48 protein-coding genes, 2 tRNA genes and 1 other RNA gene (2 of these 51 running past the window's edge) are annotated in these 57671 nt (G+C 26.6%); 21 read left to right on the forward strand and 30 right to left on the reverse strand.

Annotated elements, in window-relative coordinates; genetic code table 11:
- Together BHYOB78_RS09820 and BHYOB78_RS09825 are read left to right on the forward strand one after the other, a co-directional pair.
- Positions 1–518, forward strand: partial view of an ankyrin repeat domain-containing protein gene (locus BHYOB78_RS09820; RefSeq protein ID WP_020063993.1) — the 3' portion only. The gene continues 898 nt to the left of window position 1, outside the view; 518 of the gene's 1416 nt are visible here — the last part of the coding sequence; its start codon lies off the left edge, out of view; its stop codon occupies positions 516–518.
- A gap of 382 nt (positions 519–900) precedes the next feature.
- Positions 901–1347, forward strand: coding sequence for a C-GCAxxG-C-C family (seleno)protein (locus tag BHYOB78_RS09825; protein ID WP_012670627.1), 447 nt, complete (start codon positions 901–903; stop codon positions 1345–1347).
- Here the strand turns inward: BHYOB78_RS09825 and BHYOB78_RS09830 are convergent.
- Complete coding sequence (locus BHYOB78_RS09830) at positions 1344–2525, reverse strand: hypothetical protein (RefSeq protein ID WP_012670628.1); 1182 nt, start codon at positions 2523–2525, stop codon at positions 1344–1346. The genes BHYOB78_RS09825 and BHYOB78_RS09830 overlap by 4 nt on opposite strands.
- Positions 2526–2810: 285 nt before the next feature.
- On the opposite strand from BHYOB78_RS09830, the gene BHYOB78_RS09835 reads away from it, so the two are divergent.
- Positions 2811–3053: a PepSY-like domain-containing protein gene (locus tag BHYOB78_RS09835; RefSeq protein WP_012670629.1), complete on the forward strand. Its 243-nt coding sequence runs from the start codon at positions 2811–2813 to the stop codon at positions 3051–3053.
- Between the two features lie 82 nt (positions 3054–3135).
- Here the strand turns inward: BHYOB78_RS09835 and BHYOB78_RS09840 are convergent, their stop codons facing one another.
- From BHYOB78_RS09840 to BHYOB78_RS09850, 3 genes are all read right to left on the reverse strand, one after another.
- On the reverse strand, positions 3136–4929 hold the full coding sequence (locus BHYOB78_RS09840; protein WP_012670630.1) for a phosphoenolpyruvate carboxykinase (GTP): 1794 nt from the start codon (positions 4927–4929) through the stop codon (positions 3136–3138).
- A gap of 569 nt (positions 4930–5498) precedes the next feature.
- Positions 5499–7103 carry a peptide ABC transporter substrate-binding protein gene (locus tag BHYOB78_RS09845; protein WP_020063996.1) on the reverse strand — a complete coding sequence of 535 codons (1605 nt, stop codon included), beginning with the start codon at positions 7101–7103 and terminating at the stop codon, positions 5499–5501.
- Between the two features lie 293 nt (positions 7104–7396).
- On the reverse strand, positions 7397–7957 hold the full coding sequence (locus tag BHYOB78_RS09850; protein ID WP_020063997.1) for an RNA 2'-phosphotransferase: 561 nt from the start codon (positions 7955–7957) through the stop codon (positions 7397–7399).
- A gap of 175 nt (positions 7958–8132) precedes the next feature.
- On the opposite strand from BHYOB78_RS09850, the gene BHYOB78_RS09855 reads away from it, so the two are divergent.
- Positions 8133–8849 (forward strand): gamma-glutamyl-gamma-aminobutyrate hydrolase family protein, encoded by a 717-nt coding sequence (locus BHYOB78_RS09855; protein ID WP_012670635.1) that lies wholly within the window; start codon positions 8133–8135, stop codon positions 8847–8849.
- 2 nt (positions 8850–8851) lie between these two features.
- On the opposite strand, the gene BHYOB78_RS09860 is transcribed toward BHYOB78_RS09855, so the two are convergent.
- From BHYOB78_RS09860 to BHYOB78_RS09895, 8 genes are all read right to left on the reverse strand, one after another.
- Positions 8852–9709 carry a hypothetical protein gene (locus BHYOB78_RS09860; protein WP_012670636.1) on the reverse strand — a complete coding sequence of 286 codons (858 nt, stop codon included), beginning with the start codon at positions 9707–9709 and terminating at the stop codon, positions 8852–8854.
- 164 nt (positions 9710–9873) lie between these two features.
- Positions 9874–11157: a recombinase RecA gene (recA, locus tag BHYOB78_RS09865; RefSeq protein ID WP_020063998.1), complete on the reverse strand. Its 1284-nt coding sequence runs from the start codon at positions 11155–11157 to the stop codon at positions 9874–9876.
- 133 nt (positions 11158–11290) lie between these two features.
- Positions 11291–11385: signal recognition particle sRNA small type (gene ffs / locus BHYOB78_RS09870), an RNA gene on the reverse strand.
- 34 nt (positions 11386–11419) lie between these two features.
- A tRNA-Ser gene (locus BHYOB78_RS09875) sits at positions 11420–11505 on the reverse strand.
- A gap of 12 nt (positions 11506–11517) precedes the next feature.
- Positions 11518–11591, reverse strand: a tRNA-Arg gene (locus BHYOB78_RS09880).
- 210 nt (positions 11592–11801) lie between these two features.
- On the reverse strand, positions 11802–12566 hold the full coding sequence (locus tag BHYOB78_RS09885) for a hypothetical protein (RefSeq protein WP_012670638.1): 765 nt from the start codon (positions 12564–12566) through the stop codon (positions 11802–11804).
- Between the two features lie 28 nt (positions 12567–12594).
- Positions 12595–13059, reverse strand: a complete 465-nt coding sequence (gene rsfS / locus BHYOB78_RS09890) for a ribosome silencing factor (RefSeq protein WP_012670639.1) — start codon at positions 13057–13059, stop codon at positions 12595–12597.
- Complete coding sequence (locus BHYOB78_RS09895; RefSeq protein WP_012670640.1) at positions 13043–14266, reverse strand: LCP family protein; 1224 nt, start codon at positions 14264–14266, stop codon at positions 13043–13045. The genes rsfS and BHYOB78_RS09895 overlap by 17 nt, the downstream gene beginning before the upstream one ends.
- A gap of 263 nt (positions 14267–14529) precedes the next feature.
- On the opposite strand from BHYOB78_RS09895, the gene BHYOB78_RS09900 reads away from it, so the two are divergent.
- From BHYOB78_RS09900 to msrA, 4 genes are read left to right on the forward strand one after another with little or no spacing between them, the layout of a single operon-like run.
- Positions 14530–15507, forward strand: a complete 978-nt coding sequence (locus BHYOB78_RS09900) for a hypothetical protein (protein ID WP_020064001.1) — start codon at positions 14530–14532, stop codon at positions 15505–15507.
- A gap of 11 nt (positions 15508–15518) precedes the next feature.
- Entirely contained in the window at positions 15519–16502 is a 984-nt protein-coding gene (locus tag BHYOB78_RS09905; RefSeq protein WP_012670643.1) for a hypothetical protein, read from the forward strand.
- Positions 16503–16547: 45 nt separating this feature from the next.
- Positions 16548–17030: a peptide-methionine (R)-S-oxide reductase MsrB gene (msrB, locus tag BHYOB78_RS09910; protein ID WP_020064002.1), complete on the forward strand. Its 483-nt coding sequence runs from the start codon at positions 16548–16550 to the stop codon at positions 17028–17030.
- A gap of 53 nt (positions 17031–17083) precedes the next feature.
- On the forward strand, positions 17084–17692 hold the full coding sequence (gene msrA, locus BHYOB78_RS09915; RefSeq protein ID WP_020064003.1) for a peptide-methionine (S)-S-oxide reductase MsrA: 609 nt from the start codon (positions 17084–17086) through the stop codon (positions 17690–17692).
- Between the two features lie 88 nt (positions 17693–17780).
- Here the strand turns inward: msrA and BHYOB78_RS09920 are convergent, their stop codons facing one another.
- The 4 genes from BHYOB78_RS09920 to lysS all read right to left on the reverse strand — a co-directional run bounded on the left by BHYOB78_RS09920 (position 17781) and on the right by lysS (position 23033).
- The gene (locus BHYOB78_RS09920; RefSeq protein ID WP_020064004.1) at positions 17781–18677 is read right to left on the reverse strand and encodes a metallophosphoesterase; all 897 of its coding nucleotides are present in this window, start codon (positions 18675–18677) and stop codon (positions 17781–17783) included.
- Between the two features lie 16 nt (positions 18678–18693).
- A complete protein-coding gene (locus BHYOB78_RS09925) occupies positions 18694–20796 on the reverse strand; it encodes a hypothetical protein (protein ID WP_020064005.1) in 2103 nt (700 codons plus the stop codon).
- A 179-nt stretch (positions 20797–20975) separates the two neighbouring features.
- Positions 20976–21404, reverse strand: a complete 429-nt coding sequence (locus tag BHYOB78_RS09930) for a copper homeostasis and adhesion lipoprotein (protein ID WP_020064006.1) — start codon at positions 21402–21404, stop codon at positions 20976–20978.
- 96 nt (positions 21405–21500) lie between these two features.
- Positions 21501–23033, reverse strand: coding sequence for a lysine--tRNA ligase (gene lysS / locus BHYOB78_RS09935; protein ID WP_020064007.1), 1533 nt, complete (start codon positions 23031–23033; stop codon positions 21501–21503).
- Positions 23034–23364: 331 nt separating this feature from the next.
- Between lysS and BHYOB78_RS09940 the strand changes: the two genes are divergently transcribed.
- On the forward strand, positions 23365–23817 hold the full coding sequence (locus tag BHYOB78_RS09940; protein ID WP_020064008.1) for a hypothetical protein: 453 nt from the start codon (positions 23365–23367) through the stop codon (positions 23815–23817).
- Between the two features lie 28 nt (positions 23818–23845).
- Here BHYOB78_RS09940 and BHYOB78_RS09945 read toward each other — a convergent pair whose 3' ends face one another.
- The 6 genes from BHYOB78_RS09945 to BHYOB78_RS09970 form a co-directional block, all read right to left on the reverse strand.
- Positions 23846–24616 carry a 4Fe-4S binding protein gene (locus tag BHYOB78_RS09945; RefSeq protein ID WP_020064009.1) on the reverse strand — a complete coding sequence of 257 codons (771 nt, stop codon included), beginning with the start codon at positions 24614–24616 and terminating at the stop codon, positions 23846–23848.
- Positions 24617–25118: 502 nt separating this feature from the next.
- Complete coding sequence (locus BHYOB78_RS09950) at positions 25119–26216, reverse strand: ankyrin repeat domain-containing protein (RefSeq protein ID WP_020064010.1); 1098 nt, start codon at positions 26214–26216, stop codon at positions 25119–25121.
- Positions 26217–26616: 400 nt separating this feature from the next.
- Positions 26617–27726, reverse strand: a complete 1110-nt coding sequence (locus tag BHYOB78_RS09955; RefSeq protein ID WP_020064011.1) for an ankyrin repeat domain-containing protein — start codon at positions 27724–27726, stop codon at positions 26617–26619.
- A 116-nt stretch (positions 27727–27842) separates the two neighbouring features.
- Positions 27843–28994 carry an ankyrin repeat domain-containing protein gene (locus tag BHYOB78_RS09960; RefSeq protein ID WP_020064012.1) on the reverse strand — a complete coding sequence of 384 codons (1152 nt, stop codon included), beginning with the start codon at positions 28992–28994 and terminating at the stop codon, positions 27843–27845.
- 25 nt (positions 28995–29019) lie between these two features.
- A complete protein-coding gene (locus tag BHYOB78_RS09965; protein ID WP_020064013.1) occupies positions 29020–30363 on the reverse strand; it encodes an ankyrin repeat domain-containing protein in 1344 nt (447 codons plus the stop codon).
- 267 nt (positions 30364–30630) lie between these two features.
- On the reverse strand, positions 30631–31782 hold the full coding sequence (locus BHYOB78_RS09970; RefSeq protein WP_020064014.1) for an ankyrin repeat domain-containing protein: 1152 nt from the start codon (positions 31780–31782) through the stop codon (positions 30631–30633).
- Between the two features lie 167 nt (positions 31783–31949).
- On the opposite strand from BHYOB78_RS09970, the gene BHYOB78_RS09975 reads away from it, so the two are divergent.
- On the forward strand, positions 31950–32828 hold the full coding sequence (locus BHYOB78_RS09975; RefSeq protein ID WP_020064015.1) for an ankyrin repeat domain-containing protein: 879 nt from the start codon (positions 31950–31952) through the stop codon (positions 32826–32828).
- Positions 32829–33216: 388 nt separating this feature from the next.
- Here the strand turns inward: BHYOB78_RS09975 and BHYOB78_RS09980 are convergent, their stop codons facing one another.
- Entirely contained in the window at positions 33217–34095 is an 879-nt protein-coding gene (locus BHYOB78_RS09980) for an Rpn family recombination-promoting nuclease/putative transposase (RefSeq protein ID WP_020064016.1), read from the reverse strand.
- Positions 34096–34217: 122 nt separating this feature from the next.
- On the opposite strand from BHYOB78_RS09980, the gene BHYOB78_RS09985 reads away from it, so the two are divergent.
- Complete coding sequence (locus BHYOB78_RS09985; protein ID WP_012670659.1) at positions 34218–35015, forward strand: hypothetical protein; 798 nt, start codon at positions 34218–34220, stop codon at positions 35013–35015.
- A 161-nt stretch (positions 35016–35176) separates the two neighbouring features.
- Here the strand turns inward: BHYOB78_RS09985 and BHYOB78_RS09990 are convergent, their stop codons facing one another.
- Positions 35177–35800, reverse strand: a complete 624-nt coding sequence (locus BHYOB78_RS09990) for a hypothetical protein (protein WP_020064018.1) — start codon at positions 35798–35800, stop codon at positions 35177–35179.
- A gap of 187 nt (positions 35801–35987) precedes the next feature.
- On the opposite strand from BHYOB78_RS09990, the gene mutS reads away from it, so the two are divergent.
- Entirely contained in the window at positions 35988–38651 is a 2664-nt protein-coding gene (mutS, locus tag BHYOB78_RS09995) for a DNA mismatch repair protein MutS (RefSeq protein WP_020064019.1), read from the forward strand.
- An 89-nt stretch (positions 38652–38740) separates the two neighbouring features.
- The gene (locus BHYOB78_RS10000; protein WP_008723089.1) at positions 38741–39064 is read left to right on the forward strand and encodes a cupin domain-containing protein; all 324 of its coding nucleotides are present in this window, start codon (positions 38741–38743) and stop codon (positions 39062–39064) included.
- Positions 39065–39576: 512 nt separating this feature from the next.
- Here BHYOB78_RS10000 and dcd read toward each other — a convergent pair.
- On the reverse strand, positions 39577–40095 hold the full coding sequence (gene dcd, locus BHYOB78_RS10005) for a dCTP deaminase (RefSeq protein ID WP_020064020.1): 519 nt from the start codon (positions 40093–40095) through the stop codon (positions 39577–39579).
- 108 nt (positions 40096–40203) lie between these two features.
- Between dcd and BHYOB78_RS10010 the strand changes: the two genes are divergently transcribed.
- Positions 40204–41535 (forward strand): glucose-6-phosphate isomerase, encoded by a 1332-nt coding sequence (locus BHYOB78_RS10010; protein WP_020064021.1) that lies wholly within the window; start codon positions 40204–40206, stop codon positions 41533–41535.
- A gap of 71 nt (positions 41536–41606) precedes the next feature.
- On the opposite strand, the gene BHYOB78_RS10015 is transcribed toward BHYOB78_RS10010, so the two are convergent.
- Entirely contained in the window at positions 41607–42230 is a 624-nt protein-coding gene (locus BHYOB78_RS10015) for a class I SAM-dependent methyltransferase (protein ID WP_012670665.1), read from the reverse strand.
- Positions 42231–42443: 213 nt separating this feature from the next.
- Here BHYOB78_RS10015 and BHYOB78_RS10020 point away from each other — a divergent pair, with 213 nt between their 5' ends.
- Both BHYOB78_RS10020 and BHYOB78_RS10025 read left to right on the forward strand, forming a co-directional pair.
- Positions 42444–43124, forward strand: a complete 681-nt coding sequence (locus BHYOB78_RS10020) for a hypothetical protein (protein WP_020064022.1) — start codon at positions 42444–42446, stop codon at positions 43122–43124.
- A 117-nt stretch (positions 43125–43241) separates the two neighbouring features.
- Complete coding sequence (locus tag BHYOB78_RS10025; RefSeq protein WP_020064023.1) at positions 43242–44930, forward strand: vWA domain-containing protein; 1689 nt, start codon at positions 43242–43244, stop codon at positions 44928–44930.
- A gap of 73 nt (positions 44931–45003) precedes the next feature.
- Here BHYOB78_RS10025 and BHYOB78_RS10030 read toward each other — a convergent pair whose 3' ends face one another.
- The 4 genes from BHYOB78_RS10030 to BHYOB78_RS10045 all read right to left on the reverse strand — a co-directional run bounded on the left by BHYOB78_RS10030 (position 45004) and on the right by BHYOB78_RS10045 (position 50259).
- A complete protein-coding gene (locus tag BHYOB78_RS10030) occupies positions 45004–45594 on the reverse strand; it encodes a phosphatase PAP2 family protein (protein WP_020064024.1) in 591 nt (196 codons plus the stop codon).
- Between the two features lie 323 nt (positions 45595–45917).
- The gene (locus BHYOB78_RS10035) at positions 45918–47276 is read right to left on the reverse strand and encodes a family 4 glycosyl hydrolase (RefSeq protein ID WP_020064025.1); all 1359 of its coding nucleotides are present in this window, start codon (positions 47274–47276) and stop codon (positions 45918–45920) included.
- Between the two features lie 180 nt (positions 47277–47456).
- Positions 47457–48122, reverse strand: coding sequence for an AAA family ATPase (locus BHYOB78_RS10040; RefSeq protein ID WP_020064026.1), 666 nt, complete (start codon positions 48120–48122; stop codon positions 47457–47459).
- Positions 48123–48138: 16 nt separating this feature from the next.
- Complete coding sequence (locus tag BHYOB78_RS10045) at positions 48139–50259, reverse strand: alpha-amylase/4-alpha-glucanotransferase domain-containing protein (protein ID WP_012670671.1); 2121 nt, start codon at positions 50257–50259, stop codon at positions 48139–48141.
- A 237-nt stretch (positions 50260–50496) separates the two neighbouring features.
- On the opposite strand from BHYOB78_RS10045, the gene glmS reads away from it, so the two are divergent.
- The 5 genes from glmS to BHYOB78_RS10070 all read left to right on the forward strand — a co-directional run.
- Positions 50497–52323 (forward strand): glutamine--fructose-6-phosphate transaminase (isomerizing), encoded by a 1827-nt coding sequence (glmS, locus tag BHYOB78_RS10050; RefSeq protein ID WP_020064027.1) that lies wholly within the window; start codon positions 50497–50499, stop codon positions 52321–52323.
- Between the two features lie 208 nt (positions 52324–52531).
- Positions 52532–53563, forward strand: coding sequence for a deoxyguanosinetriphosphate triphosphohydrolase (locus BHYOB78_RS10055; protein WP_012670673.1), 1032 nt, complete (start codon positions 52532–52534; stop codon positions 53561–53563).
- Positions 53541–55517, forward strand: a complete 1977-nt coding sequence (locus tag BHYOB78_RS10060) for a BspA family leucine-rich repeat surface protein (protein WP_020064028.1) — start codon at positions 53541–53543, stop codon at positions 55515–55517. Before BHYOB78_RS10055 ends, BHYOB78_RS10060 begins: the two co-directional genes overlap by 23 nt.
- 183 nt (positions 55518–55700) lie before the next feature.
- Positions 55701–57113, forward strand: a complete 1413-nt coding sequence (purF, locus tag BHYOB78_RS10065) for an amidophosphoribosyltransferase (RefSeq protein WP_012670675.1) — start codon at positions 55701–55703, stop codon at positions 57111–57113.
- A 96-nt stretch (positions 57114–57209) separates the two neighbouring features.
- On the forward strand, positions 57210–57671 hold the 5' portion of the coding sequence (locus BHYOB78_RS10070; RefSeq protein WP_020064029.1) for a hypothetical protein. The gene runs 27 nt beyond the window's last position; the window shows 462 of its 489 coding nt (coding positions 1–462); it begins with the start codon at positions 57210–57212; its stop codon lies off the right edge, out of view.

The raw sequence follows: 57671 nt of genomic DNA on the forward strand, positions 1-57671 counted from the left end.
ATAATGGGGATACTCCATTACTTTGGGCTGTTACAGGAGAAAATCCTTATGAAGCTTCAAAACTTTTAATAGAAAATGGTGCCGATGTAAATGCTACAAATGATGGAGGAGTTGCTCCTGCTACTATACTTGCGGCATCTACTCCTAAAGTGGTAAAACTCTTAAAAGATAATGGTGCCGATTTAGATACAAAATTTGCAGATGATGATCCTCCTATAGCAATTGCTGCAAGCGTTGGTAATTTAGAAATAGTTAAGGCATTAGTTGAAAATGGTGCTGATGTGAACTATTATCCTAATGATATGAACTATACTGCAATATATCATGCTATAGATCAAGGCTGTTATGAAGTTGCTGAATATTTATTTAAAAACGGAGTGGATTTAAATATAGAATTAAAACCTTCTGATGTTTATGGAGGTGCTATAAAAGAAAGATATAATCTTTTGGAATATGCCGAAGCTATGCAGGATAAGAAAATGATTGACATAGTAAAAAAATATTATAAGAAAAAATAATTATAATTTTATTATATATACCTAAACAACTATATTTTGTCAAAAATAATTTTTTAAAATTTTAAATATCTGCAGGGCTTTGCCCCGCACCCCACTTCTTTTGGACGACGTCCGCCTTTGGAGTGCCACAGGCGAAGCCCGCCTACGGCGAGAAGCAAAAAGGCTATATTTTAACTTAAATTAATAGTTTATATTACATGCAAAACAAAATTGGTATGATTTAGTACTAATTTTACATTTGCACTTTCGCCGTAGGCGTACTTCGTATGGTTCTTGACGAAGTCCGCCTGTGGTGTGAGGCGGGAAAAAGAACAACAAAAAAATTAACAAAATATAGTTGTTTAGATATATTATTACAAATATTTTTTAAGGAAGTTAATTTATGAAAAGAAATATCAATATTGAAGAATGCATTAATGATGCAAAAAATGTTTTTGGTAAAGGATTCGGATGTTCTGAAGCTATAATATATGCTTTAAACAAACATTTTGAATTTAATTTAAGCGATGATGCTATAGCTATGAGTTCATCATTTTTGAGAGGAGTTGGAGGAAGCGGATGCTTATGCGGTGCTGTTGCTGCCAGCTCTATGTGTTTGGGCTTTTTATTTGGAAGAAGAGAACCACATCAAAAAGTAGATAATTGTCTTAGATTAAGTAATGAATTTCATGACAGTTTCAAAAAAGAGTTCAAATCAACTTGCTGCAGAGTTATAACTAAAGGTATGGAGCAAAACTCAGAAGAAAGAAAAAAATCCTGCAAAGATGTTGTTGCTTTCACTACAGAAACTACAGCAAAAATGATAATGAGAGAATTAAATAAAAATTAAAAAACATTATAAAATAAAGGCATTATAAAACATACTATAAAAGCTATGATTCCATAAACATATACATAATAGCTTCTATTGTTTGTTAGTATAATGTCTTTTATATTTTTTATACTATCTAATTTTCTTAATGATTTTATATTATCAAAAATTATCAAAATAAAATGAATAAGCATTACTATATTTGTAAAAATCAAAGTTAATTTATTTGGACTTATTCCATATTCTTTTATTCTGTATATTGTAGAAGTTAAAATTATTATATTAAAAATAAATGCTATAATAGGAAATACAATATAAACTAATTTCGTAAATATGCTTGATTTATAATCCATTCTTACAAAAAATAAATTTACTGCCCCTATGGCAAGAGCAACATTATAAATTATAAAATTGATTCTTATATCATAAGGACTGCTGTAAGGAATAATTGGCACTAATATAGAAAATAAATGCTTAATTATATTATATAAACTCATATACATTATTATTCTTGAAAAGTATATCGATATATTTTTTACATCTTTTTTATAAAGAAAATAAATTATAAAAGGAGTAAAAGCAAATATATAAAATACAGACAATACAAAAACATTAAAAATAATAAGTGTATCATTAAATATATTTATAATAAATACCTTCAATAAATTAATTAATACAGCAAAAAACATCATAAACATCACAGAAATAATTGCAGGTATGATAGAAGTTAATATCATTATATTGGCACTGAAAGTAAATGCCTGATTAATATCTTTATAATTTTTATACTGATTGAATGACAAAGCAAACATTATAAAAAATATTATATCCAAAAATAAATTTTTATTTAAAATTGTATGAACAAAGAAAATCAATTTTTTATCCATATCTATTATATCTTTAAATGTAAACTCTGAAGAAGGTATAAAAACACTGAGAATTCCTACAAACAAAAATATTAAAAAAGTTATAAATATATTTTTCTTATTATTCATGTTAAATATCAAAGAAAAACAAAATAAATAAAAAATCTTAAAAGCAAAAAAATGAGATGTTATTTCAGTAATTCCATAATCAGAATTAATATTTAAAGCGAAAAATAAAAAATATATAGTAAAAGGCAAAATAGAAATTAATGCTAATATTATAATATTTTTTTGTGATTGTATTTTTAATTCTTTTATTAAATTATTCATAATAATTTTTTCTTGATATTTATTTTTTATAGATTATCTATCTAAATAAATAAAAAATCAACTAATATATTCATTATAAAACATACTATATTAGAAATATCCTAAATATAGAAGCAATAAAAAATATTAAATTTAAAAATAAATAAATACTTGTAATATCAGATTTAATAGAATTCAGAAATTAATTATTTATTTTGTAAATTTTATTTAAAATATTGTAAAAAAAACTTGACATTATTTATATATGACTATACTATAATTATAACTAATTATAAAGGAGATTTCATGAAAAAATTAATATGTTTGGTATTTGCTTTATCTACTTTTGCATCTGCTAATTTGTTTGCAGATTGGATCGTTCCTATGAATCAAGTTCCAAGATCAGTTATTAATGCTGTAAAACAATATTTTCCTCAGGCTCAAATTTGGATGGTAGAAATGGATGACGGACTATATAAAGTAAAACTTAATAATGGATTAGAAGTTGAAGTTACACCTTACGGACAAATAATAGAAATAGATGATTAATAATTTTATTTATAAAAATAAAAAGCCAATAGCTTAATATTAATTAAACTATTGGCAAATTAAAGGAATTTTACTTTATAAATTATTTGCTTAATCTAGCTCTTAATTCTTCTAATTGTTTTTTAAGTCTAGCTGGAAGTCTTGAACCAAATTTAGCATAATGAGCTTCAATTTGATTAGCTTGATCTTTCCAAGCTTCAACATCTACTCTCATAAGCTCTTTGAAATCAGCTTCAGGAATATCTAAACCTTTAAGATCTAAATCACCTTCTTTAGGCATTTTACCTATAGGAGTGTCAACAGCGTCGATTTTACCTTCAACTCTTTCACACATCCATTTTAATACTCTTGAGTTATCACCGAATCCAGGCCATAACCATTTACCGTCAGCATCTTTTCTGAACCAGTTTACATAGAAGATTCTAGGAGCTTTATCACCTAATTTATCTCCCATTTCAAGCCAGTGATTCATATAGTCGCCCATATTGTAACCAGCAAATGGAAGCATAGCAAATGGGTCAAATCTTAATGCACCAACAGCACCGATATTAGCAGCAGTAGTTTCACTAGCAGCAGTAGAACCCATAAATACACCATGATCCCAGTTATAAGATTCATGTACTAATGGCATAACTGAAGCTCTTCTTCCTCCGAAGATGAAGATATCTATAGGTACACCTTTAGGATCTTCCCAGTCAGGACAAATTACAGGACATTGTCTAGCAGGAGCTGTGAATCTAGCATTAGGGTGTGCACCTTTTTCACCGCTTTCTGGAGTCCAGTCATTACCTTTCCAGTCTATACCATGTTTAGGAGCTTCTCCCATACCTTCCCACCATACATCGCCGTCATCTGTTTCTACACAGTTAGTGAATATAGTGTTTTCTTTTATTGAATCCATAGCCATAGGGTTAGAATCATAAGAAGTTCCAGGAGCTACACCAAAGAAACCAGCTTCTGGGTTGATAGCATAAAGTCTGCCGTCTTCAGGATTTATTTTCATCCAAGCAATATCGTCACCTATAGTTTCACATTTCCAACCTGGGATAGTTGGCTGTAACATAGCAAGGTTAGTTTTACCACAAGCACTTGGGAATGCAGCAGCTATATGGAATTTTTTACCTTCTGGGTTAGTTAAGCGTAAGATAAGCATGTGTTCTGCCATCCATCCTTCTCTTCTAGCCATAGCAGAAGCGATACGTAAAGCGAAACATTTTTTACCAAGTAAAGCGTTTCCGCCGTAACCTGAACCATAAGACCAGATTAAGTTTTCATCTGGGAAATGAGAAATATATTTTTTCTCTATTGGAGCACATGGCCATTTAGTATCTTTTTGACCGTCAGCAAGAGGAGCACCTACAGAGTGTAAACAAGGTATGAACTCACCATTAGCACCTAATACATCTAATACTTTAGTACCAACTCTAGTCATTATATGCATGTTACATACAACATAAGGGCTGTCAGTGATTTCTACACCGATTTTAGCTATAGGAGAACCAACAGGACCCATAGAGAAAGGAATTACATACATAGTTCTATTTTTCATACAACCTTTATATAATTCTTTCATAGTGCCTTTTAATTCATCTGGAGCCATCCAGTGATTAGTAGGACCAGCATCTTCTTTATCTGGATAACTAATAAAAGTTCTATCTTCAACACGTGCTACGTCAGAAGGATCGCTTCTGAAAGAATGACTGTGAGGTCTTTTTTTAAGAGGTTTTGCTAAACCTAATTCTACCAAACCGTTCATGCAGTTGTCATATTCTTCTTTAGTTCCATCACATACATATATATCTTTTGGCTGACACATATCTGCTATTTCTTTAATCCAAGCTTTAAGCTTCTCATGTTTTAATTCTTCAACCTTCATGAATAATTACTCCTTATTAAAAATTCGTTGCATCAATTATACAATAAAACGCATTTTTAGTAAATGATTTTTGTAAATTTATTAATTATTTTATTGATTATAAAAAATATATTTATAATATAGTTGTGATTTATTATAATATACACTTGATTATATAATTAAAAATTTATGAAATACATTTAAATCTTAATTTCATTTATAAAACTGATATAATAATAGATGGAAAATGTATATTTGACAAAACTATTTTACTATAAAAAATAATAAAAACTGTATAAATGAAAATTTAAAAATATTTAACAATATATAGAAATATATAATTGATTTATACTTTAGTTATGCTTAGAAAAAAATTGATTTATTAAAAAATATAAATATCTATTTTTTAATCCCATTTTTATATCATCTAAAATCTTTCTTATATTTCTTAATTCATAAGCTATACTATTTAAAGCACTTAAATCCTTGCTGTTAAAGTTTAGGCATAACATTATAACTAAATACTGTAATTATAACTCCAATAAATAAACCAGCAAAAAATTTTTTCATAAATAAAAATCCTATTTTAATTATTCTATATAAGCATTCCTAAAATCATATATAGAAAAAATATCATATTTCACACCATGAAGTTTTTTGCTCTGCATAATAGTGGCTTTGTCATAATATATAGGTATTATAGCCATATCCTCTTGTATGAGTATACGTTCTGCATCATAAGCTGCTTTTATTCTTATATCTTCATTTTCATTTGTCATAGCAATATCAACCAAATAATCATAAACAGCATTTGTATATCCGCCGTCATTGCCCAAACCATCAAGCTGAAAAAGTCTTAAATAACCAGATGCCTGATTATAAGCAACACTAGTTCCAGCCTTGATCATTTGAAAACTTCCATCTTTTATTGACTGCAAATATGTTGTAGGCTCTTCATATCTAAGTTTTAAATCTATACCCAAATTATTTTTATACATATTTTGAATTGCCTCTGCAACGAATAATGATGAAGGATTAGTAGTTGTTATTAATTCTATTATAGGAAATTTTTTTATATCAGAATATCCTGCATCGGCAAGAAGTTTTTTAGCCTCTTCAATATTTTTCTGATAATTGCTCTCTTCTAATGAAATATATTGTGGAGCATTATCTCTAAAATTGTTAGTACCTATTTTTACATTAACAGGCACAAATCCGTCAGCAGCTACCCTACCCCCACCCAAAACATTATTTACTATATAGTTTCTGTCTATACCAAGTGCCAATGCTTTTCTTACCAAAGGATTATTAAAAGGTCTTCTCTTCAAATTAACCATATAATAAGCAATAGATGTTATGTCAACTTCTCTTCCTATACCCTGCTCTATTAAAGATGCTCTCTCATTTTCTGGTGCTTCAGGATAAAATAATATACTATCTCCATAAATTGCAGCAACTGCAGTATTAACATCTTCCAAAAACTCGAAAGTTATTTTCTCTGCTTTTACATTATCTTTATCCCAATAATAAGGATTTTTCTCCATTACTATTTTTACAGCCTCATCATATTCAGTCATTATATAAGGTCCGTTTCCAATATAATGATCTTTTGTTAAAGCCCAATCTTCTCCATAAGTATTGATAATATCTTCTCTTACAGGAGAAGCAATATCACTAGCCATAGCCTCTTCAAAATATGGTAAAGGTATATCAAGTTCAATTTTTAATGTATAATCATCTAAAGCATACACTCCAAGTTCTTCCAATTTTTTTTCACCTTTCATTATACTTTGTGCATTCTTTATTATGTCAAACCCCAAAGAAAAAGGAGAAGCCACTTCAGGATCAATTAATCTTCTTAAAGTGTATACAAAATCATTAGCCGTTAAATCTTTACCGTCTGACCATTTAGCGTTCTCTCTCAAATGAAATATATAAACAGTATTATTACTCATAGCCTCCCAGCTTTCAGCAAGTGCAGGAATGATAGTACCATCTTCATCTCTTTGAGTGAGAGTTTCAAAAGCATGTGTTATGTAAACTGCTGTATTAATGCCTTTAGCAAATGCCGGGTCTAAACTACTAGGCATTCCTCCAACTGATACAACTATGCCTTCATTAGATGATTTATTATTTGAACAGGACAATAAAAATATATTAGCAATCAAAATTATTATAAAAATTAGTTTCTTCATAATAGGTATTCTCTTTATAAGATGATTATATATTTAAATATGATAACTAAATATATAATTATGTCAACTATATTATATTAATATAATTTCCGCACGGTGAATATATTAAAAAATATAAATACATTAACTTTATATTTAAATACAAAAATCAATAAAAATAAATCGTGCGTAGAAAAAATTTTTAAACTTAATAAAACTTGGGCGGGTGCTGAAATTTCTAATTATGCTTATAAAAATAATTATAATTTTATTGTCTAAATAAAACTAGAAAATATAAAAGGCGGGGATTCTTATTAAATCACCTCTATAATATACTTAGGATCAACATAATCACATAGCCAAACTTTATTTTCAGATAAATAAAATTTAATACCATCTTCATACATCTGTTTTGAATTAATTTTTATTATTGTTGGCTTTCCATGACGCTCACCTACTTTTTTGGCTGTTTCTTCTGCTAATGATAAATGCACATGAAGTCTATTCATTTTCTTTATGCCTTCATGTTTTATACTATCTATATTATTAATTGAAGTACCATGAAACAATATTTCTGGAGGCTCTTTTTCTTCAAATTGTAAATCTACATTTATGCTATGTCCCTGATTTGCTCTTATTAAAGTATGATTTTCATTGAAGCTGAATCTCTTTTTATCATTATATAACACTACCCTTTCGAGTATATCTTTATTTATATTCCTTCCTTTTGACTTTATTTTTTCTATTAATTCATAAACATTTGCCCAGCCGTCTTTTGATAATTCTAATCCTATATACTCAGGTTTATGTCTTAATACTAAACTAACAAATTTACTAATTTTAATTTCCTCTTTAGTTAATTTATCATCTTTCACTTTATTTCTCCATAAAATACATAATAATAAAATAATATTCTTTATTAATTATGTCAACTATATTATGTTAATATATATTTAATAAACCTTTAACTTAATACTAATATCTTGTAAAAAAATTATTTTACTTGTAATATATATGCAAATTTTTATTTAAATAAAAAAGGATATGTTTATGTCTGTTATAGGTTTATCTGGAAATCTTTTATATGAAAATACTTCAATACCAAAAGCTTTTGTTAATCGTTCTTATGTTGATTCTGTTATAAGATCTAAAGGAGCTCCGTTCATAATGCCGATTACAGAAGATGAAGAAATCATAAAAAAAATGGTTGAAAATGTTGATGGCATAATAATGACAGGCGGAGTAGATGTTCACCCATTCAGATTTGATGAAGAACCTATAGAAAAAATAGGAACAATTTCAGCTGAAAGAGATGAATTTGATTTTACATTAATGAAATATGCAGTTGAAATGAATAAGCCTATATTTGGTATATGCAGAGGAATACAAGTTATAAATGTTTATTTCGGAGGCAGTTTAATACAGGATATACCAAGTCAAAGAAATACTAATATACTTCATAGTCAAACAGCAGAGTATCATACTGCAACACATAAAATTCAAATAGTGAAAGACAGTATAATATATGATATGTTGGATGAAACATCAGAGGTAAATAGTTTTCATCATCAGGCTATTGATAAAGTAGCTAAAGATTTTAAAGTAACTGCTACTGCTAAAGATGGAATAATAGAAGCTATAGAATATAAAAAGAAAGGCTCCTTCATTATAGGTGTACAATGGCACCCTGAATTAATGAGTTCAAGAATAGTAAAGATGCAGAATATATTCGATATGTTTATAGAAGTTTGTAGATCAAGAAAATAATTTTATATTATTCTATATGTAATCATAGCATTCATATCGAAATATAAAGTTGCAGAAAATTCCGGATGTCCTAAATACTGCCCTATTCTCAAATTTACTTCTGTATAAATTCTATTTATGAATTCATACTGGAAATGAGCATAAGCGCCTATTGAATGCCATAATTGTTTGGTATTATTCATATAAGCAAGCATATAATTAATACCGACAGTTAATGGCATCAAATCAAAAAGAATCATAGAATCAAGCTTATATGATATATCATTCTGATCCCTCATTAAAAGCAAATCATAATCTAAATAATATTTTCCAAACATATTGTAGGCATATTTAAAAGTAAGTCCAGCCTGCAAAATTAATCCGCTTCCCTCAAATAAAGATTTGAAAAAACTTACTCTAAATGTAGGTGTTGCTTCAGCTTCAAATGATAAATTAGCAGATTTACGGGCATTAGCTATACCATTAGTACCATATTCATCTTTAGGACTGTCAAAATTTACAAATCCTCTATTAGCAGGAGAAAGATAGTAATTAAGCATAGATACTTTAACATCTATATTAAAATATTCAGATATAGAACTATTAACAAATAATGTAAGCCTATTCATTTCAGCACTTATATGATCGCTTATTCCAACATCAGTTTTTATGCCTTCCCAAATATATCCTGGAAAAACATCTGAAATAAATCTATAGAAAAGCATAATCTTTCCTCCGCCATCTAAGTATGGGCTAAAACGTCCATTTAAATCAGCACCTATATAAAGTCCAGATTGAAGATTAGTTTGAGCTTTTAGGGGAGCAAATATTATAAATGTATATATAATTATAAAAATAAATAAAAATTTTATTAACTTCATTCAAAAATATTCAAAACATTCAATATTATAGTTTTAATATTATAACATTTTATTAAAATATGTATATACTTTCTTATTAAGAAACTATATCACTAACAAAAAAATAAAAAAGGAGCTAATTTTATATAAAAAAGCCCCTTTTATATTCATATACTAAAAAATAATTAATTTTTTACAGGTGTTACAATAGTATCCTCAAAATCATTATCACTATAAGTTTCATCGTCATCATCAGAATAAGCCTCTTCTGCACTCATTAAAAGATTAGAATCATCTTCATCTGCTTTTTTAGATTTTTTCTTTGAAGATGCAGACTCATTATTCTCATCATCATTGTTTTCTTTTGCTGCTTCCTTAGCACCTCCGTTTTTCTGCTCTTCCAAATATTCAGCAAGTTTTTCTTTTACCTTATCAGCTCCGCCCATATTTAATGTTTCTCTAATCTGTATTTCAAGTTCCATACGCATTTTAGGATCTGATGCAAGTAATTCTCTTACTTTTTCTTTACCCTGTGCAATCTGCTCTCCATTATAATAGAACCAAGCTCCGCTTCTTGTAATGATTTTTGCTTCCATTGCTAAGTCTATCAAAAGTCCTTCAGATGATATACCCTTACCGAATATTATCTCTAAATTAACCACTTTAAATGGTGATGATAATTTATTTTTAACAACTTTTATTTTTACTTTATGTCCTATAGTATCATCGCCTTTTTTAATCCATTCAGTTCTTCTTATATCAAGTCTTACAGAAGAATAGAATTTCAAAGCCTTACCGCCTGTAGTAGTTTCAGTAGGACCGGCACCATAACCAGTAGTAGCAATATTTTGTCTTAATTGGTTAATAAATATTACAGCAGTATTAGTATTGCTTATTATAGCAGTAAGTTTTCTTAAAGCATGGCTCATAAGTCTAGCCTGTAAAGCTATATGAGCATCTCCTATATCACCAGCAAGTTCAGCCTTTGAAACTAATGCCGCAACAGAGTCCACAACTACAATATCAAAAGCAGTAGAAGAAACAACTTTCTCTAATATTTCAAGAGCTTCTTCACCGCTGTTTGGCTGAGAAATGTATAAATTATCAATATCAACACCCAAAGCACTAGCATATACAGGATCAAGAGCATGTTCAGCATCTATAAAAGCAGCATAACCTCCAGCCTTCTGAGCTTCAGCTATGATATGCAAAGTTAATGTAGTTTTACCAGAAGCCTCATGTCCATAAATCTCTATAATTCTTCCGCGAGGAACTCCCCCTACTCCTAATGCATGGTCTAAAGTCAATGCTCCTGTAGAGATAACATCAACATTAACAGTTTTATTACTTCCTAATCTCATAAAAGAACCAGGACCATATTTTTTATTTATCTGATCGGTAATTGCTTCAATAGCTTCACTCTTACCGTCTTTTTTTACTTCAGCAGTTTCTTTCTTTTTAGTAGCCATATTAAAAAATTCTCCTAAAAACAATATAATAATACATTGTATAAAAATACATTGTTTTTGTCAAGATAATTGTTTATAAAAAATATAAAAAAATAATAAAAAGGGAAATGCTAAGAAGGAAATAAAAAGCCCCTTATAACAGGAGAACTAGCACCCAGTTGGGTTGACTTACCGTTGCTTCCTTCCGAACCTGGCGGATTCATCATCAACTGCCGTAGAGCCCCGTTATAAGAGATGTAAAAAAATAAAAAGAACATATATACGGAAAGAGTGGGATTCGAACCCACGGTGCGGTTAAGCACACACGACTTCCAATCGTGCTCCTTCGACCAGCTCGGACATCTTTCCTAATTATAGAAACGTGCCTGAGAAGATTTGAACTTCCAACCTTCAGAACCGCAATCTGATGCTCTATCCAATTGAGCTACAGGCACATAAGTTTTTAGTTTAAGAATTATAACATAGATGATATTTTTTGCAAATATAAAATTCTTATTTTTAATATTTGATAATAATAAAAATATATCTTAAAAATACAATGAATTTTTCAGTGAATAAACTCGCTATAATAAAAAATCTCTAGAAACAACTATAATTCATATATAGTTAGCTGCTAGAGATTTTAAAATTATATTATTTTATTATTAATCAAATAGATTATCTCCAATCTTCAATCCTAATTGAATGCCTAAATCAAATGAAGCCAAATTTCTGCTGTCAATTACTTTAACCCATTTATTAGCACTATCATAATAACCATCTGTACCTCTCAAATCTATACCGAAATCTGTTCCTATATAAGCACCCAATAAAAGAGCAACTTTATCATGAACATAGAAAGAATAATCAAATGTAAGTTTAACATAAGTAATAACAGAGTTTTTCATTACATTATTTAAATTATTAACATCATAGTATCCGTCTGTTTTTGTTGTGGTATTTCCTGAAGTAAGCTCCATTGAATGTGTTAAATATAATGGAATTTTTACTCCTATTCCTAAGCCGAAAGCAAAATTTTGATAATGAAATTTAGGAAGTATACCTATAGATAAGCTTTCAAAAGTATAATATTCTTTTTTAGTCTTATCTACATTATTCTCTTTATAAGAACCAGATAATCCGAATGAATCATGAGCATATCCTAAATCTAATAATAAACTGATACCTATATCTCCGTCTGATACTGCATATCCTCCGTAAATATTTACTCCGGCATCAAATCCAACTGTACCGCTGTCTTTTTTATAATTCTTCTTATATTCTTCAGATACATTATTATCAAATCCAATATTATAGAAACCTAAACTCATACCTATAGGAACCATAAAACCAAATTGCCAGCCGCTTGCTGCAAATGACATCTTAGCAAATATAAAAATAATTGATAGTATGATAGTAATTCTCTTCATAAAATACTCCAAAATAGTAAAATATAAATTATATTTCAGGCATATCTATTTTTTTAGCTTCATGCCATAATTTATCTAAATTATAATATTCTCTTCCTTCTTCAGTGAATATATGAACAACTAAAAAACCATAATCGCTCAAATACCAAACGCCCTCAGGATCATTATCATTTTCAGCATAAGGAAGAACTCCGTCTTCTTTTAAATCTTTATAAACCGCATCGGAACCTGCTTTCATCTGAGGTGAAGAAGAAGCTGTGGCCAATATAAAAAAGTCTGAAAGAGTTGTTACATCTTCTAAATCCAATATAACAATATCTTCAAGTTTCTTATCATATAAAGCCTTAGCAGCTTTTAAAGTTAATTCTTTAGCTTTCTCTTTATCTATAAATTTTTTCTTTCTTTTTTTAAGTTTTGTTTCTAAAACCTCATTTGCTTCATTATTATTATTTAATTCTTTATTTTCATTGTTTTTATCATTGTGTAATTTCATAGTAATCATTCCCCAAAATTAATACTGCATTATTTAATACTCTTCTATCTGTTTTTGCATATACTCTTGTTACTCTGCCTTCATTAGCAACCATAAAAGCCTTCTCAATTTGTCCGTCCCTTATAAGAACAACACTTTCATTGAGATTCGTACCAAAGTTGCCGTATTCTCCGGCAGCAAAACCTCTGTAACGCATTCTAATATTTATTCTGTCGGCAAGCCCTCCAACTGTTGTAGCATTTAAAACAGTTAAACTTACATCTTCATTATTTAATTCACTTTTCTGTGTTTTAAGCTCAACATATAATGTCAAATCGTCCATCTGCTTAATAAAAGCACTTCCTTCAAATATAGGAGTCAAAATACCATTATCATCTACCCTTGCATCTATATTTTCTATAACCAATGTTCTTTCATTGCTGTTTGCAAGTATATTCATAATAGCATTAATATCAGGAGGTCTTAAATTACTTTTTATTTTAGAAAACAAAGCATTTCTCATATCTTTAGAATGAATAATACTTCTAAGTTGAGGACTTTGTATTAAAGCTATCATAGAATTAACTATAACATCTTCAAGTCTGTATAAAGTTTCTATATCCTCATATCCTTTCATATTCAAATAATGAAGATATGATATTATCTTTTTTCCTGTAAACATCCATTCGCCTATATCAAATAATAATTCGTATCCTTTCTCCTCATCTTTAAAATTAATAGGCTCTTCAACATACATTTTAACGCCGCCGATTAAATCTATGATATCAGATATTTGATTATTATCAATAGCTATTCTATAAGTTATTTTTTTATTAACTGAATTTTCTATTGCCCTGAAAACCGCATTTTCTCCGCCATTTTTATACAATTCATTTATAACTATAGGAGATGAATCCGGACTTTCCCATAATGCTATATTTCTAGGCAAACCTATTAGTCCTATTCTATTATTCAAGCTGGATATGATTCCTACATAAGCACCATAAATATCATTATTGTCATCTATAAATAAAACTGAAAAATATAAAGGTTCATCATTCTTTTTAGCTATATCTAATTTACTTATAAAAAAGTAATAAAATATTATGCCAATAAAAGATACTGAAAATATTATAGAAAAAATAATCAGCATAACAGCTTTTTTATTAGCCTGACTTATAGTTTTTAAAGCTTTATCATTCAATTTTTTTTCATTTCTATTATTCATCAATATATGATATATTATGTTAATTAAGTTGTCAAATATATTTTTAGAAAAGATTATATATAAAAATATTTATGTTAATTATTGAAATTGTTAGAGTTTTTAATATAATATATACTATATAAATATGATGGATTTTATAATGAATTTTTTTAGAAAAATTATTTTTATTTTTGGATTATTATTGTCATTAATATCTATAAATGCATTATTGGCATGCAAAAATCCCAAAAAAGAAGAAGATATAGACAAAGATTATTAATTTTATGACTCTTACAAAAAGTAAACTTATACTATTAATTATAATAATACTGCTCTTTAGTATTAATGCATACTCTATAACAATAACTATACTGCCGTTTTTAAGTGCAGATGAAACTTGGATAGAAGAATATAAAGCAGATGACGGCATACCTAGGGTACTAGAAGATTCATTAATAAATACAAAAATGCTGAATGTTACAGATTATGATTTATTAATATCATATTTCAGTTCCTATGATATTGTAGCATCATATAAAAGTATGCAAACTAATATACAATTAGCAGCCGATTTTATAAAAGAAACATTTAATTCAGATTATATAATAACAGGAGAAATATTAAATTTTAATCTGAAAAAAGGCGGAAAAGATACGGCTAATGTAGAGTTTAAAGTAAATCTTATAGATATAAACTCATTAAAAACCGTAAAATCTTTTACAGATAAAGGAACCTATACTTTACCAAATAATAGTCCTATATATTCAGCAGAAGATGCTCTTTTTACAGAAACAGCATTAGGAGCAGCATCAGCCATAGCATTAAATAAAATAGCTAAAAATATAACAGAATATTTAGGAAATCCTCCTATAACAGGAATAATAACTAGAATAGAAGATAATAAATTATATATAAATATTGGTAAAAATAATAATATTAAAAAGGGCGATGAATTTTACATATATAAAACAGATAAAATTTTGAAGCTTCCAGAAAATATGTTAACAAATAATATAAGTAATATACCAAAAATATCTATCGAAACTAATGATAATACTAAAGGATATATATCTGCAAGAAGCAATGAAAAAGGAGACGTATGGTATACAAGTGAAATGCTATATAAATACAGATTTTATAAAAATGAAGAAACACTAGTGGCATCTGCAAAAGTTATAGAAATTTATGATTATTATGCAGTATTAGAGAATAAATCTAATGTAAAAATAGAGCCGATGATGATAGTAAAAATAAAAGAGTAGGAGAATAATAAATGATATCTAAACAAAATGTTTTATATAATGAAATTGAAAAAGATGATTATTATATATATATAAACCAGAAAACTAATAAGGGTATATTTACACCATACTACAAAGGAAGCTGTAATAGTTTTTTATATGATTTTAAATTGGATATATGCAGAACATTCCATAAAAATGCCAGATCATACTCTATAGTTGATATGTCATTAGATGGTACTAAAATTATGACTATTTCTGTTACAAGCAATGATTCCCAAAATAATGTATTCAAAATAATAGAAATAGGAACAAATAAAGTATTGCTTGAAATAAATGATCTTTATGTATATGAGGCTTTTTTTACAGGAAATCCTAGATATATATTTATAAGAGCAAGAGAAGTAAATATAATGAAGGTATTTGTGTATGATGTACAGACTAGAAAAACTATGCATACATTAAAAGAAAATATACATATTGGAAGCGGATCTTTTAATGAACAGAGAATTATATTTACATACCCTTCTATATCAGAAAATAAAGTTATAAATTATTTGAATTTTAATACTTTAACTGAAACTAAAGAATCAATAGGATATTCAGATATTAGAGTATCTAAAATTTTTAATGCTTCTAATAAAGAATTGCTTTTGGTAGATAATGACGAATCTGTATCTTTATATAGTGGTAAAAAAATATTTTGGAAAATTCAGTTTCTTTCTTTTCTTAACCATTATATAGGAGGATTCTTCTATCTAAAAGAAGATAATAAAGTATATTTAGATACTCCTGCTATAATACAAGAAAAAATGTCTAATAATCAAATTGATGCTATGGTTTTATATAGGATAGATGCTTATTCTGGTAATATAGAAACTATACAATTGCCGTCTAAAATAAAATATAAGAGATTTACCCATATGTTCGATTATAAATTAATAGATGCTGCAGGAAATATATTTGATTTAAAAGACAGGACTGCATATTCATTTCCTTTAAATACTCATAGGTAATGATATACTATTGATTTTTTGAGAAAAATTTATATAATAATAATTATGTTAAGAAATGCAATAATATTAATTTCAATATTGATATTCACTATCTCATGTGATGAAAATAATACTAAAGAAGTATGCAATGTATGTAATGAAACAAAAACTCTTTCAGCAAAAGAATATCATGTATTAATTAATAAAGGTACAGAAACTCCTTTCACAGGAGATCTTTTAAATATAAAAGAAGACGGAATATATACATGCAAAATCTGTGATACACCATTATTTCGTTCTGAAGCCAAATTTAATTCTGGAACAGGATGGCCTAGCTTTGATGATGCTATTAAAGAAAACATAAAGTTAGTACCGGATGGAGACAGAATTGAGGTTGTATGTGCAAAATGCGGAGGACATATGGGACATGTATTTTATGGAGAAGGTTTTACAGAAAAAGAAACCAGATATTGTATTAATTCTGTTTCTTTGAATTTCGTTAATAAATTCACAAATGAAAATAATAATGAAAATTCTGAAAATAAATAATATTCCAAGATAATAAAGAAACTAAAATCTAAAATTACGGAGTTTAATATACTATGATAAAAAAAACAATAATAACAATCTTATCTTTATTATCAATTATTTCATGCTCTCAAAAGCTTAACAGCCAAAATATTAATGATAAAGGTAACAATATGAACAATAATACAGCTATGCCTGAAAATGTAAAATATGCTTATTTTTCCTCAGGATGTTTCTGGGGAACAGAATATTGGTTTGAAAAATCAAAGGGTGTTATATCTGTTGTAAGCGGATATGCAGGCGGACATAAAGTAAACCCTACATATCAGGAAGTATGCACAGGACTTACAGGACATTTAGAAACTGTAAGAGTTGCTTATGATCCTGAAAAAACAACTTATGAAGAATTGGTAAAACTTTTCTTTGAAACTCATGATTTTACTCAAAAAAATGGACAAGGTCCTGATATAGGATCGCAATATTTATCTGCAATTTTCTATCAGAATGATGAAGAAAAAGAAACAGCAGAAAAATATGTTGCTATGCTAAGAGAAAAAAAATATGATGTTGCTACAACTATAAGACCATTTAAAAATTTCTATGAGGCAGAAGATTATCATCAGAACTATTATGCTAGAAAAGGATCTATGCCTTATTGTCATTTCTATACAAAAATATTTTAATTAAAAATATAATGATTAAAAAATAAAATAGGCTTTAAATTTTTAATATTTAAAGCCTATTTTTTATTTTTACTTTTTTATTAATTTATTACTTACTGCTTTTGAAAGTTATTATAACTACTTCAGGATAAGCAAATAATCTAAGCGGCATAAGAACAGCACCTATTCCTGAAGTAACATAAACTTTCATATTACCATAATTCATAAGTCCGTAAACAGCAGGAAAAAGAGGATATTCTCTATTTTTGTTTATTCCTTCCCATACCCACATAGGAAGAAAACTTATCTGAAGTCCATGAGTATGTCCTGAGAAAAAGAAATCTATAAACTTCATATATCCTCCGTCTTTTGCTCTTTTCAAAGGTATATTAGGTTCATGAGATAATAGTATATGGAAATCTTCTGCTTTAACATTACTAGTGGCAATATCAAATTTAACATCATCTGTTAAAAAATCCCCTACCCCTCCTATAGATATGCATTCTCCGCTTTCATTTGTTATAAATAAAATATCATTATCAATTACTTTAAATCCATTAGAATACAAAGCATTAGAAACATCTTCAGTACTTTCCCAATTATCATGATTACCTAAAACAGCATATTTACCATATTTAGCTTCCAAGCCTTTTATTCCATTATTGAATTTCTCAGTATTCTTTTTATCATAATGACTAAATTTATGAGGAGCACTATAAATATAATCGCCTCCAAATAATATCATATCAGGTTTTTCATTCATTATTAAATCAGACATTCTTATTACATGACTTTCAGGTATATAAAGCCCAGCATGCATATCTGCAGCTAAAGCCAATTTCATATTATCAAAACTTTTAGGCAAATCTTCAAATTCTAAAGTAATATATCTCACCCTCATAGAATGAGCTGTTTTATACATATATAAATGCATTACAAATAAAAATATAATCACTACTAAAAATATTATTTTATTTCTTTTTGATACTTTCTTTAAAAAATTCATTTTTAATCCTTAACCTCTATATATAATTATAATTAGATATTAAAAGAGATAGTACAAATGATAACAATACTATACATATACTAAATAATACCAATTTAATACTAAATATCATAAAAATAAATATCATTAAAATAGATAATATTAAAGAAATAATAAAAGATAAAGAATATAAACCATTTAATAATAAACTCTTATTCCAAGTATTTATAAACTTTGATAATCTTCTGTGAAAAATAGATAATACAGATGCTGATAATAAAGAAAGAGAAAAAGCTAAAACTATTATAAGCAAAATAGTAATGTTTCTAATTGAACTTGAATTTTCCATATAATATACTTTATCAGCAGAAACAATTTTTAAATCATTATTATTTATTATTTCACTTCCATTTAAAAGAGAATATATATCATCATTATCAGAAAAAACTATTATGCTTTCATTATAAGGGGATTTATCACCTTCTTTAAGATATATAAAACTATTCATAGCAGTTACATCGCCTATAATATCATAATTTTTATCTTTCAAATCATATATTCCGCTTACATAAAAATATCCTGTTTCAAGCCAGCCTCTTGATGCCTTTGCTATCAGTGATAAAGCATCTCCTATCTTCAAATTCAAATAATTAGCTAAATCCTTACCTATTATAATTTCTCTTTTAGGACTTTCAAACATCTCCCCTTCTACAATGATATTTGATACGCTCATTCCATTTTCTAATATATTTTTATCATAAGCATAAACTCTAGAATATATGCTTCCTGTTCTTATAACAACTCCCACAGGAAAAGTTAATACTGTTTCTATATCAGCATACTCATCATAAGAACTAATTTCTTTAAATAATAAATTAGTTATACTATTATTAATATCATTACTTACAGCATTATTTGTAGAAAAATCTATTGAACCATTGAATAAAAATGTATTTCTTGATGTGTTATTCTTTACTATCCTTACAATTTTTTCAGATGATTTATTGTCAGAATTCTGATTTGATTGATTTGCAAACACAAAAAATGATGCGTACAATACCAAAAATACTATTGTATATGTGCATACAAGTCCGAATATAATTAATATATTCTTGTTTTTCTTGTACTCTTCATCTTGTAAAAATACTTTCTCCCAAACTTGATATTTAACATTTGATGAAATAACAGATAATATATTTACAATAAGAAGTAATGGATATATATAATCAAATACAAATTCACCTTTATAAAATAATATAAAAATATATATAATAAAAGATATTACAAATCCAATTACACTATATAATAATTTTGATTTAAGTAATTCTTTATAACTGTAAATAGTATATGAGTTAATAAATATAAATACAGAAAGTAAAGTAAATAAATATATTAATATTATATATATTTTATATTTAGAATAATTTTCATTAGATTTATAATCATCTGCCAAAACATCTTTTTTGCTATATGCTCCAAAATCATCGCCGAAAATTTGTTTTATATCATTATTATAATCAATTATTTTTTTATAACTTATATTATTCTTAACATATATTTCAGTAGCAGCATTTTCTAAACCTACAAAATTATTTAAATTATTTATATCTATTAAAGCATAATTATAATTTAATTTATCAGATACTTCTATTATATTATATTCCTCAGCATTATAATGTCCTGTTTTTGTAATAAGTTTTAATATTATAGTGTCATTAGTATTAACATCTAGTACTGAAGCTATTGATTTACTTATAATAATTGAATTATCAGTATTGAAATTTTCTAATATATTATTATTTAAAATACCAAAAACTTCATTATCATTTTTTATATCAATACCATTTATTACTATTTCTTCCTCTCCCAAATGAGATATTAAACTAGCTCTGTATTTTAGTCTTGAGGTTATAGGACCAGATTTAAATATTTCTCTTAATTTCTGCTCTTTATTAGAATAATCAAATATATAATAATCATCTAATATATAATCTCTTGATTCTTTATAAGTACTATTCATTATATTGATATTGCTTAAAGAAGTATCAGAATCATTTTTAGCTAAATAACTTAAAGAAAATAATGCAGTAAATGTAATTACTATAGATATTAAACAAACAAGTATATTAATTTTTTTCATAAATATCCCAAACAAAAATAATCATAATAATATAAAAAAAGATTATATCTTAATAGTCATTTTTGTAAATAGTAAATATTATTTTTTGATAAGCAATTATAAACTAATATATTTAAAAAATAAAAATGCTGACATATAAGAAATTATACGCCAGCATCATATAATCTAATTAAACTTTATTATTCTTGGAATAAAGGAGTTGTTTTATTAGTATCAAAACCTATAACTTTTGTAACTATTAAGAACATATTAGTAGTACCTTCTTCCATTCCAGGTCTTTCTTCTAAATAACCCTCAACTTTAAGATTAACTTTAGTAGGTTCAGCAAAATTAAATCCTGTATATTCTCTCTCTAAATTAAGATACTCGCCTTCCATAGCTACAGGATAAGTTTTCATTTCTGTGTAATTGCTGAAATTAGCAGAATCAGCATAATAAACAAAATCACCTTCAAAAGTTTGAGTATTTGAAGTTAATTGAGTTTCTGCTGCTTCATTATTATTAGTATTTGCTGCAGCATTTAAATCAGCGTTTTGAGTGCTTTCTGTTTTATTAGAACAAGAAATTGCAAGCACAAAAATGATAAATAGTAAATAGATTCTTTTCATTTTTACCCTCTTTAATTATATTATTTTGTTTTATGTAAAACAAAATAGTATGAAATTAGTAATAAATTTTTTATATTTTTTTATACATTTAAACAATTAATCTAATTTTCTCATCTGAGGGAAAAGAATAGTATCCCTAATGCTAGCAACATTCAAGAATAATATAGCCATTCTGTCAATACCTATTCCAAGTCCGCCTGTAGGAGGAAGTCCATATTCCAAAGCATTGATATAGTCTAAATCCATATCCATAGTTTCATCTTCACCGCGTGCTTTAGCTTTTAATTGTTCCTCAAAACGTTCTTTTTGATCTATTGGGTCATTAAGCTCGCTGAATCCGTTAGACATTTCCATTCCGCCTATAAATAACTCGTATCTTTCTGTAATATCCGGATTATCAGGATAAGATTTTGAAAGAGGAGAAACAGCTTTAGGATAATTAATAACAAATGTAGGCTGTATCAATTTCTCTTCAACTTTTTCTTCAAATACTGCCACCATTACTTCCCATTTAGAAGGTTTAGTTTTTGAAGTATCTATTTCTACACCTACTGATTTAGCTTTCTCTAATGCCTCATCATCTGACAGTATAGCATTAAAATCAAGTCCTGAATGCTCTTTAACCAAATCAACCATAGGTACTCTTGCAAATGGAGGTTTAAAATTAATCTCATAATCTTTATACTGAGAAGTATATTTTCCATTTAATTTGAAACATACTTTTGAGAATACTTCTTCTACCAATTCCATAACTTTGTGGAAATTAGCATAAGCCATATATGCTTCCATCATAGTGAACTCTGGATTATGTCTTGTAGATATACCTTCATTACGGAAATTTCTATTAAGCTCAAATACTCTGTCAAAACCGCCTACTACAAGTCTTTTCAAATAAAGTTCAGGAGCTATTCTCAAATATAATGTCATATCCAAAGTATTATGATGTGTGATGAAAGGTTTAGCCTTAGCTCCTCCAATCAGAGGATGCATCATAGGAGTTTCTACTTCTAAAAAGTTATTTTCTATCATTACTTCTCTTATAGCAGAAATCATTTTTGATCTTTTAATAAATGCTTCTTTAACATCATCATTCATTATCAAATCAACATATCTTTGTCTGTAGCGGAGTTCTGTATCTGTTAAGCCATGGAATTTCTCAGGTAAAGGATTTAATGATTTTGTTAATAATTTTAATTCATTTGCATATATAGTTATTTCACCTGTTTTAGTTTTAAAAACAGTACCTTTTACACCAACAATATCTCCTATATCTATTAATTTTTTAAATACTGTATTATAAAATTCATCGCCTACCTTATCTCTTTGTATATAAGCCTGAATAGTTCCTTCAGCATCCTTTATAGTTAAAAATGAAGATTTACCCATTACTCTATAAAGCATAATTCTTCCGGCAATTGCAACTTCAGTTTCATTCTTCTCCAACTCTTCAAATTTCTCTGCTATCTCATGAGACTTATAAGTTACATCATAACTGTTTGGAAATGGGTTTATTCCCATACCTCTCAATGTATTTAACTTCTCTCTTCTGTTTTCTTTTTCTGCATTTTTTTCTACACTAGTATTTTTTTCATTTTGTGTATTTTCAGAATTATTTTGATTTTCTGACATTAAATTATCCCTCTTAAATTATTTGTTATTTATAATGAAATAACATGAAAAATATTGCTATAAATATATATTAAAAATAAAAAAAATTCTATAAAAAATTAATATTATTGAATATAAATAAATTAAATATGATATTCTTTCAAATAAATATAATTGAATTTACATTTGATAAAGTATATTATGTAATATTTTTAATTTAGTGTTTATAATATAAAAATAAGTATCTTGAATATATTATATTTAATAAGAAAAAATAAACCAATTATAATATTTCATTTAATGAATACTATTAATTACTTTACAATATTAAAAAATATATTATTATTAATATATGAATAGTAAATTAAAAATTATAAAATACAAAGCTATACTATTTTTCATAGGGCTGATATTTTTATCTGCATCATTTATTATAATATATCTTAATTTTAGATTCAATAGTGAAAATATAATTAAAGTAAATGCAAATATAGAAAGTATTGAACATTATGAATATGGTATTATAAAAAAACAAAAATTTGCAAATGTAATTTACAGTTTTACTTATGAAGGGAAAAAAATAATACTTACAAATTCATATTTGGAATATTCAAATAATAATCTTTCAGTAAACTCAAAAACTGAAATACTTTATGATAAAATAAGCAATACTATAGTAACAAAACCTAGAATATATACATTAGTTATGGCATTCATATTTATAATATTAGCAATAGTTGTAATTGTATTTGGTTTTAAATTGAAGCAAAATAATATATATGTATCACCGAAACTAGATAAATAAAAATATAGTTTTAATCTATAATAAATAATTAGTTAATATAAAATTCATAATCTTTTGCTTTAGAACATGATTTTCTCAAAGCAAAATGAACTAGAGCTAACATAATCTTACTAATATTTTTAGCTGATGAATTGCATATTGAAACGCATCTCATACATGATATACATTTATTTTTATCAATTATTTTAGGATTATTAATATCTATTGCCTGAACCGGACATTTCTTAGCACATAATTTACAATCATTGCATTTATTTGTAGTTTTCGGCACTAAGGATACTTTACTTATTTGTCTATATGGACGATTGCCTTTTAATTTATGTTCATCTAAAACTTCAGAAGCATTTATTATATTACCTGCAAATTCTTTAAGTTTTGCTATATCGTTTTCATCTGGTCTATTAGAAGCATATTTATAAGCTATAGAATGTTTAGTAATTGCCGCTATAGCAGAAGTAACTTTAAAATTTAAATCTTTTGCTATATCGTAAAGTTCAATTAAAGTATCTTCATAATCTCTATTACCATAAACAGATACAATAACAGTATTAGCTCCATTACCTTTTATTTGAGATATACGCTTTGATGATATTTCCGGAACTCTGCCTGCATAAGACGGTACTGCAATAACAGCAATATCATCTTGAGATATTTTTACGCTTGAGAAATCCATACTATAATCAGTTAAATCGACTTTTTCTATACTGCTGTTAGTTTTTTGGCTTATTTCTGAAGCAATTGCATCGGCAACTTTTTTTGTTCCGCCTGTTGGGCTGAAAATAATTTCATATATCTTCATATAAAACTCCAAATATAATTTAATTAATTATAATTAAGTTTCCTACTTTATCAATATTATATTATGTTATTTTTTATTGTTGCTAGTGATAACCTATCTTATATACTGAAATTTTTAATTTTTTATATTTTGTAAATGTACTATCAACTTTTTCCCGCCGCTACACTCTGTGAGCTTCGCCAAAGTTGCTGCCTTATGCATAGCGTGCTACAAAAAATAGATAACATTTATATAAAGTGAATCAGTTGACAAACTTAAAAATTTTCATTATATATCAATTACTTTTGAAACAAGTTTATTATTGCTGTTAATAAAAAAACAGCTGAGAACTTCATCATCAGTTATCAGCTGTTTATTGTTGTTATGCTCGAAAAAGCCTATAAGCCCTCAATAATGAATTATCGAGGCGGCTTTTTATTTATTTATATATTAAAAAATCTCGCTTATAAAGAGCTGATAACTTCCTTCGTCAGTTATCAGCTGCTCGATTTTTTAATTGTAATTATTTTTCTAAAGCCACAATATCGTTATAGCCTTTTTCTCTAGCTATATCAAATACAGTCTTTTTCTCTTTGTTTACAACTGTAGTGTCTGCTCCATTCTCTATTAAAAGTTTTACGAGTGATGTATTTCCATTGTCAATAGCCTGAAGCAGTAAAGGATAACCATCTTCTGAAGGTATAGGAGTATTTACATCAGCACCTTGCTCTATTAAATACTTTGCCATTTCTGTATCACTATTATAAAGAGTACTAGCCAATAATGAAATATTTACATTTGGATAGTATTCTTTAAGTTCATATTTCATAGCAGGATCAATGCCTTTTTCAACTAAATATTTTACTATATCTAAACAGCCTGACTTAACAGCATAATCAATTAAAGGATAGCCATAACTATCAACATAATTTATATCAGCTCCATATTCAGCAAGCATTTTAAATTTATCTAAATAACATTTTGATTCTCCAACATATCCAATTGTTTCAAATAATATAGGAACAGGTTCTTCCCAGCCGTACTCAAGATCTACTTCAGCACCTGCTTCTAATAATTCTTTCATTATTTTTAAACTATTTTCATTTGTAGACATTACTGCTGAATGTAAAGCATCAATATTTCCTTCTCCTATAAAATTAACATCTGCCCCTCTTTTTATAAACTCTTTTACAAGTTCTAAATATCCTTTTGCAGAAGCTGTTTTTAATGGACTATCATTATCAACATAAGTCTGATCAACATTAGCACCGTAAGAAAGTAATTCTGTAACCATTTTTTTATCACCGTATTGTAATGCCATTATTAAACTTCTTTCTCCATGTTTCTCTTCAAAGCTTTTTAAAGACTCAGCATCCTTTACATTTTTAAGATCATTAAAAGCCTCCAAATCCCATTCTGGTACTTCACTAATTTCTGCAGTATCAGTATTAATTTCTTCAATATTATTATCTTCAACATATTCATCATTATTATTAGATATTTCTGTATTATTGGTATTAATGGCATTAGTATCTGTAGTTACTTCTGTATTATCAGTTTTTTTAGAATTACAGCTTATTATACTGATTAATATTAAAGCTGTTATAATTATTTTTTTCATTTAAATACTCCTTAATCATTATTGTTTATTATAATATCATAAGTAAATACAAAAGTAAAGAAAATATTAATTACCATTATACAGTATATGATAAATCAATTAAAAATATACTGTTAATAAAAAAATAGCTGACAATTAAATCTGCCATTTATTATTGTTATGCTCGCCACCTGTAAGGGTGCCTACTTGGCTACGCCTATAATCAGCAAATAAATAAATTTATTTGCTGGCTACCCAAAGGGTACCTACTTGGTCGGCTCGCTTTTTATTTTTTTTCTCTAACTATATAAAATACAGTCTTCTTTTATTGTTGTTATGCTCGAAAAAGCCTATAAGACCCTCGATAATGAATTATCGAGGTGGCTTTTTATTTATATGCAATTCTGTCGGCTCACTTATATTATTTTTCTAAAGCTGCAATCTCATCATAGCCTTGTTCTCTAGCTAAATCAAAAATTGTTTTTCCGTCTTTATCAACAACAGAAGTATCTGCACCTTTCTCTATCAAAAGTTTAAGAAGTTCAATATTTTCAACTCTAAGAGCAACAAATATTAAAGGTAAACCAGAAACACTATCAGTTTGAGTATTAATATCAGCACCTTGTTCTATTAAATATTCTGCTATTTCTGTAGTTTTATTTCTTACTGCAGCATTAAGTAATGAATAACTTTTACCTGAGTATGAATGAACATTGGTATATGTCATAGCAGGGTCAACACCTTGAGAAACTAAATATTTTACTATATCAATACATCCTTGAGAAATAGCAACAGCAATTACGGGGCCATACTCAAAATTTGAATAATTTATATCTGCTCCATGTTCTGTAAGTAGTTTAACTTTTTCTAAATTGCATCTTCCTATTATAGCAACATTTAATATATTTCTAGTACCATAAATAATATCTGTATCTGCTCCTGCATTTAATAATTCCTTTACTACTTCAAAATGATAATTTTTTTCAGACTCTACTGCATAATATAAAGCATCTATATCTCCTCCTTCTTCTTCTTCTTCTCTAAAATTAACATCAGCACCTTTTTTGATAAGTTTTTTTACAAGTTTCAAATATCCCATTTTTGAAGCTAATTCTAAAGGAGTCCTGCCATCATTATCATCTTTCATATTTACATCAGCACCATAAGATATTAATTCAATAGCTTTTTTTTCTGTAGGAAATTTATCAATAGCAAATACTAAAGAAGATTTACTAGGATTTTTTGACTGCCATTCATCGAAAGATTTTTTATCTTTTATAGAATCAATTTCATTAAATAATTTTTTTTCCTTTTCTAACATTGTAGTTTTATATATACTCCACATATCATTAGAAGCATATCCCTGATAGATTTTTTCATCATCATTATTAGATATTTTATTCTTAGATATTTCTGTATTATTGTTATTAACAGCATTAGTATCTGCAGTTGCTTCTGTATTATCAGTTTTTTTAGAATTACAGCTTATTATAGTAATTAATATTAAAGCTGTTATAATTATTTTTTTCATAAAATACTCCATAAATAATTATTATTTACTATAATATCATAAGTAAATATAAAAGTAAATAAAATACTAATTTCTTATTGCTGCTAGCGAGTTTATCACTTTAAATATTATTTATATTATTTTTCTAAAGCTAATATATCATCATAACCTTTTTCTCTAGCTATATCAAATACTGTTTTACCTTCTTCATTAACTACAGAAGTATCAGCCCCGTTTTCTATAAGAAGTTTTACTAATTCTGTATTTTCTACTGATATATCATTGTCTATAGCTTCAATCATTAAACTTCTTTCTTTAGAATATGCTGGTACATTAACATCTGCCCCTTGTTCTATCAAATATTTAGCTATTTCTGTACTTTCATCATAAACAGTATCAGATAATAAAGAATATGAAATGCCATTTTCAGTATATTTCATTTTAGGATCAATACCCTTTGAAACTAAATATTTTACAATATCAATACGATACGTTTTTCTAATAACATTTGCAATTACTGGTGTTCCGTTTTCATTGACTCTTTTTATATCAGCTCCATTTTCCGTAAGCAATTTAAATATCTCAAAATTAAGTTTACTGTCCATAATATTATTTGAATTCATCAAAATATCTAATATAGAAAAGTCTTCTCCTTCATCTCCTATATAAATATTATTAACTTCAGCACCAGCATTAATTAATTCTTTAAATATTAAAATACTAACTTCATTATCATCAGTGGCACAGTCAATAGCATGTAATAAAGCATCAAGTCCGTCATAATCTTTAGCATTAACATCAGCATTATTTTTTATAAGCTCTTTTAAAAGTTTTAAATATCCACTACTAGATGCAGACATTAAAGGAGTCATTTTTACAAAATCTGCTGTTCTTTCATTAACATCAGCACCATAATTAATAATTTCAATAGCTTTTTCTTCTGTAGGATAATAATTAATAGCAAACATTATAGGTGTTTCATCTGTATATTTAGACTGCCATTCATCTAAAGAGGCTTTATCTTTTATAAGATTAAAATCTGCAATAGCTTGTGCATATTCTTCAGCTGATGAAGCATTATAATAAATATTAGTGGCATATCCTTCATACTCTTTAGTATTAATTTCTAGTGTATTGGTATTAATTACAGAAGTTAATTTAGTATTGTTTTTTGCATTATTTGTATTAACGGCATTAGTATTTGCAGTTACTTCTGCATTATCAGTTTTTTTAGAATTACAGCTTATTATACCGATTAACATTAAAGCTGTTATAATTATTTTTTTCATTTAATTCCCCTTATATTATAATAATTTATTTTTTCTTTTTATAATATTTGCTTACTATGTTAATCATTTTTTTATCCTGAATAGCCTCAGCATATTCTAAAACATTGTAGCTTTCTTTTATACTTCTGCCATAGTCATTATCAGGTTTCATTTTTATATTTAAATCAACACCATTTTTAAATAAATATTCAGCAACTTCATAATTATGTTGGTCTATAGCATGAAATATCGCAGTATAGTTTATATCATTAGGATAATAGTTCACATCAGCACCATTTTCAACCAATGCCTTAACTATTTCTAAATTACCCTCACCTGCAGCAATTGCTATAGGAGGATAATAATCTAAAAATTTTGTATCTAAATCGGCACCATTATCTTTTAAGAGTTTTACCACTTTAGGAGTAGATGCCGCAAGTATAGTAGCAGGAGCAACTCCGCCATCATTTGTAGCATTTACATTGGCACCATTTTCTATTAAAAGTTTTGAAGCTTCATAAGGATTCTCTCCTGTAACAGCCCAAAGTAATGGAGTGTCCCCATTTTCATCAGCTTTTCCATTAACATCTATTCCATTATCTATTAAATATTTCATTATATTGATATTGCCTTTTTCAGAAGCATAAATAAGTGCAGATGCTCCCCAAGATGATTTTTCATTTATATCTGCATTATTTTCTAGTAATAAATTAAACATTTCTTCATTTCCCTTTTCGCATGCAATCATAATCATGTTTTTACCGTCTTTATTTTTTATATTTATATCAGAGCCATGTTCTATTAATAATTTTGCCATCTCTATATTATCAGTTCTTACAGCTTCCATTAAAGCATTAAATCCATCGTCTGCTCTTAAATTAACCAAAGCCCCATTATCAATCAAAGCTTTTGCTATATCATAATGCCCATATGATGAAGCTATCATTAAAGGGGTAGAATTAGTATAGTGTGTAACATCGCCTATAGTAAGCTGATATTTTAAAGCAGCATTTATACCGCCATCATTTATCAATTCAATCATTTCAGCAACGCCTGTTTTATTTTTATTTTTTTCTAATAGTTTTAATAATTCTTCGCTAGGTATTATTATTTCATTTTTAGTTACTGTATTTTTTAATTTATAATTATTACTGTCATTAAAAGTGTTATTATTTTTTGTTTCTTCTTTTATCTCTTCATTTTCAGTATATTCATCAGCTTCTTTATCAGGATCTATTAATGTATTATCTTCTATTTGTATATCATCTGTTTTTTCTTCATTATTTATAATACTGTCTTTTACTTCATCATTATTGCTTCCACTACTAGCATATAAAGCTATTGCAGTCATTATAGTTATTATAAAGATAATAATAATTTTGTTTTTCATAATTTCAACCTTAAATAGCATATTTTATTTAATGATACCATAAATGAATATAAAAGTAAAAAAAATACTAATTACCATTATACCGTATATAAGAAATAAATAAAAAATATGTTCTTAATAAAAAAACAACTGACAATTAAATCTGCCATTTATTGTTGTTATGCTCGAAAAAGCCTATAAGCCCATCAATAATGACTTTGGAATTATCGAGGCGGCTTTTTCTCACTTTATTATTTATTTCTATGTAATTCTGTCGACTCACTTATATTATTTTTCTAAAGCTAATACATCATCATAGCCTTTTTCTCTAGCTATATCAAATACGGTCTTCTTTTTCTTATTTACAACTGTAGTGTCTGCTCCTTTCTCTATTAAAAGTTTTACGAGTGATGTATTTCCATTTTCAATAGCAGTCAATATTAAATTTACAGCTTCTTTGCTATTATCTTTATCATTTGAAGTCATATCATTTTCCATATAATTATCAATAATAGCTTTAGTATTTACATCAGCACCTTTATCTATTAAATATTCTGCTATTTTTGTATCATTATTATTAACTGTAGCAGCTAATAAAGAAAATGGTATATTTCTATAATCTGTATATTTCATTGTAGGATCAATGCCTTTTTCAACTAAATATTTCACTACATCAAAACGTTCACGTCTAATAGCATTAACAATAAAAGGCTCTCCTCTATCATTAACTTTGTCTATATTAGCACCATTTTCTACAAGTGTTTTAAATATTTCAAAATTATTATAATATAAACTTCTGTCTAATATAGTAAAATTTCCTTCCTCGGGATCTGAATAAACAATATTGGGATTTGCTCCAGAATTTAATAGAACTTTAACTAATTCTAAACTATTATTAGCATTAACAGCATAAAATAAAGAATCTGCAGATATATTACCTCTTGAATCTAATTCTCTTGCATTAACATCAGCATTATGATTTATAAGTTCTATAGCTAGTTTTACATATCCGTTAATTGAGGCATTCATTAAAGGAGTAAGACCCATAAAATCTTTTTGATTGACATCAGCACCATAAGATATTAATTCAATAGCTTTTTCTTCTGTAGGATAATAATCAATAGCAAACTTTATAGGTGTTTGATCTGTATATTTTGACTGCCATTCATCTAAAGAGGCTTTATCTTTTATGAGATTAAAATCTGCAATAGCTTGTGAATATTTTTCAGCTGATGAAGCACTATAATAAATATTAGTGGCATATCCTTCATACTCTTTTGTATTGGTTTCTAGTGTATTGGTATTAATTGCAGAAGTTAATTTATTTGTATTAACGGCATTAGTATTTGCAGTTACTTCTGCATTATCGGTTTTTTTAGAATTACAGCTTATTATACTGATTAATATTAAAGCCATTATAATTATTTTTTCATAAAACACTCCTTAATCATTATTGTTTGCTATAATATCACAATTAAATATAAAAGTAAAGAAAACATTAATTACCACTATATCGTATATTATAAATTAATAAAAAATATATTGACACAGTATACTGCTATAGTGTATAATCAAAAAAATAATATTGGGTTAAAAAGAGGTTTATGATGAAAGTATTATGTATTATTATATTTATTATTAGTTCGTGCATTTCTTATGCTCAAGTGAGTGATGATTTTAAAAATTTAGCGGCAACAAATAAAGAATCAGCATTATACAAATCAGTAATATCAGAAAATATTGATGAATTTAAATATGTAATTGAAAATATTGAAAACAATAAAGAATATATAACTTACTCTATAACAAACATTGAAACATGGACATGGTATAACTATATACCTAATTTAAGCACTAATAGTTTCTCTAATTTCGTAAAAGTTTTATTAGATAATGGAATGGATATTAACGAATCTGGAAAAAATCTTATACTTGATGTAAGTAAGTCCTACAATTCACATCGTAAACCTAAATTCGGATCAAGTGAAATTATAGGAGTTCCAGATAGTAAATATAAAATTGAAACACTTATAAATCTAGGAGCAAATATTAATATACAAGATAATGACGGAAATGGTATACTTCACTATATACTTTCTAGAGATAATATAGGAACAGAAGAATATGATATTTTTGAAATGCTTATAAAAAACGGAATCAATATTAATTTACAAAATAATGATGGAGATACTGCACTTCATAAAATTTCATATAAAAAAAATAATGATTATAGAGATATTAATATGGAAAAAAAAGTTATATCTCTTTTTATAGAAAATAATGCAGATAAAAACATAAAAAATAATAACGGGAAAAAAGCGTATCCCGGAGAATTTATATATAATATAAAATTAATTTTTAGTAAAATATTTAATATACTATATTATATTTTTCTAATTGCAATTATAATTATAGTTTCTATATCGTATTTTATATTAGATGTAATATCAGGATTTATTGAAAATATAGCTGGATTTTTCAGATAATTGATTTTTATGCTGATTAAAATTATATATACCTAAACAAATATACTTTGTCAAAAAATAGTTTTTATATTTTTATTATTTTCGGGGACTAGCCCCCGAACCCCCAGTTCTTTTATTGATATAAGGCACAGCCCGCCTTCGGCGAGAACCAAAAAAACTGCATTTATGGTCTAAATTTAGGTTATATCCTATATTTAATAAGTATATATTTAATATAAAGTTCTAGTAATTGCGTTTTTCGCGTAGCGTATCCGAAAGATAAAAACTTTTTTGTGCGGCAAAAAAGTTTATAATTTTACATAAAGTGCATCGATTGACAAACTTAAAAATTTTCAGTATATATTATTATTTTTTAATAGAACTAAAATTATGATATAAATTTTTTATATCATAATTTTTCTATTTTTTCTATACTAAGTCCTGTTAATTCGCTTATAAGATTTAAATCCATATTTTTATTTTTCATATTTCTGGCTAGAGAATATTTTTCTTGTTCTATACCCTCTTTAATACCTTCTTCTTTTCCTTCTACTCTTCCTAATCTTCTTTCCTCTTCTAGCATTATTTGATTGCCATAAAGATATGCTTGTCTTTTATCATATTCATTCATCATTAATCTATCTTTAATAAAGTTATTATATCTTCTTTGTACTTCTTCCATTATAGGTTTCTCTTTTACTAATTCTGACATTATAACCTCCTTATTATCATTATCTTTCATAGTAAAAAATTTAAGCCAACAATTTAAATCATATTCTAATGAATCATATTTGAATTTTTTCAATTCTATTATATGTATTTGTAAATGGTCAGTAAGTAATCTTTTATTATTGGTGTCATAAATCATATAACAAGAATGTATAGAATCATTATCATCTAAATTAAAATTAAGCAAATTGATACTAATTACTGGAGTTAGAGCATCATATTTTTCGCCTTGTTTCAAAAGTTTACTATAATTAGAAGCCCAATAATATAATATTCTTTCTGGAAATCTTGAATTACCTTGTAATTGTATTTCTATAATAACAACTGTTCCATTTTGTGTAATGCATTTTACATCTGTAATAGTTTCTTTATCTTCGTAATTCTCTTTATAGTTAAATGGGGTCAATATTTCTACAGATCTAAAAGTTTTCATTCCAGAATCAAGCATTATTGAATTAATAAAGTCTAATAATATTGCTTCACTGCCTTTATCAGAGAAAAGATATCTCACAAAGTAATCATTTAAAACATTAAAATTATTATTTGATCTCAATTCCATAAAATTATTATAATGAAATATTTATACTTTGTCAAATAGTATCAATTAAACATATATTAAAAAATATATCTAGTTTATGGATATTCTAGTATTTAATTTTGAAAAAAGTATATAATAATATTATGAACAAATATGCATCTCCAATATATCAATACAAAGGAAGAGTTAATTTAATAATCTCTTTAATATCTGCTTTAATAAATTTAACAGCATTACTAAATATAAACAATTTTAATTTAATAACATTTAATGCGGTATATTTATTCGGTTTCTTTTCAGTATTTATGTTTATCAATTCCCGTACAGTTTATTCTAATATTTTCAAAAATTACAAGAAAGAAATAAAAAATAAAACTATATTTTCTTTTATTGGTTTTGTTATATCATTAATTTTATATATATTGATTACAAAAATTGTTTTTAATAAAGCAGTAGTATTTAGATATGCTCTTCTTCTTATTATTAATTTTATCTCTATCATACTAGCTAATACAGTATATTTTATATTAGAAAAACTTTTTATAAATGAATATAAACATTTATTTAACATTAAATGCATTTCAAATATATTATTAATATCATTTGTATATGCATCAATTTTTATAACATTATATTTATTTTATGAATATAAATACATTATTATTTTATTAAGTATATCAAACTCATTGCTATCATCTGCAATGCTATCAGTTTTTAATATAATGTTATCGAAGTTTATGAATCCTTGGAGCAGGTTTATATTTGTAAATGCTAGTTATATAATATCTTTTGTTTTATCTTTAATAATATCTTCTATTATAATAACGATTTTCTTTACATTTAAAATAAAAATCTTTATTATAATTTCTATAATAATATTATTGTCATTTATAATTTCTCTTTTATTAGCCCATTATATAAAAGCATATTCATATTTATAATAGTTATAAATAAATTTAGTATATTTCATACTAATTTAAAATTCAAAACATAATGTTATTTTTATAAGAAAGTATATAGAATAAAATCATAATAATATTAATTTACCATAATTAAATATCATGGATTATTTTTTTTATTTTTTTGTTTATCAAGATCTTTATTATATATAAACATCAAAATGATAATAAAAATCAAAAAAAATAATAGACAATATAATATTTTTGATATAAATATCAAAATCCAAATTTATCAATTCAGTTATTGCATTCATACCAAATATCATAGGGACTGATATAGTTATAAAAAATAAAGTTACAGATAAAGCCCCAAATATAGATACTTCTTTATTATATAATTGTGCTATTGATGCAATTATTACAATAATGTCCAGAATTATTATATACCAAGAATGAGATAAAAAACTAAAAATTATATTATTATCAGATTTTTTATTAGAATTAAAAAATTTATTACTAATTTCATTTAAAGTAACATATATATCGTCAATTAAATTATAATCATTTATTATAGATTTTTTTAATTCTATTAAATATTTTTTATCATCATAACCAATATTATCATTTTTTAATAATGAATCAATCTTTTCTAGATTCTCTAATTTATTCCTATTTTTTATATACTTTGAAAAATAAAAAGTACTATCTAAAATTAACAATGCAAATATAGATACTAAAACTATAAATAATATGATTACAATTTTATGAAATGGTTTTAAATTACTAGCAGTCATAAATGATACTATAATATCTGTTAACTTATCCATATTAATAGTATATATTAAATAAATATAATAAAAACCAATTATAGTTCATAAACTCATAAAAAATGTGGAATATTGTTAAATTTTGATTATTTAATTAGTAAAAAATAGATTTCATTATAAAATTCAAATTTGATTAAAGAACAAAAATATATTATACTAACCCTAAAATTTATAAACGGATAACTATATGCAGGAAACATTTTTTGGAAGCGAAAAAGAAGAAAATCAAAAACTCACTCCTATGATGAGGCAGTACAAAGAAATAAAAGATAAATATAGTGACAGTATTCTTCTTTTTAGAATGGGCGATTTTTACGAGGTATTTTTCGATGATGCAAAAATAGTGTCCGATATATTGGGGCTTACACTTACAAAGAGAGCTAATGTTCCTATGGCTGGAGTTCCTTATCATACTATAGATAATTATTTATCAAGATTAGTTAAATCAGGAATGAAGATTGCTATATGCGATCAAATGGAAGATCCTAAAACAGCAAAAGGTATAGTAAAAAGAGAGGTTACTCAGGTTATAACTCCGGGCACAATTTCAGAAAATAAATACCTTGAATCAAAAAGTAATAATTATTTAGCTTCTGTAATAGTGTCAAAAAGTGAGAAAAATGCAGCTTTATCTATATGCGATATTTCTACAGGCGAACTTTATGCCACAGAAATAAATTCTAATTTAGAAAATCATAATGAAGCTTTAAAAGAAATTATTAATGAACTTACAGAAGAAATTATAAGATTCTCTCCTAAAGAGATTATGACTATAGAATCCGTTTCTGAAAGTATTATTATAAAAGAAATTCAAAATAAATTTAATAATATATTCTATAGCACTACTCCAAATTATACGGCAGAATATTCTTATGCATATAAAACTCTAACAAATCATTTTAAAACAGTATCATTAAAAAGTTTCGGTATAGAAGAAAAGCCTCTTTTAATATCATTATTAGGATCAACTATATTCTATATACAGGAACTTTCAAAAACTTCTCTTGAGCATATTTCAAATATTAAGCTATATAATAGAAGAGATTCTATGACTTTGGATTATGCTACAATAGCAAGTTTGGAAATATTAGAAACTATAAGAAATGATAATAATAAAATGACATTGTTCGACACCATAGACAGAACAAAAACTTCTATGGGAGCAAGATATTTAAAAAGAATAATCGTAGAGCCATTATTAAATATAGAAGAAATAAATAAAAGACTTAATAATGTAGAGTTTTTCTATAAAAATCAAAAGTTTATGTATAAAATAAGAGATTTGCTTCAAGATATTGGTGATATAGAAAGACTAGCATCAAAATTGGCACTTGGAAGGATTAATCCGAAGGAATTAGTATCATTAAAAAGATTTTTAGTAGGTTCTCTTGAAGTTGTAACAGAACTTGCTATGAATAACTTTGAAGATGTGAACTTTGAAGAAGTCAATGATATAAAAATAATAACTGATTTAATAGAACGTGCAATATTAGAAGACCCAAAGGTTGTTATAAATGAAGGCGATATTATAAAAGATGATTATGATGAAACATTAAAAAAATATAATGAAGCTAGAAGAGAAGGCAGATCTTGGATAGCCGAGCTTGAACATAACTATAAATTAGATACAGGAATAAATAATCTTAAAATAAGATATAATAATGTTATAGGTTATTATGTAGAGGTAACAAAATCAAATGTTTCTTCAGTACCTAGTGATTTTATAAAAAGACAGACATTAATAGGAAGCGAAAGATATACCACAAGCAAATTGATGGAATATGAAACTATTATAAATGAAGCTAATGAAAAAAGCTATGCTTTAGAATATGATATATTTATTGAAGTAAGAAATAAAACTAATGAATATTTAAACTCAATACTCAAAATGGCAAGAGTAATTTCTATAATAGATGTTTATTCTTCACTTGCATGCCTAGCTAAAGAAGATAATTATATAAAACCTATAATAACAGATGACGGCATAATAGATATAAAAGATGGAAGACACCCTGTTGTAGAAGTTAATCTAAAAACAGAAAGCTTCATTCCAAATGACACATATTTAGATAATAAAAATGAACATATGCTTATAATCACAGGCCCTAATATGAGCGGTAAAAGTACATATTTAAGACAAACAGCTTTGATAGTATTACTTGCTCAAATAGGTTCATTCGTTCCAGCATCAAGTGCAAAAATTTCTATAGTTGATAGAATCTTTACACGTGTTGGTGCTAGCGATAATATAGCAAGAGGCGAAAGTACATTCTTAGTAGAAATGAATGAAACAGCATACATTCTAAATCATTGTACGGATAAAAGTCTTGTTATAATGGATGAGATAGGAAGAGGTACTTCAACTTATGACGGACTTTCTATTGCTTGGGCTATAGTAGAATATTTAGTTCATGAAGAAAATAAAAAAGCTAAAACTCTATTCGCTACGCATTATCATGAACTTACTATGCTTGAAGATTTGGAAGGTGTAAAAAACTATAAAGTATTAGTTGAAGAATACAAAGATGAAATAATATTTATGAAAAAAGTTACTGAAGGAGCAGCTAAATCTAGTTATGGTATATATGCTGCAAAAATAGCAGGTGCTCCTAATAAAGTTATAAAAAGAGCCACTGAAATATTAAAAAGACTTGAAGCCGATGCGAGTGTTCAGGTAGAAAATATAGAATTAAATACTCAAAAATCAAAAGATATACTTCCGCTTTATGATGAGCCTAAAATAATAGAAAAAGAAAGCGAAATAGAAAAAGAGATAAAAGATTTGAATATTAATACAATAACTCCTCTTGATGCTATGAATTTAATTAATAAATGGAAAAGCATGATATAAAAATATCATATTGATTTTACCCATTTTTTATATAAATTTAATTTTAAGAGGTTGCAAGCCGAAATTATAGTATAATAATGAGGTGTACAATGACTGAACAATATTACTACAAATCAACAACTGAAAGAGAATTTGACTGTGTGAAAGATGATGAAAGGTTGATAGAAACTTTATCTGATAAAGGCTATACTGTTTATGCCATTGCACAAAAATCTAATCAATTAATACCATATCATGAACATCCTTCCGAAGAAATGGTAATAGTATTAAGCGGTAAAGTAAGATATATAGTAGAAGAAGAAATCGTGGATTTAGAAGAAGGCGATATTATAAGAGTAAGACCGCATTCTGTGCATTCCATGATAGGAATTTCTGAAAATGGAATATCTAATTTACTTTTAGTATTTATTTAATCTTTTATAAATTAATAGTAAAAAATAAATTTGTGTAATATAATCTAAAATTATGTTACACTAAAAATTTTCAGTATATACCTAAACAACTATATTTTGCCAATTTTATTTTTTATATTGTTATTATTTTCGGGGACTAGTCCTCGAACCCCCAGTTCTTTTATTGGTATAAGGTACAGCCCGCCTCACGAAGTGTGCCTACGGCAGGCGAGAACCAAAATAACTACATTTTTAGTCCAAATTTAGGATATATCCTATATTTAATAAGTATTTTTCAAATATAAAGTTCTAGCAATTGCGTTTTCGCGAAGCGTGCCGACGAAGTCCACCTGCGGTGGTGGCAGCTACTTTGACGAAGTCCGACAAAAAAGTAGATAACATTTATATAAAGTGCATCGGCTGACAAACTTAAAAATTTTTGGTATATACCAAATATATTTCAAATGTAAAAATTGAAATGGATTATTTTTAATATAAAAGTATTAATTAAAAAATTTAATACAAATACTAAATTACTTGAAATCTTTATAAAGCATACTAGGCTGAACATCTGTATTATTCTGGTATTTGCTGCTTGTATATTCTTCATATTCGCCGTCTATTGTATGATAATAAAGCTGAGCTATTTCTACTTCAGGATATATTATTATAGGCTTTATACAGAAAATTTCTAAAGTCCAATAACCAGAAAATCCAACATCGCCAAAACCAGCAGTAATATGAATAAATATTCCAAGTCTTCCTATAGATGATCTGCCCTCTATCATAGGTACATATTTTTTTGTACTTGTATACTCTAAAGTTCTGCCTAAGTATAATTCATTAGGTTTTAATTCATAACCGCTTTTAGGTATTATTATTTCCTCTGCTTCATTTTGTTTTTTCATATCAAGAATTTTATCTTTATATACTAAAAGTTTATTATGAAGTTTTACATTATAGCTATTAGAATTCAATTGTTTTCTATTAAATGGTTCTATTATTATATCTTTTCCTAGATTTTTTTCTATTTCAAGCCCTGACAAAATCATTTATTTATTATTCCTGCAATTTATTTTAGTTTTAAATTATTTCACTTTATTTTTCGGTATTATTATAGTATAATTTATCGAGTAAAATAAAATGATGGGAGTTATTAAATGCTATCTATAAATTATAAAAATGTATTAGGATTTTTACAAGAGCATGAATTAGAATATCTCGCAGAACATGCTAAACATGCAAATGAACTTCTTGAAAACAAAAAAGGTGCAGGTAATGATTTTTTGGGTTGGGTTAATTTACCAACTGAAGCTTTAAAAATGGTCAAAGAAATCGATGAATTAGCTAAAGAAATAAGAGAAAATGCTGAAGTTTTAGTATCTGTTGGTATAGGCGGTTCATATTTAGGAGGAAAAGCAGTAATTGAATCATTTTTAAATCCTTTCTCTCAAGCAAAAAAAGGAAATACTCAGGTTGTATATGCCGGACATAATATGAACGGAGAATATTTCAAACATTTGCTAGACTATTTAGAGGGAAAAGACTTCTATATTAATGTTATATCAAAAAGCGGTACTACAACAGAGCCTGCTATAGCTTTCAGAATGTTAAAAGAATATGCTGAAAAAAGATACGGCAAAGACGGAGCAGCTAAAAGAATAATAGCTACTACTGATAAGGCTAAAGGAGCTTTAAAAACTTTATCTACTGAAAATAAATATAGAACTTTTGTTATACCTGATGATGTAGGAGGAAGATATTCTGTACTTACTCCTGTAGGACTTATACCTATAGCTGTTTCTGGAATAAATATAGAAGAGTTTGTTAAAGGATTCGATTCTATGGCAAAAATAACTAAAGAAATGGATTATAAGAAAAATCCTTCTATGTTATATGCTATGATTAGAAATGCTCTTTATGCAAAAGGTTACAGCACTGAAATAATGGTTAACTATATACCTAGAATGCATTATATCTCTGAATGGTGGAAACAACTATACGGAGAAAGCGAAGGTAAAGATAAAAAAGGTATATTCCCTGCTTCTGTTGATTTCTCTACTGACTTACACTCTTTAGGTCAATTCATACAAGACGGAAAAAGAGGATTATTTGAAACTGTTATAAGAGTTGATAAAGAAGATATTGACTTAAAAATGAAAAAAGAAGATTCTGATTTAGACGGACTTAATTATTTAGATGGAAAAACTTTACATGAAATAAATAAATCTGCATTAGAAGCTACAGTTCTTGCCCATGTTGATGGAGGAGTACCAAATATTATAATAGATTTAGATAAAATAACTCCATTCACTATTGGAGAGCTTTTGTACTTCTTTGAAAAAGCATGCGGAATATCCGGACATATACTTGGAGTTAATCCATTCGATCAGCCTGGCGTAGAGGCATACAAGAAAAATATGTTTGCTATGCTTGGTAAAAAAGGTTATGAGGAAATGGGGAAAACTTTGAGAGCAAGATTAGGCAAATAATGAATTAAAAATATTATTAATAAGGCTGATAATAAATAATATTTATTATCAGCTTTAATTTTATATATCTATTATTTTTTTCCTACAACAGAATATATAAAACCTTTTATCTGTTTTTTATCTATTACATCAAATCCATTTTTTAGCATTCGTTTAGATATACCTTCTTTGTTTTCTGTGCGGCAATCTCCGCTTTTCATAATCTTAAATAAAATATTATTATCTATCCAAGCTGCAATTCCTCCCACTCCTGTATCTGATAATATATAAATTCCTCCTTTTATAAGAACTCGATAAACCTCTTTCATAGCCTCATCAGGATACGGATAATGATGAAAACTCTGTATGCATGTTACTATATCAAAAGTATTATCATTAAAAGGAAGTTTATTGGCACTACCTAATATAAATTCAGCATCCTTTATATTTTTAGATTTTGAAATATTTATCATCTCTTCTGATAAATCAAGTCCATAAAATTCTGCAGTAGCTTTATATTTTTTTAGCATATTTATTAAATACCCTGTTCCACAACCTATATCTAAAAGTTTATTATAATCTATATTTTTTAAATATTCTGACACATAATTACAGCTAATTTTTCCGTATTTAGAATAATAAATAGTATCTTTTTCATCATAAATACTAGCTTGCTTATTAAAATGTTCTTTTGATAATTTTTCATAATCTTTCATAAATATTATCCTTGTACGTAAAATGTTAGTATATTCTAACATTTAAAATAATTAAATCAATAATAAACTTTTATTAATATTTTCATATATTTAATTATGTAAAAATAAATTATTTTAAAAAAATACATTATTTCATATTCTTTTTATGATACATTTATTTCTATTTATTGTATAAACTGTTTTATATATCAATAATTTTTAAAGGAAAACACTATGAAAAAAACATTAATACTTATTATTATATCTTTTATATCAATAATATCATGCTCTAATCAATCAGAAAAACAAAATAATAATTCAAATGAAAACAGTCAAAAAATAGTAAAAGAAGGAGAATGGGACATTAATCCTAAACAAATAAATGAAATAGATGAAAATATTAAAAAAATTTTTGATGACACTGTAAAAAATTTATTAGGAGTAAAAAGGGAATTAATGCTTTATCTTGGCAATCAAACACTTAATGGTATAAATTATGCTTTTATTTGCAGAAGTGAAATAACATATCCATCTGCATCGCCTTATTATGAAATTATAGTATGTAATGTATCTCCTTCAAATGAAATATCCGTAGCAAAATTAGAAAAAATCATAGAAAGCAGTCAGAGCAGCGTTGGAGGAATAGTATGCACATCATCTGATGAGGCAAAAATAAATATATTAAATTCTAAAGAAGCAGATGATATCATTAAAATATTCAAAAATGCAGTTAAAGATATTAAAGATATAAAATACACTCAAGAACTTTATACAGCAAGTCAAGTTGTAAAAGGAATTAATTATTATTTCATAGCTGATGCTGAACTTAGTGACGGAACCCATTCAATTAAATTAGTAACAATAAATAATTTTATGGAATCCAGCGAAGTTGTTGAAATAAAAAATATTTTATGATATATATATAATCCAGAATTATGTAAACTCATTATTAAAAATATTATTATTCAATTAACATAACAATGCAGATTTATAATATCCTTAACCGATAATAATCTGTAAGAGGGTATCAACATGAGAAACATAAGATATAAATATTTATTTGTTATTTTATCGGTAGTATTCATTTCTACTTTAGAAAATTTATATAGCCAAATCGCCGTAAATACTTATTCTTTAGAAATTAATACTAACGATATAGAGATAGTAAAGTTTATAAATGGTTATCAGCTCTATTTAAAGAAAAAGCCGAACGTATATGGATACAGAATACAATTAAAAAGACAAGACGGACTTAATTCTTATCTTTATATTGATAATAGCGGCAATACTAACTCTATAGTCAGAATAAGAGAAAGCGATTATCATTATAAACTTGGGGAAGTATTTAAAGTATTCATTCCGCAAAATGTATATTTAGATAGAAGAAACAATAATTCTTCATTCACTTTAAGGGATAATATTACTCTAATTTTAGAGGCTTATAATATTAACAATGAGACTTTAATAAATAATGAAATAATATTAAAGGCAAATAATGCTGAAATTTCAACACCTACTATAACCCTTAGAAATGTTGAAAAAGAAGGCGATCTATATGCATTTTATCTATACTACTCCGGAGGCGATAACGGAGAATATGCATTTTATGTAAGAGAAGGAAGAACAAATACATCATATAAATTAATAGATACTTCTTATGGCAATACAGGAAATTATGACAGCAGCGGTATTGTATTAGAAGATACTTTTAATAGATCATTGGGTAAAAAACTTTATATAAAAGCATATTTTAAACAGCTGCCTGAGGATAGATATTTATCTTTCAATGTATTTAATACTCAGGGTGAAAGCTTTACTTATCCTATAGATTATGTTATAGAAACTACAAATGTACAAAAGGAAGCAGTACCTCCTCAAATGCCTAGCGGAGGAAATGAAGGCCCTGTACAAATAAGACCTAGAGATAGAGTGATAGAAACTTCTACAAATACTATAATAGTAAAAAAAGATGCTGCTCCTCCTGTTAAAGAAAGTAATGAGATAAAAATTTTATCCTCTGCTAATGTTGTTGAAAATCCTGTAGTTAAAAATCCTATGATAGAAAAACCTGCAGTAGAAAACAACATAGCAGAAAATAATTTTAATTATAATTTGGAAGCTATGAATAATTTGAATAATGCGAGCAAATCATTTAATACGCCTAATAATTATGTAAACAATACAGATGAATTAAGTGATAAATTTAGAAGCATTATTGAAAGATATAAAAATGAAGGTGCAATAGATCTAGTTATAGTACTAGATACAACAGAAAGTATGCATCCTTATTTGAAAACCATAAAAAGAGATATAAGAGGTATGATTACAGAATTATTTGATAATCATAAATATTCAAGAGTAGGCTTTTTGCTTTATAGAGATGTAAAAGATACTTACCTCACTAAAAAAATAGATTTCAGCGACAATATTAATTTTATAAATAGAGAAGTTAACTATTTTTATGCTGCAGGTGGCGGAGATAAAGCAGAACCTATGTATGAAGCTTTACAGGAAGCATTAGAAACATTTGATTATATTAATCAAAAAAGATTAGTAATAGTTCTTACAGATGCACCTGCTAAAGTTATTGGAAGAGCTGATTTAGATTTAAATTTAAATACAGCTAAAATGAAGAATGTTACTGTAGAATTTATATTGGCTTCAGAGATAGAAGAGGAAGAAGATTTCTCTGATGATTATTTATACTTCTTAAATTTCTAAATTTGATAAAATCGTTAATGTTGATAATATAATTAAAGCCCTCACCTTGTAATAGGTTTGGGCTTTAATTATATTATTGATTATCAAATTTATTTATAATTTTAATTTGACTTAATTTATATTCAATATTTATTTTTTTAAAAACAAAATATGTTAAAGAAGATACAGTAATTCCAATAAATGCCCCAAATACCACATCGCTAGGATAATGAACTACTAAATAAACTCTTGAAAAACCTATCAATAAAGCAATCAATACAGCTATAAAACTATATTGTTTATTAAAATACAAAAAAACAGGAAAAAGCACAGCAAATGATGCAGTAGTATGGGAAGAAGGACATGAAAATGAAGTTTCAAGATGTTTACCAACAGCAATCCAATATTCATTATAAATAGGATCTGTAAAAGGACGTTCTCTAGCTATTAAAGGTTTTAATATAATAGCTCCTATTAATATAGATATAAACAAACTTACAGCCATATTAATACCGCAAATTCTGGTTCTTTTTATAAATATTAATATAATTGTAAATACCATTAAAGGAATTGATTCTCCTAAATTTGTTATTAATGAAAAAAACAAATCTAATATCTGATAATTATTATGTAAACTATGTGCAAATTCTATTATAGTTTTATCGAATACATTTATTATGTTCATTACTATTCCTCAATTAATTTTTTATAAAACAATTATATCGTAAATATGTAATAAATATTTATTCCTTTTAATAAGGTATATAATAAAGGAAAGGAATTACACTTTCCCTTCCCTATTATAATTTTATATAACTAAATATTTTTTATTTTATTGCTGCATTAAAAATATTGAATTTAGCACTATTCATTAGTTTTTAGAAATTCTTAAAATTTAACTTTTATTTGAAGAATTGATAAGCCTAGTATTATTTGCATTGCATTTTCCATTTAACAAGTCAACAAAAAATAAAGGCATATTTCTAAATATAGTACATCCGCCTTCTTCTATTTTAAATAATCCAAATATGGTTTTTGACTTTCTATCATTCTATCCACCATTTCTTCAATATTCTTACATACATTTACAACAGGATTAGCAAGTATAGCCTGAACTGCATATTCTTTTTTATGATGTATAGCAGCTTCAGCAGTTAAATCGTATACACTTACATAATTTCTTAAAAGTGATAAATAACCTTTAGGTACATTATTTAATTTTACGCCTTTAACTCCGTCTTTACTTATTTCAGCAGGTACTTCAACAGCTATCCAATTAGGTAAATCTTCTATCAATCCGTCATTTAAAATATTTACAGCCTCTTCAACATAACTTTCATTTGTAACTATAGCATTTATTATGCTTGAAGCTCTTTCTTTTACTATCAATTCTATTTTAGGCTCAGCTTTAGAAAGTACAGTTCTATATAATTCATAAAAATCTAATATACCTCTATGATCAACAACATCCCAAGCCCAAGCTATATATTCTCCGAAATGACTATCAACTGTTATAGGCAATAATTTATATTTTTCTAATATCACTTTCAATAATCTTCTGTCAGCCCATATAAATTCACCTTTCAATCTTTCTTCTATAGAATGGTCAAAATTTTCTGTCTTTGAAAATGCATTATTTGCTTTAGCATACTTTAATAAATCACTATACCCTACTTCATGCTCAAAATAACCATGTGCATTTTTTAATACATCAGGATATAAATCCTTTCCTGTTTTTTTATCTTTTATTTCTAATAGACAGCTGAAATGATTGAGGCCTCCTGCTTTAATATCCAATGACTCATAATTCATTCTAAGAATTTTAGGAAGCCATTTATGAAGCCAGCCTATTTCATGGCATAATCCTATAAATTTAGCATTAGGATAGGCTCTTTTTACAGCTGTACATATAGCAGTCATAGGATTAGAAAAATTAAATATATAAGCATTCGGACATATATCCATAGCATCTTTTACTATATCCAAAATAGGAGGAATGATTCTTAAAGAGTGAAATACTCCTCCAGGTCCTCCATTTTCTCCATAAACCTGATGAATACCGTACTGCATAGGTATTTTCCAATCTTCATCCCATAACTGAAATCTATCCCCTACCTCTATAGAACTTATAATAAAGTCAGCATCTTTAAAAGCTTTCTTTCTATCTGTAAGAGCATCAACTGTAAAATTAAGTTTATTTGATTCTATAAATTCTTTAACATAATCATATACTTTATTTAAAGCATTTGTATTAATATCTAATAATGTAATATGAGAACCTTCCAAAGATTTAGTAGAGAAAATATCTCCAAGCATATCGCATCCGAATTGTGCACTTCCTGCACCCACTAAAACAAATTTAATCATCCTTACACTCCTTATAAACATAATTAATCATTATAATTACTATTATATACAAATAATATTTTAATGTTAATAAAATTTAATAAAAATTATTGATATTAATGAATATTTTTAATTTTTTAGAATATTAAATATATTATATACCAAATTAATGAAAGTTAAAAATGATTATTATATATAAAATCAGAATAAGTCTTTAATCATATTAGGATATTTAATATCATTAATTTTTGATATTCCTGCCTCATTATCAAATTCAGTTATATGTACTTTTATAGGGTCTATTTGCCTTGTAATATATTTTATAACATTAGATGAAACGAATACATCTTTTTTTACATTGATAATTATAAATGGTATTTTAAATCCTCTAGTATGGAATAATTCAACCTGCTCTAAAGATGAATGTATAACATTATAATCATATTCTACAATAGGTATTATATGAATTTCATTTTCTTTTTCTATATCAAGCATTAAATCCATAAAGTTATAATTCTCTTTTATAGGCGAATATAAAGATAATGATTCAAATACCATATAATCATAAATATTATTATTTTCATCTATGAGATCAGTAATATCTCTTTCATCTATTTTTGCATTGATACTATGCAAGGGAGATATATTGCCATTGGTAGCATATGATACAAATATTTCTGAAGCTTTTAAAGAAGTTGTATTTTTTATATACTCAGGGTCAAATAGTTTATTATCTCTTACTTCCATCACAAAAGGTTTATAATAGCATACACTTTTATCAAGCAATTTTAATGATGACACTATATGAGAAGAAATATAAGTCTTACCAACATGACTTTTATCAGATATAATACAAAACAGCTTCATCTATACTACCTTTAAATTAAATGTATTTAACATCCAATTTTACTTTATATTTAACTTTTTCTCCGGCTTTTAATGATATATTTTTGCAGCATACTACAGTAGAATTTTGATAATTCATTTCAAGTTTATCAACGGCATCAGATATAGTAAAGTTAGGCATATATAAGAATACTGTTTCTTCACTAGCTTCCATTAATACATTTATTTTTATATATGATTCATCAGCCATACCAAAAGCTGTGCCTTTATATTCTCCGCAGTCAGACAAATTATTAGAAATTTTCTCATTGCCGCCTATATAATATCTGTCTGTTTCCTGTCCTGCAAGCAATGTTATATTATTTTCTAAAGCATATACAAATTCTATATCTTCATTAGATTTATTTTCTATGATAGACTCAACAGAAAATTTTCCATCATTATTTATTATATATCTTTTTACTAAATGTATATCTTTGCCATTAACTTTTGAAGTCTTTTCAAAAGATACTGTAGCATAATCTTTATTAATAAGATTTTCCAAAACATCATAATGAAGATTATAAAAATCTGCATTTTCTTCATATTTTAATAATTGGAATTCTTCAGCAGTAGGCATTTTATTTAGGAAGTGGTCAACTCCGAATACTTTTTCATTTTTATCGAATACCAAATATTTAGCAATCTTTTCATCAACTTTTTTTGCTATTTCATGTATTGATACATGTTCATTATCTTCCTGTTTATTATTAGAATTTCTTACAGCAGCTATATGATAAGCTTCTTCTCTTCTTCTAAGACAGTCTATTAAATTGATAGGATTACCTTTTTTCAAATCCCATTCTATTATAGATCCGCTTAAAGTATGGAAAACTAATCCTGCATTTTCACAGGAAATCATAATCTCCTCTCTTCCGTCCATATCAAAATCTAAACTATGACTTAAGAAATATTTTCTTCCATAAACTTTTTCTAAAGATATAGAAGTAGCTTTAATTAAATTAGCATAAGTAGCATGTCTCAAATTATTTAAATAAAGTCCTCCGAATGTACCATGCCAATAAGGACAATTACATTGACCTTTTAATAAATAACTCAAAGCCTCTTCTTTTTCTTTATAATTAGATTCTGTAATTTCTCCTATCATATTTGAGGTGAATATCATTCTTTTATTCATTCTATTGCTTTCAGAATATTTACTGAAATAATTTCTCCAGAAACCGCCTCTCATAAATCTGCTTATAATCTCATTATCTTCAGATTTTTTTAGTTCTTCCTGTTTTGTATGGAATTCATCTTGTACCTTAGCAGGTAAAACCCAAGTAAGCATTTCTTCATAAGAGCCTGTAGGTATATAAATTCTAGATATAGGAGGATGCTTCTCCATATATTCACTATATGTAGTAGTGATAATAGTATCTTTTTCTTTTGTGAGGGCATCAAAAAACTTTTCAAGCCATTTATCTTCATATACCCATTTTTGAGTACCAGGCCAATCTCCGTATTTTTCTCCGTCATCATGAAGAACTACAACTCTGTCTCCTTCTTCTGTAGCTATTGATTTTAAATATTCAATAGACTTTTCAACATCTCTGAATGGTATCAAATAGCGAAGCTCCTGAGATATTGGAAATATATTCAATTTATAATTTTCATTATCAGTTATAAAATAACCGAACATATTTTTAGTATCTACACCTGTAGTTAAAAACTGAGAATCATCGAGCATTATATATTTTATTCCATTCATAGCTAAATTTTTAACTAATGTAGGCTCCCAAACTCTCTCAGCAATCCAAGCACCTTGAGGAGTAATATTAAAATTCTTTTCTATATATGAATTTAATTTTTTTATTTGTATATCTTTATCTTTATCCGGTATTGAAGGCATTATAGGTTCATAAAAACCGCCGCTTTGCATTTCTATTCTTTTCTCTTCTGCAAGTTTTTTCAAAGCCTGAATATGTTCAGGATGATTTTTTTCAAGCCATTCTAATAAACAGCCTGTATAATGGAAATTAAATTTTATATCTTTATATTTTTCTAATATATCTAAAAAAGGCTTATAAGCATTTTTATATGTATTTTCAAATACAAAGTCAAAATTGCCAACCGGCTGATGATTATGGTTACCCAATATTAAATTAATAGTTTTCATGATAATGCCCTGTTTTATTGAAATTTATTACTTATAATTTCGTAATAATAGAAAAATTAATTAACATAATTCTATAATAAATAAGGCTTTTTGTAAAGTGCCTATTTATGTATAGTATTACTTTAAGCAGTATTGACTTTTTGATTTTTTTATTTATCATGTTCGATTATCAAAAAAACTGATTTTTTAAAAAATGACGTTTTTCTGATAAAATTTTATTTTAAGGACTTTTGTTTTATGTGCGGAATAGTTGGATATATAGGGGATAATAATGCATCAGATATATTAATGCATGGACTCACTTCTTTGGAATACAGAGGATATGACTCTGCAGGCATATCCATAGCAGATTCTAATAATAATATTATTACTTTCAAAGCCGAAGGAAAACTTGAAAATTTGAAAAATATTTTAAAAAATGAAAAAAATATAAACTCAAATGTAGGAATAGGACATACAAGATGGGCAACACATGGAGCACCATCGGATATTAATGCCCACCCTCATTTCACAGAAAGGCTTTCACTTGTACATAATGGTATTATAGAAAATTATAAAGATATAAAAAATGATTTAATAAAAAAAGGATATAAATTTTTATCAGAAACGGATACCGAAGCTGCTGCAAATTTAATAGATTCATTATATGAAGGTGATCCTTTAACTGCCATAAAAAAGGCTTTAGAAATCATAGAAGGTTCATATGCATTTGCTATAATTTTTAAAGATGATGTAAATAAATTATATGCTGTTAGAAAATCTGCTCCTTTAATAGTTGCTTTAGGGGAAGATGAAAATTTCTTAGCTTCAGATATACCGGCAATATTGAAATATACAAATAAATATGTCTTGATAGATGACGGAGATATAGCTATTTTAGAAAAAAATAAAATAACTATATATGATGAAAACTTAAAAGAAAAAGATTATAAAGTACTTGAGGCAAATTGGACTGTAGAACAGGCTGAAAAATGCGGATATGAACATTTTATGCTTAAAGAAATTAATGAGCAGCCTAAAGCTCTTCTTGACACCATAGAGCCTAGAATAGTTCATGGTATTCCAGATTTCAAAAGAGACGGAATTGAAGATGAAAGTTTTTGGACATTCTTTGACAGAGTTTATATAATAGGATGCGGTACTGCTATGCATGCAGCTATGATAGGAAAAAGACTTATAGAAGATAATTGCAGAATACCTGTAGAATGCGAAATAGCTTCTGAGTTCAGATATAAAAATCCTATACTAACTGAAAAAACTCTTTCAATATTCATATCACAATCCGGAGAAACTGCTGATACTTTAGCGGCTTTAAATTTAGTTAAAGAAAAAGGATACAAAACTTTAGCTATAGTTAATGTTAATAGTTCTTCTATAGCTAGAAATGCAGATTATGTTATATATACTTATGCAGGCCCTGAAATATCTGTGGCTTCTACAAAGGCTTATTCTGTACAAATGGCTATAATGTATTTGATAACTTTTAAAATAATATCTGCAAGAAAAATCAAAGATAATGATTATATAAAAATTCTAATAAAAAATTTACTCAACACTATTGATTCTGTAAATAAAGTTCTCACTATGAATGATGAAATCAAATCACTATGCTATGATTATAAAGAAGCTAACAGCATATTTTTTATAGGAAGGGATTTAGATTATTATCAGGTAATGGAAGGAGCTTTAAAAATGAAAGAGATAAGCTATATTCATTGCGAGGCTTATGCAGGAGGAGAACTCAAACATGGCGCTATATCTCTTATCACAGATAATACTCCTGTAGTGGCATTGGCTATACAAGAAAAGATATTTACTAAAATGATAAGCAATACAAAAGAGGTTGTATCAAGAGGAGCCAATGTTTTACTTTTTGCTAAAGAAGGGGCTGATATAGATAAAGATTCATATAAAAAAATAGTATATCTTCCTAAAGTTGAGGATATGTTTATGCCAATAGTTTCCATTGTGGCATTACAATTATTAGCTTATCATACATCTGTAATAAGAGGATGCAATGTTGATAAACCTAGAAATTTAGCAAAAAGTGTTACAGTTGAATAAATAATACAAAAATTAAAAATCTTGTATTTTATTAAATATTTATTTCAGCTTATTTATATTTTATTAAAATACAGGATTTTTTATTTAACTAAATAAATAATTATTATAATTGTATTTTTTTATTAATTGATTTATTATTAACATAATTATTAGAATATTAGAACTTTTATTTTATTATTTAATATCTTAATTATATAAGGAAAATATTTTGAGAACTATAAGACTTGATATAGAAACTAGAGAAAAAGGATTTTTATCACCTGCTGCATCTTTCTCAGCAGATAGTAAAGGTACAGTATACCCTAGAGAAAAAGACGATATAAGAACTATTTATATGCAGGATAGAGACAGAATAGTACATAGCGAATATTTTAGACGCCTTAAAGATAAAGCCCAAGTTATAATGCTTTCAGTTGGTGATTTCAGGACAAGACTAACTCATACTCTTGAAGTTATGCAAATAGCAAGAAGCATAGCAAGAGCTTTAAGACTAAATGAAGATTTAACAGAGGCTATTGCATTCGGACATGATTTAGGACATTCCCCATTCGGACATGCAGGAGAGAGGGCTATATCAAAATATTTCAAAGGTTTTCATCATTCTTCACATTCTTTAAGAGTAGTAGAGCATCTTGAAAAAGGCAAAGGATTAAATTTAAGTTTTGAAGTACGCGACGGTATCATAAAGCATACCAAAGGAAAAAACGGAAAACTTATTGCTGACTCATCAGGACCTTCAACTAATGAGGGTATGATAGTAAGAATATCAGACACCATAGCTTATGCCAACCATGATGTTGATGATGCTATAAGATACGGACTTCTTAAATATGAAGACTTACCTAAAGATATAGTTAAAGTTCTTGGCACTACTTATGGTGAGAGAGCTGACACTATGATTATGGGTGTTATAGAAGCCAGCATGGAAAAGATGGAAATTGATATTGATGAAAAAGTTTTGAAGGCTATTAATGATTTAAGAGCTTTCATGTTTAAAACTGTTTATGAAAGCAAAGCAATACTTGAAGATGTTGAAAGAGTAAACAGAATAATATCAACAATATTTGAATATTTATTAAAGCATAAAGATATTATAGAAGAAGATACTTTATTCAAAAAAGCAGATATACCTTATAACAGCGATGAAGAATTAGTAAAAGATTATGTTGCACATCTCACAGATTCTGAAGCCATTAATCTTCATAAAAAAATAACTTATGGAAAATTTAATTATATATAAACCTAAAAACAAAGAAGAATTAAAAAAATTAACTGATGATGAAAATATAAATCTATACAATATAGATACAAGTCTTATAAAAGATATGAGCTTTTTATTCAAAGAAAGCAAAAGAAAGAATTTTGAAGGCATAGAAAATTGGAATACTTCAAATGTTTATGATATGATTGGTATGTTTAAAGATGCTCATTACTTCAATAATGATTTGAATAATTGGGATACTTCAAACCTTAAAAAAATTTCATATATGTTTTTTAATGCATCAGCTTTCAATAAATATCCTGATAAATGGAATCTTGATAATATAAAAGAAGCTTATGATGTATTTAATAATGATATTGATATAAATAAACTTCCTCTTAATCTTAGAATCAATCTATATTATGAAGATTTTGATAAAATAAAAGATATTGATATAAAAGATATATACAAAACTATTATTACTTCTAAAAACAGAAAAGTTATAGCCTTTAGAACAAAATTAGAAAAAGAACATTATAATGAACTTGAAAGCATTATAGAATACAGAGAAAAAATAGAATCCCAAAATGAAGTAAAGTTTAATAGCATAGAAGAAGTTCAGGATTATGTTAACAATAATTATGAAGAATATTTTGATAAAAATTTAAAATTTATTAAAGATGAATATGATATTCTCTCAAGAGATAAAACTAAAAAGATTGATATTAAAATAATTAAATTCATTTACGGAAATTATTTGAAAGTTAAAGACAATGTAATTAGATTAAAAACTATAGACAATATCATAGATTTAATAGATATAGAAAGTTTCAGGAATACTGCATATAAAATATTTGAAAATGACAGAAGTAAAATCGCTTCAAGAATAATAGTAGGAATATATGGAAAAGGAAATATTATAAAAGATTATGCTAAAAGTATTCAAGGCAAAGAATTTTATCCGCGTTCATATTATATTTATATTTTGGCTTTAAATGACGGAAAATATGCTTTAAGTTTAATAGATGAAATGGCTAGAAAATCAAAGATTGAAAGCGTTAGAAATGCCTCTAATTCAGCACTAGATGTTATAGCCGATAGAATGAAAATAAATAGAGATGAGTTAAGCGGTTTATTAATTCCTGATTTTTCATTGAATAAAAACGGAGAGAGAATAATAAATATAGAAGATAAAAAATATAAAATATCCGTCAATTCAAAAATGTCTGTTGATATATACGATATAACAGAAAAAGAAAAAATATTAAAAACTATTCCAAAAACTTTTTCATCTGAATTAAAATCAGAAATAAACTTCATGAAAAAAGAAATAAAAAATATTGTAAAAAGAGAAAGAGAAAAAATATTAATGCTTCTTATGAACGGAAGAAAATTGAGTTATGATTTTTGGAAAAAGATTTATATTGATAATTCATTTTTGAGTCAGTATTCTGTAAATTTATTTTGGAACTTATACGATGAGAATGAAAATTTTATAAATATTTTTAGATATTTAGGAGATGGAAGTTTCATTGATATAAATGATGATTATATAACATTGAATGAAAATAATTTAATAAGTTTATCCTCCCCTACTGAAATAAATAAAGATTCAATAATAAAGTGCATCAATCAATTATCTGATTATGAAATAGCACAGCCTATTAAACAGATTCAAATAATAGATAATTTAGAAGACGAGTTCAATAAATATAATAACATAACAGCAACAGTATCAAATATAAAAAATTTCGCTTCTCAATTTGCATTTAAAGAAATTTCTGAATATTATGAAGAAGTTAATGGTTATGAATACTTAGATAATTACAGCGGCTTATCATTATATATAGAAGCTCCTTTTAATAGAAATTCAAATTACAATGATGAAATTGATATAAAAATATCTATTCAAGGCAGAAACGAGAATAATAAACATTTATTTTACAGATTTATGTACGGAAGCATTTTGATTTTGGAAAATTTGATTAAATAGTTTTATATAAAGTTTGATTTAATAAAAGCGAGACGGAGCAGATAGCAGCTTTAGCTGGCATCTATTGTTAGTAGAGGCAAACATAATAATAAAAAAAATATTCAATAAATCTATTGTATAAAAACGCAATTAATTATAATATTGACAAGTTAAAAATAAAAATAAAGTTGGTTATAATAATATATGAATAATATTGAATTTAATGATAAACCTAGAGAAGAATGCGGAGTTTTTGGTATTTATTCTAAAGAAATAAAGAAAGATATATTAAAAACATTAAATTATGCACTTTATTCCTTACAGCATAGAGGACAGGAAAGTGCAGGTATTACCGTATCAAATTACAAACATTTATTTACTTATAAATCTATGGGGCTTGTATCAGACCTATTTTCAAGCAATATACCTAAAGATACAGAAGGAAATATTGCTATAGGACATGTAAGATACTCTACTACAGGTGCTAGTAAAATAGAAAATGCTCAGCCTCTTGAAAACCTTTTCAGATTAGGACAAATTGCCATAGCTCATAATGGAAATTTAACTAATGCTGAAGAATTAAGATATGAACTTGAAGAAGGAGGAGCAACATTCAATGCCACTTCCGATACAGAAGTTATTATAAAACTTATAGCTAGAAAAACAGTTAGTAACTTTATAGAAGGTATTAAAGAATGCGTTAATATTATAAAAGGTGCTTTTGCTCTTGTTATAGTAGTAGATGGTAAGCTTATAGGTGTAAGAGACCCATATGGAATAAGACCTTTATGTTTGGGTACTAATGCTAACGGCGATTATTTTCTAGCCTCTGAGTCTTGTGCTTTGGATGCTGTAGGATCTAAATTTATAAGAGATATAGAAGCAGGAGAAATGGTTATAATAGATGAAGAAGGCGTAAAATCATTTAAATATGCTAAAGATAAGGTTAAACATTATCCTTGTGCTTTTGAACATATATATTTTGCACGCCCTGAAAGCAATATAGACGGCATTAATGTTTATAATGTAAGATTCCAAACAGGTGTATTGCTTGCCAAGAAAAATAAAATAGATGCTGATATAGTTATAGGTGTTCAGGACTCTGGTACAATAGCAGCATTAGGATTTGCTAAAGAAAGCGGCATTCCATATAGCATAGGTTTGGTAAAAAATAGATATATAGGAAGAACTTTCATAATGCCTGAACAATCTTCAAGAGAAGAAACAGTTAAATTAAAATTCAATCCTTTAAGACATTTAATAGATGGAAAAAGAGTAATACTTATAGATGACTCATTGGTTAGAGGAACTACAAGCAGAATATTAATAGATATTGTTAGAAAAGCAGGTGCTAAAGAGGTGCATTTCAGATCTGCTTCACCTGTTATAAAAAGTCCTTGCTACTATGGAGTTGATATATCTTCTAAAAAAGAGCTTATAGGAGCTAAACTCTCTGTAGAAGAAATCAGAAAAGAAATTAATGCTGATACTTTAGAATATCTCACTATAGAAGATATGCTTGAAGCTTTACAAAATCAGAATTACTGTATAGGCTGTTTCACAGGAGAATATCCTACTGAAATACCAAACAAACCTTTAGCTGAAAAAACTTGCTGACATAATAAAAATATTTATGTACTAATTGACTTTTTTATCAATAAATTTATTATATAATTATGAAAACATATAATAAAGTTGAGGTTAGAAATTATTATGAAAGAAGTTTCTTATAAAATTTGTATGAATGAAGAAGAGTTAGTAAATGCTCTTATGTCAGATGATGATGTTATTTATATAGAACATAAGCTTGGAAATAAAGTTTCTAACATAAAAAATACAGGAAAAATAGCATGGGGCGTTCTTATAGGAGGCGTTTTAGTTGCTGCTACTGCTATAGTATCATCAAAGAAATTCGGAAAAGATAAAGCATTAATAGCTTCTTCCATAGCTACTATTCCTTCTGCAGGCGTGGCAATTATATATATAGGACTTCCGTCTACTATATCATTAATACAAATAATTATTCAGGCATATAAGAAAAATGACGGTATTAACGGTGCTAAAGATTTAGTATTAAAATTAAGAAATAACTATTATATAGCTGAGAAAGACAGAGAAAAACTTACACTTAAAAAAACTGCCGATGAAAAAGTCAAAGAAGTAAAAATAACAGAG

Source organism: Brachyspira hyodysenteriae ATCC 27164 (genome assembly GCF_001676785.2).
In the GTDB taxonomy this organism is placed as follows: domain Bacteria; phylum Spirochaetota; class Brachyspiria; order Brachyspirales; family Brachyspiraceae; genus Brachyspira; species Brachyspira hyodysenteriae.

Coding starts and splice junctions, on each gene's coding strand:
- BHYOB78_RS09825 (WP_012670627.1), top strand. CDS start 901: ATGAAAAGAAATATCAATATTGAAGAATGCATTAATGATGCAAAAAAT.
- BHYOB78_RS09830 (WP_012670628.1), bottom strand. CDS start 2,525: ATGAATAATTTAATAAAAGAATTAAAAATACAATCACAAAAAAATATT.
- BHYOB78_RS09835 (WP_012670629.1), top strand. CDS start 2,811: ATGAAAAAATTAATATGTTTGGTATTTGCTTTATCTACTTTTGCATCT.
- BHYOB78_RS09840 (WP_012670630.1), bottom strand. CDS start 4,929: ATGAAGGTTGAAGAATTAAAACATGAGAAGCTTAAAGCTTGGATTAAA.
- BHYOB78_RS09845 (WP_020063996.1), bottom strand. CDS start 7,103: ATGAAGAAACTAATTTTTATAATAATTTTGATTGCTAATATATTTTTA.
- BHYOB78_RS09855 (WP_012670635.1), top strand. CDS start 8,133: ATGTCTGTTATAGGTTTATCTGGAAATCTTTTATATGAAAATACTTCA.
- BHYOB78_RS09860 (WP_012670636.1), bottom strand. CDS start 9,709: ATGAAGTTAATAAAATTTTTATTTATTTTTATAATTATATATACATTT.
- recA (WP_020063998.1), bottom strand. CDS start 11,157: ATGGCTACTAAAAAGAAAGAAACTGCTGAAGTAAAAAAAGACGGTAAG.
- BHYOB78_RS09885 (WP_012670638.1), bottom strand. CDS start 12,566: ATGAAGAGAATTACTATCATACTATCAATTATTTTTATATTTGCTAAG.
- rsfS (WP_012670639.1), bottom strand. CDS start 13,059: ATGAAATTACACAATGATAAAAACAATGAAAATAAAGAATTAAATAAT.
- BHYOB78_RS09895 (WP_012670640.1), bottom strand. CDS start 14,266: ATGAATAATAGAAATGAAAAAAAATTGAATGATAAAGCTTTAAAAACT.
- BHYOB78_RS09900 (WP_020064001.1), top strand. CDS start 14,530: ATGACTCTTACAAAAAGTAAACTTATACTATTAATTATAATAATACTG.
- BHYOB78_RS09905 (WP_012670643.1), top strand. CDS start 15,519: ATGATATCTAAACAAAATGTTTTATATAATGAAATTGAAAAAGATGAT.
- msrB (WP_020064002.1), top strand. CDS start 16,548: ATGTTAAGAAATGCAATAATATTAATTTCAATATTGATATTCACTATC.
- msrA (WP_020064003.1), top strand. CDS start 17,084: ATGATAAAAAAAACAATAATAACAATCTTATCTTTATTATCAATTATT.
- BHYOB78_RS09920 (WP_020064004.1), bottom strand. CDS start 18,677: ATGAATTTTTTAAAGAAAGTATCAAAAAGAAATAAAATAATATTTTTA.
- BHYOB78_RS09925 (WP_020064005.1), bottom strand. CDS start 20,796: ATGAAAAAAATTAATATACTTGTTTGTTTAATATCTATAGTAATTACA.
- BHYOB78_RS09930 (WP_020064006.1), bottom strand. CDS start 21,404: ATGAAAAGAATCTATTTACTATTTATCATTTTTGTGCTTGCAATTTCT.
- lysS (WP_020064007.1), bottom strand. CDS start 23,033: ATGTCAGAAAATCAAAATAATTCTGAAAATACACAAAATGAAAAAAAT.
- BHYOB78_RS09940 (WP_020064008.1), top strand. CDS start 23,365: ATGAATAGTAAATTAAAAATTATAAAATACAAAGCTATACTATTTTTC.
- BHYOB78_RS09945 (WP_020064009.1), bottom strand. CDS start 24,616: ATGAAGATATATGAAATTATTTTCAGCCCAACAGGCGGAACAAAAAAA.
- BHYOB78_RS09950 (WP_020064010.1), bottom strand. CDS start 26,216: ATGAAAAAAATAATTATAACAGCTTTAATATTAATCAGTATAATAAGC.
- BHYOB78_RS09955 (WP_020064011.1), bottom strand. CDS start 27,726: ATGAAAAAAATAATTATAACAGCTTTAATATTAATTACTATAATAAGC.
- BHYOB78_RS09960 (WP_020064012.1), bottom strand. CDS start 28,994: ATGAAAAAAATAATTATAACAGCTTTAATGTTAATCGGTATAATAAGC.
- BHYOB78_RS09965 (WP_020064013.1), bottom strand. CDS start 30,363: ATGAAAAACAAAATTATTATTATCTTTATAATAACTATAATGACTGCA.
- BHYOB78_RS09975 (WP_020064015.1), top strand. CDS start 31,950: ATGAAAGTATTATGTATTATTATATTTATTATTAGTTCGTGCATTTCT.
- BHYOB78_RS09980 (WP_020064016.1), bottom strand. CDS start 34,095: ATGGAATTGAGATCAAATAATAATTTTAATGTTTTAAATGATTACTTT.
- BHYOB78_RS09985 (WP_012670659.1), top strand. CDS start 34,218: ATGAACAAATATGCATCTCCAATATATCAATACAAAGGAAGAGTTAAT.
- BHYOB78_RS09990 (WP_020064018.1), bottom strand. CDS start 35,800: ATGGATAAGTTAACAGATATTATAGTATCATTTATGACTGCTAGTAAT.
- mutS (WP_020064019.1), top strand. CDS start 35,988: ATGCAGGAAACATTTTTTGGAAGCGAAAAAGAAGAAAATCAAAAACTC.
- BHYOB78_RS10000 (WP_008723089.1), top strand. CDS start 38,741: ATGACTGAACAATATTACTACAAATCAACAACTGAAAGAGAATTTGAC.
- dcd (WP_020064020.1), bottom strand. CDS start 40,095: ATGATTTTGTCAGGGCTTGAAATAGAAAAAAATCTAGGAAAAGATATA.
- BHYOB78_RS10010 (WP_020064021.1), top strand. CDS start 40,204: ATGCTATCTATAAATTATAAAAATGTATTAGGATTTTTACAAGAGCAT.
- BHYOB78_RS10015 (WP_012670665.1), bottom strand. CDS start 42,230: ATGAAAGATTATGAAAAATTATCAAAAGAACATTTTAATAAGCAAGCT.
- BHYOB78_RS10020 (WP_020064022.1), top strand. CDS start 42,444: ATGAAAAAAACATTAATACTTATTATTATATCTTTTATATCAATAATA.
- BHYOB78_RS10025 (WP_020064023.1), top strand. CDS start 43,242: ATGAGAAACATAAGATATAAATATTTATTTGTTATTTTATCGGTAGTA.
- BHYOB78_RS10030 (WP_020064024.1), bottom strand. CDS start 45,594: ATGAACATAATAAATGTATTCGATAAAACTATAATAGAATTTGCACAT.
- BHYOB78_RS10035 (WP_020064025.1), bottom strand. CDS start 47,276: ATGATTAAATTTGTTTTAGTGGGTGCAGGAAGTGCACAATTCGGATGC.
- BHYOB78_RS10040 (WP_020064026.1), bottom strand. CDS start 48,122: ATGAAGCTGTTTTGTATTATATCTGATAAAAGTCATGTTGGTAAGACT.
- BHYOB78_RS10045 (WP_012670671.1), bottom strand. CDS start 50,259: ATGAAAACTATTAATTTAATATTGGGTAACCATAATCATCAGCCGGTT.
- glmS (WP_020064027.1), top strand. CDS start 50,497: ATGTGCGGAATAGTTGGATATATAGGGGATAATAATGCATCAGATATA.
- BHYOB78_RS10060 (WP_020064028.1), top strand. CDS start 53,541: ATGGAAAATTTAATTATATATAAACCTAAAAACAAAGAAGAATTAAAA.
- purF (WP_012670675.1), top strand. CDS start 55,701: ATGAATAATATTGAATTTAATGATAAACCTAGAGAAGAATGCGGAGTT.